Genomic DNA, 55358 nt, shown 5'->3' with positions numbered 1-55358 from the left:
GACCGCGACCATCGCGGTCGCGGTCACCTGTCCGGATACGGACGGCCGGGCGACGGTGGTGATCGGCGGCGTCGACAGCGGGGTGCCGAACCGCGCGGCCGGCGGCGGCTGCTCGATCAACGACCGCATCGCCGACGAGCGCGCGTGGGATGACCACGGCCCGTTCGTCAGACACGTCGGGGCAGTGGCCGACCAGCTGCTGTCCGAGGGTGTGATCGACGACCGCGAGCATGGCGCAATGATCCGTGCGGCCGCCCGCAGTGCCGTCGGCCGGTAGGCACGCTCGCCGCTGGTGACGGGTCCGGGCGAGTGACGTTCCCACCGAACGTCACTCGCCCGGACAAGGGCACCGCTCGAAGAACTTCGCCGCCGACATGGCGAGCCGGACGACGAGGCGCTCCCAGACGTGGTGCCGGGACCGGTTGCCGTCGACATCGGCCTGCCAGTCGGTGGCACGGCGCGCCCACCAGGCCCGCCGCGCTCGAGCGACCCACAGTCCCGCCGGGAGTATCCGAGTCGGAGGGTGGTCAGGTATCGGCGCAGGGCGCCGCGCGGCGGGCGCGGGCACTCATGCCGGGCCCACGAACGTGCCGCCGTTCCTGTAGATCAGCTTGACGTCCTGAGCCCGGAGCAGCTCGACCACGCTTTCCGCCGGTCTGCCGGGGAGCAGCACCGCGATGGCGGCAGTGCTCTTGATGTAATGCCGACAATCGAGTACTGACCTATCGCCATGCGGACATCCGAACGTCTGGTCGACGATTTGGCTTCGATGATCAGGTTCGTCTCCGGGTCGAAAGCGTCGCAGACGAGCTTTTCGTCGGTAGGAAGCAGGGCGGTCAGGCTCCGCAGCTCGTGACCGACATGGCGCTCGCACTGCTTCACCAGCCCGGCTTCCGGATAGGTGATGGCGCGGGTCCCTGGGGGTGTGCTCGTCTCGGTTGCGGACGGCACACTGCCGAGTGGACGGGACGTTATGACGATGTCGGAACGCTGCGGCGATTCTGCGGGCGCGACGACGCCGATGTGGCTCTCCAGGAGTGCCCACTCTCCGGGAGTGAGCGGGATCGGGTTGCCGTACCCGGCATCCTGACAATGAGGGAGTCGGTGAACTCGGGGAACTCAACCAGAGAGGTCTTCGTCAGGGGCCTGTCGAACAGGTAGTGGTCGAACCGCAGATCGACGACATGACTTTCCCTGGGCGGTGATTGCCAGTGGTCGCCGAACTCCGTGGTGACGTAGGCATCCGACATGAGGGTCCCGGTGGCGTAGACGCCGGCACCTGCCCCAGAGATCCAGAATGCGAAACGATCGCCCGGCCGGAGGTCTTTGAGGTGCTTCGTGACGGTCCAACGATCCAGCGGTTCCGTGCTGCTTTCCCGCCAGCTCCACACGTCCCAGATTTTGGGGTTGCACTGCAGCAGCCAGTGTCGCTGCGAGGCATTGTGAGGTGGGCCGGGCAGATGTGATGTGGCCAGATCGGCGGCGAGCCGTTGGGCGTCCTCGGGACCGTAGCCCGGCATCGCGAGACGCAACATGATGCGCTTCCGGTTGTTGCCCTCCTTCTTGGCCCCGGTGGGCAGGCCGATCCGGCCCTGTGCCGCAGTGATTTCCAGCCGTAGCCGCTCGATGTCGTTGATGCCGGACAACGCCACCGGAGCCGTGATGAGCCTGCGTTCGCCCTCGGGCAGCTCTATCAGCCGCGACGAAGCTACTAGAGCCTCCTCGAGGATTGCTCGCCGACTCCGGAGCCGGCTCAGCAGAAGACGCAGTGCGTCGACGTACTCGTGATTGCGCGGTTGGGCTGTCCGCGCGCTCTTCCCGCCGGCGCTCTCTAGGACAAGGCACAGCTGCTGGCGATCCGCGGTGACGGTGAACGCAGCGTTCAACTCGACCCCATCGTCATTCTCGACGAACACCTCGTCATGCTGACACGTACCTCTGACACATCCATCCGAGCCCGACGGCACGGTTCTGTGCGCGGCGAACACGAAGGACTTCCCGGAGGAGGTGGCGGGCCGCTCGGGTTAGAGGTGATGACGCCAGATGCGTTGTTGAGCGTTCCGGTCGCCGAGTACCCGGCTCAGATGCTTGCCGTGCACGTGACCTCCGTTGCTCGGCTGCGCGGTGCCACGGACGTATCGACCATCGCCGCGCTGCAGCGTGCTGGTGCTCCGATTGCGGTCGCCAGGATGGTGCCTCTGCTGGAGTCGCCGGCGTTGCTCTCGATTGAGACGGCGCCACCTCGTGCTCCATTGCTTACCCATCGCAAACAAGCCGTATCGACCCTCGGAGACCCGATACAATCGGAGAGTGAGAACCGACCGGTTCCGGCTATGAGCAGGGATCCGCAAGCTTACGAGATGACCGTAAAGCCGCTTTGACCAGCGGTTTTATCCAGGGGTCGCAGGTTCAAATCCTGTCAGCCCGACATTGTGATTTCTCAGAACATCCCGGACGGCCGGACCTACGACTTCGTAGGTCCGGTTTTCTGTTTCTTGGGTTGTGGGCCGGGTGGTCGGCCTGTGCGCTGGTAGATGCGGGTGGGGTCGAGGGTGAGCTCGCGGAGGATCTCGCCGGTGACGGTCGTAGGTGTCACCGTCATCCGAGCCGGCCACGACTCGAGCGGAAGCGAAGCAGGAGCCCCGGACACTTGCGCTGCGCAGGGGGGCGCCGGCCGGATCGTCGACGGTTCGGTTGTCCCGGTGCTCCTCGCTGAGATCCCACGCATGGCAAGCGCGATCCCTGCGTCGCGTGGCCCGAAGAGCGTATGGTTGTTGCAGATAGATCAGTTGGAGCAGATGGGGCGGCGGGATGACGGAAATGCTCGCTCGTGATGTCGAGGCTGTGCACCGCGCCCTGGACGCCGGCGGCGACGAGGTGCAGGTGTCGCTCTCGCGTGAGACGGCTGAGCTGCTCGCGCGTGTGGTGGACGCGCGTGCTCGTGGCCAGCAGGTTCTCCTCACTCGTGGACACGCTGAGGTCACACCGAGCGAGGCCGCCGAGCTGCTGGGGATGTCGCGGCCACAGGTCCGCAAGCTGATGGACCAGGGCGTGCTCGAATTCCGCAAGGTCGGCGCCCATCACCGCATCCGAGTCTCCTCGATCCGGGCGTTCCTCGACACCGAGCGTCCACGGCGTCGGGAAGTTCTGGAGGACCTTGCCGGATTGCAGGACGAACTGGGCCTCACCGAGTGACCGACGATCTCGAGCTGCCCGGCGTGGTCCGGGTCGTGCTGGTCGACGCCAACGTTCTGTACTCGCGAGTGCTGCGTGACTATCTGCTCTATTCGGCTGATGAGGAGATCATCGCCATCGCGTGGAGTCGGGAGATTCTCAGCGAGGTCACCGAACATCTGGTCGCGAACGTCGCTGGGTTCACCGTGGAGTCTGGTGCGCGCCTGGCGACCGCGATGAACCGCGCGTTCCCGTATGCCGAGGTCGACCCGGCGCCCGAGGATCACGAGCGGCTGTCGGGGTTGGTGCTGCCTGACGAGGACGACCGCCATGTGATGGTCGCTGCCATCGCCGCGGAGGCCACGATCCTGTGCACGGCGAACACGAAGGACTTCCCGGAGGACGTGGCGGAGCGGCTCGGGGTCGAGGTGATGACACCCGATGCGTTGTTGAGCGTTCTGATCGCCGAGTACCCGGTCCAGCTGCTTGCCGTGCACGCGACTTCCGTTGCTCGGTTGCGCGGTGCCACGGACGCATCGACGATCGCGGCGCTGGAGCGTGCCGGCGCCCCGATTGCGGCCGCCAGGATGGTGCCTCTGCTGGAGTCTGCCGGCATTGCTCTGGATTGAGACGGCGCCACCGCGTGCTCCATCGCCTACCCATCGCAAACAACCCGTACCGACCCTCAGAAGCCCGATACAGTCGGAGAGCTAGAACCAACCGGCTCCCTGCCATGAGCAGGGGATCCGCGAGCTTACGAGATGACCGTAAAACCGCTCTGACCAGCGGTTTCTCGTACCGCATCAGCTTCCTTCACGATCGTCGGGTTAGGGGTCTCCGTCCCCTTCACCGACTGAAAGGACGCCGCCGCGCCCGACGGCATCCGCAGACATGATGCTGATAGTCTCGATCATGGATCCGCAACCCTCCCGGTCTGTCACGGGAAGGCGCAAGATCTCCGTTGGCCACGATGGAGGAGTCTTGCATGGGTGAGATCAGGCGGGTCGAGAGCGGCGCAGCCGCCGGGGCGTTGCGGCTGCTGACAGTCGTAGGCGCGCGGAAAGATGCGGGCAGCAGCCCGACCGCGATCGTCGGACGAAGCCTGGCGCGGCAGTTGCTCGCCGCCGGCGATCGCGTGCGCGTGCTCGCCGAGCCGGACCACACGGGCGGCTGGCCGGACGCGGTCGAGGTCGTCGAGGGGTCGATCACCCGGCCGCTGGAGTGCGCCGAGGCGTTCGACGGGGTCGACGGGGTCTTCCTCGCCGGAGCTGTGCCCGCGACGGTAGGAGACGCGCTGGCGCTGACGCGTGCGGCCGGGGCCGGCCGCCTCGTCGTGTTGTCGTCGCACGGGCCGGAGTACGAGGAGTCGTACCCGCCGGAGACCTGGTTCTGGCTGGCCATCGAGCGGGCCGCGGAGGGCTCCGGCATCGCGTGGACGCACATCCGCCCGTCCGCGGTGATGGGATCCATGTTCGAAGGCACCTATCCGGCCACGGGATCGGACTGGCCGGACACCATCGGGGCCGAACTGGTGGTCCGGGAGGCACTGCTGAGCTCGGGTCACTATCCGTTCATCCACGAAGACGATCTCGCGGCCGTCGCGGTGGCGGCCCTGCGCGACGACGGCTACGCCGGAAGCATCATCGAGGCGGTCGGTCCGCCGATCAGCACGCGTTCGCGGGTCCGGAACATCGCCAAGGCCATTGGCCGCGACATCGCCGAGGTCGAGCTGACGGCTCCGGCCGGCCGGGAGAACTGGCGCCGTCACGGCTGGCCCGACAGCGGCATCGACGTGACGCTGTACGCCCTCGAGGAGTACGGCACACAACTGGCCGAGCTCACCCGATGGACGCTCGACCAACGACCGTCCGTGCAGGAGATCATCGGCCGGCCGCCGCGCACCTACGATGACTGGGCCGCCGAGAACGCCGGCCGATTCCGCCGGGGCTCGGGCTCGTCGAATCCCCGCTGATCAGCCGCCGATGGCGGACGAAATGTCCGTTCCGGAACGCGCATGACGACCCGGGCCCGATATGCCAACATTGACCCCACCATGGATCATGGATCGGACCATCACCCGTTCAGCATTATCGTCGTGCCCGCCGACGGCGACCAGTTGCGGCTGGCGCCCGGGCAGTCGGTGCCGTTCGGCCGCGAGCGGCCACCGGAGCGGCCCGGCGACCCACACGTCACCGTCGCGCACGACGGCGTGTCGCGCCGGGCCGGGCGCATCGCCGCCGAGGGCGCGTTCTGGAAGCTGAGCAACCTCAGCCGCCGGCAGACGTACGTGGTCGAGAACCCCGAGGGCGCCGGCGAGCACGTCAAGGTGGCGCCGGGCCGGCTGGACGCGCCGATCCCGTTCGAGTTCTCCCGGCTGGTGCTGCCCGCCGCCGACGACCTGCTGCGGGTCGTCGACGTGTGGGCGCCACGCCACGACTACCACGACGAGCTGACGCCGGTGTCCGGTCAGGCCACCACGGCGGCGTTTCCGCTCGACCGGAGCAAGCGCTACTTCCTGGTCCTGACGGCGCTGTGCGAGCCGCGGCTACGCGGCGACGCCCTCGCCACGACGCCGACCGTCGACCAGGTCGCGCAGCGGCTGCGCCCGGTGTGGCCGGCCGCGAACCGCACGACGGTCCAATGGAACATCGACTACCTCGCGGTGAAGCTGCGCCTGAAGGCCGGCCCCGACGAGGAGGCCTGCGGCGGGCGCATGCACGGCAAGAAGGACGCCGTCGCCGCGCTCGCGGTGCGCTTCGACCTCGTCGGCGAGGACGACCTCGCCCTGCTGGAAGGCAACGCGTGACCACAGATCCGTTCGCGGTCACGGTGCCGGAGGGCTACCGCGTCGGCGTGTGGGAGGTGCGCCAGCCACTGGCGTCCGGCGCGTTCGGCAGCGTCTACGCCGCCCGGCGGGTCGGCGACGGGCCCGGCGACCTGCCCGCCGAGGCCGCGCTCAAGTTCCTACCCACCGGAACTCGGACCCCACGGCAGCTGCGTCACCTCCAGGACCTCATCCAGCGCGAGATCGACGTGCTGCGCAGGCTGCGCCGGCCGCGGCTGATCCGCATGTACGAGACGCTGACGGTCGACGACGGCGCGCGGCCGGAGCTGGACGGCGCCACGGTGCTCGTCCTCGAACGGGCCCAGACGTCGCTGGACCGCCTGCTGGCGGCGGGCGAACCGCTGGACGGCGGCCCGGCGGTGCTGGCGCAGATCGCCGAGGGCGTGGCCCAGTTGCACCGGGCCGGCTGGGTGCACGGCGACCTGAAGCCGGCGAACGTGCTGGTCATGGCGGACGGGTCGGCCCGGCTGGCCGACTTCAACCTCTCCGCCGAACTCGAGGGCACGCACGCCTACGGGCCGCTGTTCGCTTCCCCCGACTTCGCACCGCCGGAGCTGCTCTGGGCCGGCGTCACCGAGCGCGGTCAGCAGGTGCGGCCCAGCGCCGACGTCTGGTCGTTCGGCGTCCTCGCGCACCTCGTCCTGTCCGGCGGGTACCCGTTCCCCGGCAGCACCTCGGCCGCCCGTCGCGACGCCGCCGTCCGTTACGCTCGCGGCGACGACGAGCTGCGGCTTTCCCCCGCGCTGACCGAGCCGTGGCGGCGGCTGATCGCGGACTGCCTCGCCCCCGGCCACGACGAACGGTCCCGGCACGACGCGGAGTCGGTGCTGCGCCGTGCCGAGGACGCCGCCGGCGCCGAACGATCACCCCGGTTGCCCCGGCTCCGCCCGCCGCGGTGGCGACGCCGGCTGGGGGTGGCCGCGGTGGCGGCCGCGGTGCTCGGCGGCGGCGCCATCGCATGGTCGGTGTTCACCGCCGACGAGCCCGCGTCCGCCGACCCCGCCGAGTACGGGGCGGACGTGCTCAGCACCGACGCCGGCGTCCCGGTCGAGTTCCGCCGGCTCATCGTCGACTCTGCCGGCGAGTGCGACGAGCCCTCGGTCACGCCCGGGCTGATCGCGGCGATGCTCAAGACGGAGAGCGACTTCGACGCCGATCTGTCCGACCCGGCCAACGACGAGTACGGCATCGCCCGGTGGAGCGGGCGCGTGCTCTACTACTGGGTCACCGATGCCGAACGCCCGAACGGCGGCGATCCACAGCCGCCGTTCCCGCCCGAGACGTCGATCCCCGCGCTCGGCCGCTACCTGTGCTTCGTCGCGCCACGCGTGTCCGCCGACCTGCCCGGCGGGCACCAGGTCAACATGGCGCTGGCCCACCGCAGCTCCGACGAGCGGGTCAACGAATGGGCCGGGTCGCCGCCGGAGCACCTGCGGGTCTACGCCGACAGCATCGCGCGCTACCTCGATGTCTACACGCCCGACGCCGGCTGAGCACCCTCGGACGTCAGAGGTACCCGTCGCGCCGCGGCTCGCCGAGAGTGGGGGACGCCGCCGCAGGGGTGGCATCCGGACAACCGAAAGGCACCTGCCCATGCGTACCTCCCGACGTCTGATCAGCGGACTCGTCGGAATCGCCGCGCTCGCCGCCGGCGTCACCACCTCGGCCGGCGCCGCGGGGGCGACCGGCACGGCCGCCGACGAAGCCGCCTCGACGAAGGCCGCGATCACCGCCAGCTGCGTGAAGTCGAACGAGTACATCACCGACCCGTGGGGCTCGACCTACCGGCTGACCTACTGCGACAACGTCTACGGCGCGTCCGTGTTCCACCCGAGGGTCACGAACCAGCGGGTGGGCATCATGTACAGCACCCGCAGCTGGTTCGGCTGCAAGTCGGCCAGGGCCGGCAGCTGGCGCTACTACACCTGGGCCGATGAGGCCATCGGCACCAGCGATCAGAACGGCTGGGGCATGATGCCGGGCAGCCAGATGCGGTCCAGCAACCCGCACCTCATCATCCCGACCTGCGAAGAGGGCTGATCCAGATCGTCTCGTGTGGCGGGCCCGGGCGTGATCCGGGCCCGCCACGCCGCGTGCACCTCCGCTTGACCTTGACACGGTGACAAGCCGTCCACTGGGTGGAGGAGGTGGTCGTGATGACCAAGACGCTGGCGCATCCGCGGGCGTCGGTGCGGTTGCGGGCGGCGCTCGCGATGGGGAGCCGGCCCGACCCGGACGACGTCGGGAGCATCGTCGAGCGGTGCGCGGTCGAGCCGGACTTCTACGTGCGCGACATGCTCACGTGGGCGCTGACCAGGCACCCGGCGAGCGTCACCGTTCCGCTGCTGGTCGAGGAGCTGGGGTCTGACGTCGCGCAGGGGCGGAGCCAGGCACTGCACACGTTGTCCAAGATCGGCGACGGGAGAGCGTGGCGGGCGATCACCCGGTCGCTGCTCTCCGACGCCGACGTGGAGGTGGCGCGGAGCGCCTGGCGGGCGGCCGTCGTGCTGGTGCCGGACGGGGAGCGGGGCGCGCTGGCCGCGGCGCTGGCCACTCAGCTCGGACGGGGCGAGCCGAACCTCCAGTTGAGCCTGAGCCGGGCCCTGATCGCGCTCGGCGACGCGGCGCCGCCGGTGCTGGCCGCCGCGAGGACGAGTCCGGTGCCCGAAGTGCGCGCGCACGCCATCGCCACCGAGCGGCTGTGGCACGATCCGGACACGGGCTTCGACGCGGCGATCGACGACGCGAAGCGGATCGTCGCGCTCGGGCCGGACGGGGAGGAGGCACTGGGGCGTGCTGATCGGTGAGGTGGCCCGCAGGTCCGGCGTCAGCGCGCGCATGCTCCGGCACTACGACGCGCTGGGGCTGGTGCGGCCGACGGGGCGGAGCGTGGGCGGGTACCGGGAGTACTCCGGCGACGACATCCGGCGGATCCTGCACGTCGAGAGCCTGCGGTCGCTGGGCCTGACGCTGCGCGAGGTCGGCCGCGCCCTGGACGACCCGGGATTCGACCCATCCGGCATCGTCGACGAGCTGATTCAGCAGACGGAGGAGCGCATCGGGCGCGAGCGGGATCTGCTCGCGCGACTGCGTCACCTCGACGCCGCCGAGCCGGCCGACTGGGAGGCGGCGCTGGGGGTCGTCGCGCTGTTGCAGGGGCTGGGCTCCGAGAGCGCGCGCGTGCGCCAGCGCGCCGCCCTGTCGTCGGCCGGCGAGGCCGCCGCGCCCGTCGAACTGCTGGTCGAGGCGGCGCTCGCCGAGACCGACCCCAACGTGGCCGGCGCGCTGCGGTGGGCGCTGCGCCGATCGGGCGGCGACGGCCTCGCGGAGCTGGCCGCCGGGCTCACGGCGGACGATGCCGACGTCCGCGGGCGCGCCGTCGCGCTGATCGCGCAGCTACCGGGCGACGAGGCGACGGCCCTGCTCGGCGGCGCCCTCGCCGACCCCGACACCGCCGTGCGCCGGGCCGCGGCGCTGTCGCTCGGGACACGCGGCGTGGCCGACGCGGTCCCGACGCTGATCGCCATGGTGGTCGACGGGGTGAACGACGTCGACGCCGCGGACGCGCTGAGCGCGCTGGCCGAGGACGGCGACCGGGCCGGCCGCATCGCCGCCGGCCTCGTCGCCCACCTCGACGGCGCCACGACGCCGGTGCGGCAGCGCATCGTGCAGGCATTGGCGGACCTCCCCGGCGCGGCGGCGACCCGCGCGCTCGCCGACCTGGCCCGCAGCGACGAGCGATCGATCGCCCTGACCGCGGCCTACGTCCTCCAGCAACGCGCCGGGCGCACCGAGTAGCGCCGCACCCCCTAGCGGCGGTCGGGCGGAGCAACCGGCGGCGGCCCGACCGGCCCCAGATCGAGCGGGCCGAGGTCGTCGAGGGCGCGGTCGAGCGGGCCGAGCTCGGGCGGCGCCGGGTCGTGGCCGCGGACCGCGCCGCCGAGGCGGGACCAGAAGCCGCGGTGCCGGGGCGGCCGGGGGCGCTGCTCGCGGGCGGTGACGGCGCTGGCCGTGATCTGCGCGACGAGGTCGGACCCGCCGTAGGCGCGCGCGACGACGAGTGCGGCCCGGAACACCGTCGGGCCGCCGGAGCAGGTGATGAGGCGGCCGTCGACGACCAGGCGGTCGTGCGAGGCGTGGGCGCCGTAGTGCTCGAGCAGCGGGCCGGCCAGCCAGTGCGTCGCCGCGGTGGCGTCGTCGAGCAGGCCGGCCGCCGCCAGCAGCGCCGACCCGGTCGAGCTCGCGAGCAGCCAGCGCGGCGACACCCGGCGCAGCCAGGCGGCGAGCTCGGGCTGCCGGTCGGTGCCGACACCTCCGGGGACGGCGACGACGTCGGGCGCGTTGACCTCGTCGAGGGTGGCATCGATGGTCTGGACGCCGCCCGGACCGGCGACCTGGCCGAGGGCGGTGCCGACGGTGACGGTGCGGAAACCGGGCAACTGGGACAGCACGAAGCGGAAGATCTCGGCCTCGTCGGCGGAGACACCCTGGTACGCGATGATCGCGGTGGTCGAGCTGGCTTCCATCAGCAGACTCCTCGCCACTGCTCAGTCTAGACGAGCGGGGCCGGGAATAATCGGAGGGCCCTTCCGGCTTCAATCAGGAGAAAATGCGGCAACGCGCACGCGAACCGGGCCCATCGGGCCGGTGAGGCGTTAAACTCGGCTGCAAGCCGCCCCGGCAGGTGGGGAGCCCGCGGAACGGGATCTCCCACATGCGGCAGGGACGCGAGTGACCGGCGTATGCCGGACGCGCTCGTATCGGCGTGGCCTCCGGGTCCGTCGAGCCAAGGGGGGCCGGGTCACACCATGGGACGGTGACCCGGCGTAATCCGGCACCGACGTCCCCGAACCGGGACGAGAGCGTGCGACGTCCCGGTGGCCACGGCTCCACAGCGTGGCAACTCCAGAGGAGGAGCACTTGGCGAGAGACGCCAGGCGCCGCCCCGGCGCCAGCCGGACGGCGAACCGGTCGCGGCGACGCGGCGGCCGGGCACAGGAGAACGAAGGCATGATGTCGGTGCTCGCGCGCGCGGTGCGCGAGGTCGAGGGCAGCGTCCAGCGCGGCTCGATCAAGCCGTCCGTGAGCACGAAGTTCCAGGTCATCGCCCTGCTGGTGCGTGAGGAACGGGCCCAGGTGAAGACCGACGAGTCCCGCAGCGAGGCGTACCGCGCCGAGCAGCTGAAACGGCTCGACGGCATCGCGACGATCCTCGCGAAGGTGGCCGTGCGCGACGCGTCACTGCTGGGACTGCTGGCCGAGGACGCGCCGGTCAGCGACGCGGCCAGGGAGCTGCGGCACGAGATGCTGGTCGCCGCCGGCCGCACACCGGCCGAGGACGAGGTGCCGGTCGCGGCGCCCACCGCCGCCGTCACCGCGCCGAAGCGGCGGGTCGTGCCGCCGTCGGTCGTCTCACGGCAGCTGGCCAACCCGTTCCTCGCCCCCGACTACGACGCCGCCGCGGCCCGTCCGGCGCAGAAGAGCGTGGCTCGGCCCCGGCGGCTGGTGAACTGGGAACTGATCGGGCCGCTGCTCAGCTCGTTCGAGAACGCCACCGACGGCACGACGGCCTCCATGGCGCTGCCCGGCGCGGCCACCGTCCGGCTGCCCGACGGCCTCGAGCTGATGCCGCACCAGGCCCGCCTGGTCGCCGCCGCCGAGGACGGGCACCGGACCTTCCTGCTCGCGGACGAGCCCGGCCTGGGCAAGACGGCGCAGGCGCTGCTGGCCGCCCAGGCCGCGAACGCCTTCCCGCTGCTCGTCGTCGTCCCGAACGTGGTCAAGACCAACTGGGCGCGCGAGGCCAGCCTCTGGACGCCCGGCCACCCGGCGACGGTCATCCACGGCGACGGCCACACCATCGACGGGTTCGCCGACATCATCATCGTCAACTACGAGGTGCTCGATCGCCACGTCGGCTGGCTCGGCGACCTCGGCTTCCGCGGCATGGTCGTCGACGAGGCGCACTTCATCAAGAACAAGAAGTCGCAGCGCTCGCAGCACGTCCGGCAGCTGTCCGAGCAGTTGCGCTCGCGCGCCGTCCGCCCGCTGCTGATGGCGCTCACCGGCACGCCGCTGATCAACGACATCGACGACTTCCGCGCCATCTGGCAGTTCCTCGGCTGGATCGACGAGCGCAAGCCCGGCCCCGAGCTGATGGAGGCGCTGGAGGAGACCGGCCTGACGCCCGTCGACCACGGGTTCGCCTCCGCGGCGCGCGGCTGCGTGATCGACCTCGGCATCGTCCGCCGCCGCAAGGCCGACGTCGCCGCCGACATCCCCGCCCGCCGGGTCGCCGACCTGCCGGTCGAGCTGGACGACGCCGCCGGCCGGTCCATCCGCGCGGCCGAGCGCGAGCTGGCCGACCGCCTCGTCGCCCGCTACCACGCCGCCCTCGAGGCGCGCGGCGACGCCGCCACCGGCATCGACGCCGACCTCGTCCGCCGCGTCGCCGGGGCCGAGCTGGCCGACAAGTCGGCGAAGACCGGCGAGAACGTGTTCAGCATGATCCGCCGCATCGGCCAGGCCAAGGCCGGGCTGGCCGCCGACTACGCGGCCCAGCTGGCCCACAGCGTCGGCAAGGTCGTCTTCTTCGCCAAGCACATCGACGTCATGGACGCGGCCGAGGCGCTCTTCGCCGAGCGCGGCCTGCGCTACTCGTCGATCCGCGGCGAGCAGACGACCCGCAAGCGGCAGCAGAACATCGACGCGTTCGTCAACGACCCCGACGTCGCGGTCGCGGTCTGCTCGCTGACGGCGGCCGGCGTCGGCATCAACCTGCAGGTCGCGTCGAACCTCGTGCTGGCCGAGCTGTCCTGGTCGGCGGCCGAGCAGACCCAGGCCATCGATCGCGTCCACCGCATCGGCCAGGCCGAGCCGGTGACCGCGTGGCGCATCATCGCCGCCCAGACCGTCGACACCCGCATCGCGGAGCTGATCGACGGCAAGGCGGGGCTGGCCGCCCGCGCGCTCGACGGCTCGGACGAGGAGATCTCGTCGGCGGCGGACATCCAGCTGGAGGCGCTGGTCGCGCTGCTCACCGACGCACTGACGGCGTAGGCGCTCAGGGGTGTCTCCCGGGGCCGCAGCCGCACTTCACGCGCGCCGGGTGCACCTCACTCGCGCAAGGACCGCATGACCGCCGATGACGACGCTCATCCGGTGCTGCGGCGGGTGAGGTGCTCCCCCTGCGAGTGACGTAGACGGCTGCGGGAGTCGAGGACACCAAACGGTGCACCGGCAGGAACGACGAACGGCGAACGGCGCACCCGCGCCAGCCGGCATCGGCGGCGGCGTCCCCGCAGCCCGCGTTCACAACGTCACGGGGAACTACGTCTAGGGGTTGCGGGCGAACACCGGGGTGGCGGTGCGCTCGGAGCGCAGCACGACCAGCCGCTCGGTGCGGTCCTGCAGGCGCTGCCAGCGGCGCCGCAGCGGGTCGTCGGCGCGGAGGCCGGTGTGGCAGGCGGTGGCCGCGCGCTGCCGTTCGCGGTCCACGTCGACGACGAGGACCTGGCGGCCGCGGAACTCCTGGCCGGGCCGCAGCGTCCAGGCGTAGAGCGTGCTGCCCTGCTTCGTCGCCGCGCGGTAGGCGGCCCGCATCGCGCGGACGTGGTCGGGGTGGGCGTCGTCGGCGGTGGCGTCGACGGTAAGCATGGCGTCGACGCCGTGGTGGGCCGCCACGATCTCGTCGGCGAGCGTGTCGAGGCTGGTCAGCACCAGCGTCCCGGGCACGTGGTCGAGCAGCACGACGTCGTCGGCGCCGAGGTGGCGGGTGGCGCGGCCGAGGTCGCGGGCTCGGTCCAGCCGCTGCCGGGGCCGTGGATCGTGAGCGCGGCCGTGTGTGAGGCAGACGATGTGGACGGACGTTCCGGCGCCGGCGAACGCGGCGATGACGCCGCCCAGCGCGAACGTCGCGTCATAGGGGTGCGCGCACACCACGACGAGGGTGCGGACGGCCGGCACCGGCCTCACATACGTGCTCATACCTCAGCATCGGGCCCGCCCGATTCAGACCTATAGGGCCGGAAAGACCCTGATCGCGGGACCATCGTCCCAAAGCACCTGGCGGCCGGGCGGCGTCGTCGGGCAAGGTGAGCGGCATCCCGAGACCCCGGAGGAGGGCCGAATGAAGGCCGAGCAGCTGACGGCGGCGGTGTGCGAGCACGGCGAGGGACCGGTGTACTCGCCGCGCTGGGCGGGACCACGCTGGGTCGACATGCTGGCCGGCGACGTGCTCGAGCTGAGCCCGTCCGGCGAGGTCGCCCGCCGCGGCGTCGGCAGCCCGGTCGCCGCGGTCATCCGGCCGCGACGGGGCGCCGGCTGGCTGGTCGCGACGGAGCGGGCGGTCGCCCTAGCCGACGGCGACGCCCTCGATGCCGAGCTGACCGAGGGCCCGGAGCTGTGGACCGACGCCGGCATCCGGTCCAACGAGGGCGGCTGTGCGCCCGACGGCGCGTTCTTCCTGGGCTCGATGGCCTACGACGAGACGTCCGGCGCGGGCACGGTGCACCGTATCGACCCGTCCGGCGTGGTGACCACGGCGGTCGAGCGGGTGACGATCTCCAACGGGCTCGGCTGGTCGCCCGACGGCGCCAGCGCGTACTACGTCGACACCGACGCCGGCCGCATCGACGCCTTCGACTGGTCCGCGGAGGGCGGGCTTACCGGACGGCGTCCGTGGGCGGAGGTGCCGGGCGGCCCCGACGGCCTCACCGTCGACGCCGAGGGCGGGGTCTGGGTCGCGACGTACTGGACGGGGGAGGTGCGCCGTTACGACGCCGGCGGCCGCCTCGACGCCGTCGTCGACCTGCCGGCCCGGCGGGCCACCGCGGTCGCGTTCACCGGCGCCGGCCTCGACGAGCTGGTCGTGACGACGTCGCGGCTCGGCCTCGACGACGCGGGGCCGGGCGACGGCGCGCTGTTCGCGATCCGCGAGCCGGGCGTGCGCGGCCTGCCGCTGTGGGAGTTCGGCGGCTGACGGTCATCCCGGCGGGCACGTACCGGGCGTCAGGCGGTCGCGGCCGGCAGGACGGGCGCCAGCGCGCGGCGGGTGAGCTGGTCGAGCAGCTCCTGCGCGACGGAGTCGAGCGCGATGGGGTTCGGCGTGGCCGGGCGCCGCTCGTCGTAGTAGGTGCCGTTGTCGTCGTCGGCACGGGCGACGGCGAGCAGGTTGCCGGCCGCGTGCTCCGGGGTGTCGCCGCCGATGGAGAACATCGCGTGCAGCAGCGGCGTCGCGATGACGCCGGGGTGCGCGCAGACGACGTCGACGGTCGGCCGCGGCCGGTGCCCGGCGAGCCGGCAGCTCCACGTCACCAGCGCCAGCTTCGACCGCGCGTACGCCGACGCGGGGGAGTAGCCCGGCCCGGCCAGCTCGAGGTCGTCCAGCCGCAGCTCGGCGGAGAAGTGGGTGGCCGACGCGACGTTGACGATGCGCCCGGCGCGTCCCGCCCCGACGGCGTCGAGCAGGAGCGTCGTCAGCGCGACCGGCGCGAGGTAGTTGGTCTGCCAGGTCGCCTCGTGGCCGTCGGCGGTCAGCGTGCGGGTGCGCGGGCCGGGCCGCGCGGCGTTGTTCACCAGCAGGTCGACGCCCTCCGGGCAGGCCGCGCGCACCGCGGACGCCAGCGCCGCGACGTCGCCCAGCACGCCGTAGTCGGCCGGCAGGTACACGACGTCGCCGGCCCGCCCGGCCGCGGCGGACAGCTCGCCGACCAGCCCGGACACCTCGTCCGGCGGCTGTGGTCCGTGCACGACCAGCCGCCGCGGCCGCAGCGCGGCCAGCTGCAGCGCCGTCGCCCGCCCGATGCCCGACGTCGCGCCGGTGAGCACGATGGTCGATCCCGTCAGCCGCATGCGCCCTCCGCTCTGGTGACGTCACAGTAGGGCACGGGCCGCCCGGCGCTCGTCAGATGACCTCGGCCCCGACGAAGCCGGTGCCCGGCCGGTAGTCGGGGGACTGATGCCGGAAGTAGGTGTTGTAGACGTCGCAGTAGGCGCCGCCGGCCCGCAGCAGGGAGTCGTGGGTGCCCTCCTCGACGATGCCGCCGTCGCGCATGACGATGATGCGGTCGGCGTGCTCGATGGTGGACAGCCGGTGCGCGATGACGATGGACGTGCGCCCGGCCAGCGCGACGTCGAGGCCCTCGGAGATGTGCGCCTCGGTGAGCGGGTCGACGCTGGCGGTGGCTTCGTCGAGGATGACGATGGCGGGGTCCTGCAGCAGCAGCCGGGCCAGCGCCACCAGCTGCCGCTGCCCCATCGACAGCGCCGAGCCGTGCTCGCCCACCTCGGTGCCGAGGCCGTCGGGGAGCGCGTCGAGCCAGTCGCCGCCGGCCACCGTGGCGGCCGCCGCGCGCACGTCGTCGTCGGAGGCGTCCGGACGCGGGTAGCGGATGTTGTCGGCCACGGTGCCGGAGAACAGGAACGGCGACTGCGGCACCACGCCCAGCTGCTGGCGGTACGACGTCAGCTCGACGGCGCGGATGTCGGTGCCGTCGATCAGGATCTGCCCGCCCTGGAACTCGTAGAACCGCACCAGCAGCCGGCCGATGGTCGACTTGCCGGCGCCGGTGTGCCCGACCAGCGCGATGGTCTCGCCGGCCGCGATGGTGAGGTCGAACCCGTCGAGCACCGGGTGCTCCGGCGCGTACCCGAACCGCACCGAGCGGAACTCGATGCGCCCGGCCAGGCGCCCCACCGGCCGGGGGTCGCGCTGCACCACCAGCGGCTCGGCGTCGATCAGCGCGAACACCCGCTCGGACGCCGACAGCCCCTGCTGGAACTGCGACCAGAACGACGCGATGGACGTCAGCGGCATCCAGAACAGCGCGACGCTCTGCAGGAACAGGTACCAGTCGCCGGCCGAGATGCTGCCGTCGAGCACCCGCCCGCCGCCGACCTGCACCAGCATGACGTTGGCCAGCCCGGCCACCGCGAACAGCACCGGGAAGATCGCACCGAACACGAAGCCCTGCTTGAGCGTGACCTTGTAGTTCTGCCCGTTGATCGGCTGGAACTCGCCGTAGATGGTCTGCTCCTGGCGGAAGTTCTTCGCCACGGAGATGCCGCCCATGGTCTCTTGCAGCGTCGCGTTGACCTTGGCGAGCGAGCGCTGCTGATGCCGTGTCGTCTCGCGGGCGATGCGCCGGAACCCGAGCGCCATCGCGACGACGACCGGCACGACGGCCATGACCAGCAGCGCCAGCCCGACGTTGCGGGTGAACAGCAGCGCGGTGAGGAGCCCGACCAGCAGCACCTGGCTGATGAGGTTCAGCGTCAGCGTGACGACGGTGGCGAAGTCTTCGGTGTCGGACGTGACCCGGCTGACCACCTTGCCCGACGAGTGCTCGTCGTAGAAGGACATGTCGCGGTCGAGGACGGCGTCGAAGGCGTCCTCGCGCAGGTCGAGCACGACGTCGCCGACCACCGTGGCGGTGTACCAGCGCTGCACGAAGTTGAACACCCAGCCCAGGACGCCGGTGACCAGCACCGCCGACACCAGCGCGACGACCAGGCCGGTGGTGCGGTCGGTGGTGATGCGGTCGAGGCCCTCGCTGACCGCGATGGGGAACGCGGCCTGCATGAGCGACTGCGCCACGATAGCGGCCGCGATGAGCCCCATGACCCGGGTCTTGGGCCGGAAGTACCGCAGGATGCGGCGCAGCAGCTCGCGGTCACCATACGTGCGGTCGTACGCCTCGGCGTCGAGGCCGTCCATGATGAACGCCATCAGCCGGTCACCTCGTCGTAGTGGGCGAAGATGCGCCGGTAGAGCGCGCAGCGGGCGAGCAGATCGTCGTGCGTGCCCTCGTCGACCAGGCGGCCGCGCTGCAGCAGCAGGACCTTGTCGGCCCACCGGATCTGCGACAGCCGGTGCGTGATGAGCAGCGTGGTGCGGCCCTCGAGGACACGCTGGATGGCCCGCTGGATCTCGTCCTCGGTGGCGCTGTCGATGGCGCTGGTGGAGTCGTCGAGGACCAGGATGGCGGGGTCGGTGAGCAGCGCCCGGGCGATGGCCAGCCGCTGCCGCTGCCCGCCGGAGAGCGTGACGCCGCGTTCGCCGATGACGGTGTCGTAGCCGTCGTCGAGGGCGGTGACGAACTCGTGCGCCTGGGCGTCCTTCGCGGCGCGGACGACGTCGTCGCGGTGGGCCTGCTGGCCGAGGCTGAACGCGATGTTCTCGTGTACCGAGCGGCTGAACAGCACGATGTCCTGCTCGATGGTGGAGATCTGGGAGCGCAGGGAGTCGAGGTTCCACTCGCGGACGTCGAGGCCGTCGACCAGGACCCGGCCGGAGCCGGTGTCGTAGATGCGGTTGACCAGCTTCGTCAGCGTGGTCTTGCCGGAGCCGGTCTCGCCGACGACGGCCACCGTCTGGCCCGGCTCGATGCGGAACGACAACCCGTCGAGCACCGGCTGGTCGCCGTAGCCGAACGTGACGTCCTGGAACTCGACGGCGCCGCGCATGGGCGCGACGTGGCCGGCCTCGTTGTGGTCGAGCTCGGTCTCCTCGCGCATGAGCGCCAGCAGCCGGTTCGCGCTGGCGATGCCGTTCTGCACCAGCGAGAAGGAGAAGATCGAGATGAACGCCGGGAAGCCGAGCAGGCCGAGCAGCCCGATGTAGGTGATCAGCCCGCCGACGCTCAGCTCGCCGGCGTCGAGCAGCCACAGCCCGTGCAGCAGCCCGCCGGCCGTCGCGACCGCCAGCAGCAGGGTGGGCAGGTAGCGCGCCTGGATGAGGCCCTGCTGGACGTAGGCGTCGCGGTAGCGGCGGGCGTTGCGGCCGAACTTGGCCAGCTCCTGCTTCTCCTGGCCGGTCGCCTTGACCACCTCGATGCCGCGGATGGTCTCGTTCAGCCCCGCGTTCAGGGTGCCGTAGTGCTCGCGCAGCGACGCCGACACCGGCGCCAGCCGCCGCATGAACCGCCGGATCGACCACACGAACGCGACCGCGAAGATCAGCGGCGCGACCAGCAGCCGGGGGTCGAGGAACGCGATGAAGATGATCGGCACGATGCCCTGCATGAGGGAGTCGACCAGGAGGTCGACGCCCGGGCTGAACATGGTGCCGAGCTGCCGGACGTCGTTGGCGCCGCGGGCCATGAGGTCGCCGACCCGCTGCCGGTTGTGGAACGTCTGGCTCTTGCCGAGCAGGCTGACGTACAGCTCGTCGCGGGCGTCGCGCTCGATGCGTTTGGCCAGCACCTCGGTGCACAGCCGGGCCACGACGTCGAGCACCGACCGCCCGACGATCACCACCAGCAGCGTGACGGCGATGGCCGTGAGCGCCGCCCTGCGTCCGGCGGCGTCGTCGAGCACCGTGTCGAAGGCGTCGCCGACCAGCCCCGGCACCATGGAGTTGAGCACCACCACGGCGACCGAGCCGACCAGGAAGCCGGCGAGGTGCCACGGGTTGCGCAGCTGGTGCGACACGATCCAGCGCACCGGGCCGCGCCGGTCGAACTCCGGGCGACCGGCGACGGTGAATTCGGTGCGTGTCAGTGTCATCGTCGGAAGTTCTAGCACGCGGCACCGACAAACCTCACCCGGTTAAAGCGGGCGCCGGCTCAGTCGACGGCCCAGGTGTGGACCGGCTCGTTGCTGTGCATGTGCTCGATGTACGAGCGCAGCATGCCACGCAGCGCGTCATGGCGTTCGGCGGAGGTGCCGTCGAAGCGGCGGTGGAACGCGGCGACCTGCCAGTCGGCGCCGTTGCGGTGCTCGGCGCAGCGCCGCTCGACGATGCCGAGCAGCCGCTCCTGCACGGCGGTGTCGACGCCCCAGTCGCGCAGGCCGTCGTAGGCCAGCGGCAGCAGCCGCCGCAGCACCAGCTCGGCGACCGGGACGTGCCCCAGCCCCGGCCAGTACACCTGGGCGTCGAGGCCGCCACGGGCACACGCGTGGAAGTTCTCCTCCGCGGCGCTGAACGACATCTGCGTCCACACCGGACGGTCCTCGGCGGCCAGCCGCCGCACCAGCCCGTAGTAGAACGCGCCGTTGGCCAGCGTGTCGGCGACCGTCGGCCCGGCCGGCAGCACGCGGTTCTCGACCCGCAGGTGCGCGCGGCCGCGGACGACGTCGTACACCGGCCGGTTCCAGCGGTAGATGGTGCCGTTGTGCAGTCGCAGTTCGGCCAGCTCCGGGGTGTCGCCGCGGTCCAGCACGGCGATCGGGTCCTCGTCGGCGACGATCGGCAGCAGGGCGGGGAAGTACCGCACGTTCTCCTCGAACAGGTCGAAGATCGACGTGATCCACCGTTCGCCGAACCACACCCGCGGCCGCACGCCCTGCGCCTTGAGCTCCTCGCTGCGGGTGTCGGTGGCCTGCTCGAACAGCGCGACGCGGGTCTCGGCCCACAGCTGCTTGCCGAGCAGGAACGGCGAGTTCGCGCCGACGGCGATCTGCACGCCCGCGACGGCCTGGGCGGCGTTCCAGACGGCCGGGAACTGCTCCGGGCTGACCTGCAGGTGGAACTGGGTGCTCGTGCAGGCCGCCTCCGGGAGGATGGTGTCGCACGAGACGCGCAGCCGCTCGGCGCCGTCGATGGCGAGGTGCAGGTCCTCGCCCCGGGCGGCCAGGATCTGGTCGTTCAGCAGCTCGTAGCGCGGGCTCCCCGACAGCGCATGCCCGGACAGGTGCTCCAGCCGCAGCGTCGGCAGGATGCCGATCATCGCCAGGTGCGCCCCGACGGCGCCCGCCTTCTGCTCGGCGGCGTTCAGGCTGGCCCGGACGTCCTCCTCGAACGCCCTGACGCCGGTGCCGTCGAGCTCGCGCGGCGCCAGGTTGATCTCCAGGTTCCACTGGCCCAGCTCGGTCTGGAAGGCCGGGTCCGCGATGGCCGCCAGTGCCTCGGCGTTGCGCATGGCCGGGTCGTACCGGTCGTCGACGAGGTTCAGCTCGATCTCCAGCCCGGTCAGCGGCCGGTCGAACTCGAACTGCGCCTCGCGGAGCATGCGCTCGAAGGCGTCGAGGCACCGGCGGACCTTGGCGCGGTACTCCGTGCGGTCCGCCCGGGTGAACTCCTGCCGGCCGACGTCCTCGCCCATGTGACCTCCAGAGGCTCGTCAGCACAGTATTACCCCTGGCGGGACCAGTGTCCGTATTCGGCCGGCCGGCGCAGCATGGCCAGCCACATCAGCGGCAGCATGACGACGTGCTCGGCGACCAGCAGGACGTCCGCGCCGAACAGGCCGAGCCAGTGCAGCGGCGCGAGGACGGCGACCGGCGCGATCATGACGGCGGCCATCTCCAGCGACGCCGGCCAGCCGTGGCCGCGGATCCGCATCCAGACGACCATCGCGACGGACATGTCGGCGGCCATGAGGACGGCGCCGAGACCGGGATCGGCGGGCGACCCCAGCCCGGCGGCCGAGCGCAGCAGCGGGCCGATGATCATGCCGGCGACCATCGCCACCAGCATCTCGAGATAGTGGCGGACGAACGCGCGCCGCCCGTGGCCGTGGTGGGTGTCGTGGGTGCTGGGTGTGAGTGTCATACCAGCAGCGTCGGCCCGATCCGCGCACGGCTGTAGATGCGCGGTGTCACGTCTTGGCCGTGCGGATCGCACGCTCCGGCCGTGCGGTCGGCGAGCCGCACGCCGCCGCTGCGCGCTGCTGCCCGTCGGCGCGCTCGACCAGCTCACCCACGGCGACGACACCCTGGTGACGTTCTCGAACTGGCCCGGCCGCCTGGCCGAGGCCAACCGCGCCGAGCTGGCTACGCCGGCGGAACCGCGGTGATGTTGACCAGCCAGGCGACGCCGAAGCGGTCGGTGCACATGCCGAAGGCGTCGCCCCACGGCGCCGTCTCCAGCGGCACGGTGACGGCGCCGTCGCCAGACAGCTTCTCCCAGTAGTCGCGCAGCGTGGGCTCGTCGTCGCCGCTGAGCGAGATCGAGACGTTGCCGCCGGGGGAGTGCTCCATGCTGTTCGGGGTGTCGGCGGCCATCAGCACCAGGCCGTTCTCGGACTCCAGCTGGCCGTGCATGATCTTGCCGGCCTCGGCCGGGTCGTCGCCGGCGCCGAGGTCGGCGAACGTGCTGAGCCGGAGCTCGCCGCCGAAGACCGACTGGTAGAACTCCATCGCCTGCCGGGCGTTGTCGCGGAACCCGATGTACGGGTTGAGGAGCGTGCTCATGGTCCGACCTCCCCGTCGAGCCGCCGGATCCACGGACGGAACCGGCTCCAGGTCGACCCTAGACCCGCCTTCGGCGCCCCGCCCATGATCATCAACCTTTTGCGTCGTCATAGCAGCACAAAAGGTTGATGATCACGGGCTACTTGCCCCGACGACTAGTGGAGCATGACCGGCGGCGCCTGGTCGACGTCGCCCTCGTCCTCCGCGCGCGGGTCGGTGCGCAGCTCCTGCTTGCTCCGCGGCAGGAAGGACGCCGGGATGAGGCAGAGCACCACGAGCACGACCGCCACCAGGAAGGTGTTGCCGAACGCCTCGGCCAGCGCCGACTGCCCGGCCGACACCGCCTCGGGCGGCAGCTGGTCGACGGTCTGGGTCTGGACGGCCCCGTTGTATGCGGTGGCCGCCGCGTTGTTGAGGATGTGGTTGGTCAGGATGACCGACATGACGGCGGTGCCGATGGAGCCGCCGGTCTGCTGGACGATGTTCATCAGAGTGGACCCGCGGGCCACCTCGTTGTGGGTGAGGCTGGCCAGCGCCGCGCTCATGATCGGCATCATCGTCATGCCCATGCCGAGGCCCATGACGAACAGCGAGCCCAGCAGCAGCCCGTACGGCGTGTCGGCCTCGAGCTGGGTGAACGTCCCCATGCCGATGGCGATGAGCACGATGCCGCCGAGCACCAGCTTGCCGGGACCGATCTTGTCGGTGAGCCGGCCGGCGATCGGCATGGTCACCATGGCGCCGAGGCCCTGGGGCGCCATCAGGAGGCCCGCCATCAGCGTGCTCTCCTGGCGGACGTTCACGAAGTAGCTCGGGAACAGCAGGCCGGCGCCCATGAACGCCACGATGAACAGCGACATCGTCACGACGGCGATGGTGAGGTGCCGGTTGAGGAACAGGTGCAGGTCGATCAGCGGGTTGGACTTGCGCAACGCGTGGAAGACGAACGCCACGACCAGCGCCAGGCCGATGATGGCCGGGACCAGCACCTCGGCGTTGTTGACGGTGCCGTGTTCCGGGATGGACGAGACGCCGTAGAGGAACGCCGCCAGACCGGGGGAGAGCAACGCCATGCCGACGAAGTCGAACGTCTCGGACGGCTGCTCGGTGTCCTTGGGCAGCACCCGGAAGGCGGCGACGAAGGCGACGATGCCGAGCGGCAGGTTGATCAGGAAGATCCAGTGCCACGAGGCGATGTCGATCAGCCAGCCGCCCAGGATCGGGCCGCCGATCGGGCCGAGCAGCATCGGCACGCCCAGGACGGCCATGACGCGGCCGATCCGGTCCGGGCCGGCGGCACGGGTCATGATGGTCATGCCCAGCGGCATCAGCATGCCGCCGCCAAGGCCCTGGATGATGCGGGCGCCGATGAGCGGGCCGATGTCCCAGGCGAAGGCGCACAGCACCGAGCCGAGCGTGAACAGGACGAGCGACGTCAGGTAGAGCCGCTTGGTGCCGAACCGGTCCGCCGCCCAGCCGGTGACGGGGATGACCGCGGCCAGCGCCAGCGTGTACGCCGTCATGGTCCAGGCGACGGTGGCGTAGGTGGCGTCGAACTCGATCTGGAACGTCGGCAGCGCGACGCTGACGACGGTGATGTCGAGAATGGACATGATGGCGCCGAGCACCACCACACCGGCGACCTTCAGGACGCCGCGATCGAGCTTGTCGTCGGACCCGGTGTCGGGGGGTCCGGCCGGTGCACTCATGAGAGTTGTTCCTCCATGCGAGATGGTGCGGATGGTTCGACGATCGGACCGAGCGCGGCCGCGAGCCGGTCGCGGTCCGCCGGGTCCAGGGACCGGGCGAAGGCCCGCACGGCGTTGTGCCGGGTCTCGTCGATCTCGGTCATGATCGCGCGGCCGGCGCCGGACAGCGAGACCAGCCGGACGCGGCGGTCCTGCGGGTCCTCACGCCGTTCGACCAGGCCGTGGGCGACCAAGCGGTCGACGTTGCGGCCCGCCGTGGCCAGGGTGAGGTCGAGCCGGTCGGCCAGCTCGTTGATGGGCAGCGCCTCGGCGTGCCGGCCGAGCATGATGAGGCAGCGGAACTGCGAGATGGAGAGATCCAGCTCGACCATGGACCGCAGGTCGGAGTCGGCCTTGGTGCACGACAGCCGGTGGAGGAACGCCTCCAGGGCGGTGACGAGCTCGAGCTCGGAGGCGGGCACCCGAGAATGCTAACGCACCTGCAACCATTGCGGGTGTGAGAGCGATCACGCTCATGCGTCCCCCGGTCCCCGTCCACACGGGCAAGCATGCTCCCGCCGGACGCCGTCGAGCATCTCATTTTCCGAACCCTCCTTCGGCCCCCACACCCGAGACGTACGACCCCACCGGATTGTGACGCGTACGCTTGGGGCCGCCGGCCATGAGCAACGGGGGAGGACGGGCTGTGAAGGCGCAGGAGACGGCGGTGCAGACCGACCGGGTGTTCACGATTCCGAACATCCTGTCGTTCCTGCGGCTGCTGGGCGTGCCGGTGTTCCTCTGGCTGGTGCTGGCGAAGGAGGCCGACACCCTGGCGATCGTGCTGCTCGCGGTCTCCGGGTTCACCGACTACCTCGACGGCTACCTGGCCCGGCGCTGGAACCAGATCAGCCGGCTCGGCCAGCTGCTCGACCCGCTCGCCGACCGGCTCTACATCCTCACCACCATCATCGCGCTGACGCTGCGCGACATCATCCCGCTGTGGTTCGCGGTGCTGCTGGTCGCCCGCGACGTGTACATGACGGGCATCGTCGCGCTGCTGCGCGCCCGCCGCGGCATCACCGGGCTGCCCGTCCACTTCCTCGGCAAGTCCGCCACGGCCTGCCTGCTGTACGCGTTCCCGCTGCTGCTGTGGGGCGACGGCGACGGCACCATCCCCATGCTGGCCCGGGTGTTCGGCTGGGCGTTCGTCATCTGGGGCGTGGCGCTGTACTGGTGGGCGGCGGTCCTCTACACCGAGCAGACCCGCAAGGTGCTCGCCACCCCGGTCCCCGACCGGAGTTCCTGAGTGGCCGGCACGGATGTCGGCGCGGGAACGTCGTGACGTGCGTGCGAGCATAGGACCGTGGTGACAGGGCAGGCTCCCCGCGTCCGTCCGCTGCGGCGGCCGGACGAGTCGATGTCGCTGCTCAACGACCTGTTCGCCAAGCCGCTCGACCCCGGCTACGAGGACGCCGCGGCGCGCCGCCGGGCCGCGGGCGAGCGGCCGACGTCGAAGCGCACCTGGCGGTCGCCGGCGCTCGCGATCGGGCTCGTCGCGCTCGGCCTGTTGCTGACCATGTCGGTGTTGCAGGTGCGCAACACCGCTAGTGTTGTCTCTTCGGAGCGGCAGGGGCTCATCGAGCAGATCCACAACGAGGACGAGCGCGTCAGCCGGCTGCAGGGCGAGGTCAGCTCCCTGGAGTCCGAGATCGGGCGGCTGGAGAGCGACCTCCTGCAGAACTCCGCGGCCGGGCAGCAGACGCGGGAGGAAGTCGAGAGCTTGCAGGCGACAACGGGGGCCATCGCCGTGACGGGGCCAGGGGTGGTGGTCACGGTCGACAACGCCGCGGAACAGGACGCCGAGAACGGCACCGACAAGGTGCTCGACCTCGACCTGCGCCAGGTGGTGAACGGGCTCTGGTCGGCCGGGGCCGAGGCCGTCGCCATCAACGGCCAGCGCATCACCCCGCTGACGGCCATCCGGTCCGCGCAGAACGTCATTCAGATCAACTACCGGCCCATGGACGCGCCGTACGAGGTCTCAGCCATCGGCGACCCGCGCTCGCTGGCGCGCGACTTCGGCGACGGCAGCGGCGGCAGCTGGCTGCGTGATATCGCCTCCAGCAGCGGCATCTACTACGACGTCGACTCCGAGGAGTCGCTGACGCTGCCGGCCGGCAACACGCCGCTGTCCTTCGCGATCCCCGGGGAGGGCTCATGATCCCACTCGCCGGGCTCCTCGTCGGCATCCTGGCCGGCCTCTACTTCGACGTGTCGGTGCCGCTGGAGTTGCAGCCGTACCTGCCCATCGCCATCGTCGCCGCGCTCGACGCGGTGTTCGGCGGCATCCGGGCGGTCATCGAGGGCATCTTCAACGACAAGGTGTTCGTCGTCTCGTTCATCGCCAACGTGCTGATCGCCGCGTTCATCGTGTTCCTCGGCGACCAGCTCGGCGTCGGCTCGCAGCTGTCGACGGCGGTGATCGTCGTACTGGGCATCCGCATCTTCACCAACGTCGCGACGATCAGACGGCACATCTTCCATGCCTGACCCGACCCCCGGCCCTGACGACACCGGCCTCGACAGCTCGGCCTCCCCGGCCGAGCCGGCTGAGCCGGTCGCCCCGGCCTCTCCGGCCGAGCCGGTCCCTCCGGCCGACCCGGCCTCTCCGGCCGAGCCCGCGGAGACGCCGGAGCCCGTCGAGGAGACGGCCGAGCGGCCCGCCGCGTCGCCGCAGCCGTTCATCCCGGGCGGCGGCAGGTTCACCCCGGCGGCGCCGTCGGGCACCAAGCGGCTCTGGAACGCCGTCCGGCAGCGCCCCGACGGCGGCCAGGTGCTGGTGGCGGTGCTGGTCGCGCTGCTCGGCTTCGGCGCCGTCCTGCAGGTGCGGGCGGACGACGACGACGCGCTCGCCAACGCCCGCCGCGACGACCTCGTGCAGATCCTCGACGGCCTGCGCCGCCAGGCCGACCGCCTCGACGACCACGTCGCCGAGCTGGAGTCCGACCGCCGCGACCTCGTCAGCGGCGCCGACACCGAGGCCGCGGCGCTGGAGCAGGCCGAGGAGCGGGCCCGCAGCACCGGCGTGCTGGCCGGCACCATCGCGGCCGGCGGCCCCGGCATCATCATGACGATCAGCGACCCCGACCACGACGTCGCCGCCTACACCATGCTGCGCGCGATCAACGAGCTGCGGGTGGCCGGCGCCGAGGCCATCCAGATACGCGGCGGCGGCAACGACGCCGCCGTCCGGGTGGTCGCCAGCACCTCGTTCGAGAACCCGAGCGCCGATGTCCTCACCGTCGGTGGCGTGGAGCTGGAGCCGCCGTATGAGATCGTCGCCATCGGCGAGCCGGGCGAACTGAGCGGTTCGATGATGTTCGCCAACGGCGTCGTCGCGAGTATCGAAGGTGACGACAAGGGTGGCGCGGAGGCCACCGTCGACGAGTACGACGACCTCACCGTCGACGTGTTGCACGAGCCGCAGGCGCCTCAGTACGCTCGCCCGGCGCCCGAGGACGGCGACGACGAATGACCCCGAACACGTGCCCCCGAGGAGGCAGATCCCGTTGTATCCCGACGACCTGAGGTACACCGCGGAGCACGAGTGGGTTCGCAGCCCCGGTGAGGCCGAGGGCAGCGTCCGCGTCGGCATCACGCACTTCGCCCAGGAGCAGCTCGGCGACATCGTGTACGTCCAGCTGCCGGCCGTCGGCGACGCCGTCACCGCGGGCGGCGTCTGCGGCGAGCTCGAGTCGACCAAGAGCGTGAGCGAGCTGTTCGCGCCGGTCACCGGGACCGTCGTGGCCCGCAACGAGGAGCTCGACGCCGCGCCCGAGCAGGTGAACGCCGACCCCTACGGCGCCGGGTGGATGATCGAGATCGTCCCGGCCGATCCAGGGGTCGTCGATCAGCTACTGACGGCCGGCGACTACCGTTCCCAGGTAGAGGGCTGATCCGCCGGTTGACCCTGGCGGCGGCCGGTTCTAGGTTGCCAACATCCGTAAACCCTCAGGCGCTGGTCGAGAGTGAGTGAGACACTCGTAGCGCCGACGAGTCGAAGCCGGGGGGAGACCCACGGCGGGAGGCCAGCTGATGCCGTTCTGCACCCAGTGCGGGCACCAAAACCCGACCGACGCGAAGTTCTGCTCCAATTGCGGAACCCCGCTGGTCCGGCCCATGCAGCCGGCCGAGACGGGGGGTGACGCCACGAGCACCATGGCCATGGTGCGCGAGGAGACCGCGCAGGTCGAGCGGGACGACTCCAGCGACCTCGCGGCGGCCGACCAGGCCGCCGTCGACGCCCTGCCCGAGGGCAGCGCGCTGCTGGTGGTGCTGCGCGGCCCCAACGCGGGCAGCCGGTTCCTGCTCGACACCGACGTCGTCAGCGCCGGCCGGCACCCCGACTCCGACATCTTCCTCGACGACGTCACCGTCTCGCGGCGGCACGCGGAGTTCCGGCGCATGCCCGGCGGCTTCGTCGTCTCCGACGTCGGCAGCCTCAACGGCACCTACGTCAACCGCGACCGCATCGACGAGGTCGCGCTGAGCAACGGCGACGAGGTCCAGATCGGCAAGTACCGCCTGGTCTATTACTCCAGCCAGCACGGGTTCGGAGGCGGGCCCAGGTGAGTCCCGCCGAGGCGAACTCGGCGCGTGCCTCCGGGCCGGCGCGGCGCGACGCCGCGCCGGCCGGCCAGACGATGAGCATCGGCGAGGTGCTGGCCCAGCTGCGGCCCGACTTCGCCGACGTCAGCATCTCCAAGATCCGGTTCCTCGAGACCGAGGGCCTGGTCGAGCCGCAGCGCTCGCCGTCGGGCTACCGCCGCTTCAGCCACGACGACGTCGCCCGGCTGCGCTACGTCCTCACCGTGCAGCGCGACCACTACCTGCCGCTGCGGGTGATAAAAGAGCAGCTCGGCCAACTTGATCGGGGCATGGAGCTGGTCACCGAGGGCAGCACCGTGACGCCGTACACCGCGGCCGCGGCAGCCAGCGACGAGGTGCTGCTGCCGCGCGCGTCGCTGCTGGAGGCGGCCGCCATCTCCGACGAGCTGCTGACCGAGCTGGAGTCCTACGGGATGGTGACGGCGCGTCGCGGGGGTGCGTACGACGCCGACGCCCTGCTGGTCGCCCGCACGGCCGCCGAGCTGGCCCAGTATGGGCTGCAGCCGCGGCACCTGCGCTCGGTCCGGACCGCCGCCGAACGGCAGGTCGGGCTGGTCGAGCAGGTGGTGGCGCCGATGTTCCGCCAGCGCAGCGCCGACTCCCGCGGCCGCGCCGAAGAGACCGCCGCCGACGTCGCCCGGCTCACCGTCCGGCTGCACGCGGCGCTCGTCGACGCGGGGACGCGGCGGCTGTCGCGCTGACGCCGTCCGCCGGGCGTGCGCAGTGCCGTCCGCAGGGCGTGCGCGGTGCCGTCCGCGGGCTGGTTCCGCGGCTGGGCCCGGCCCGTCGCAGGGGTAGTGTTGAAGTCGTGCGCGAGCTAGACGTCGTGGGCGTCCGAGTGGAGATGCCCTCCAACCAGCCCATCGTCCTTCTGCGTGAGGTGGGTGGTGACCGTTTCCTGCCCATCTGGATCGGCGCCGTGGAGGCCACGGCCATCGCGTTCGCCCAGCAGGGCGTCGTGCCGCCGCGGCCGATGACCCACGATCTGTTCAAGGACGTGCTCGACGCCGCCGGCATCACGCTCGAGCAGGTCCGCATCACCGAGGTGCGCGACAACACCTACTACGCGGAGCTGGTGCTGTCCGGCGGGCTCGAGATCAGTTCGCGCCCGTCCGACTCCATCGCGCTGGCGCTGCGCACCGGGTCGCCCATCTATGCCTCCGAGCCGCTGCTCGACGAAGCCGGCGTCCTCATGGCCGACCCCGACTCCGAGGAGCAGGAGGACGAGGTCGCCCGGTTCCGCCAGTTCCTCGACGAGGTCACCCCGGAAGACTTCAGCGGCTGAAGGGGCCGCCCGGCTGCCCGAGGCGCGTGTTACTCGTGTGACTGGTGTGATTTCTGTCTAGAGCTGAAGTCGAGCTTGAGACTTGCCGCGTGTTGCATTGACCGCCGTGAGGCCCGGGCCTAACGTCACTGGTGTAACACGATGTCGCAATCGGCTTGGGACCATGAAGGGGTCGGCGTGAGCGCAGACAGCACATCCGGTACCGGCACGGCGGGTGACGCCGGCCGGACCGCCGCGGCCGGCCGCGCCGCCACCCGCCAGGGCCTGCTGTTCGAGGGCATGGTCGGGCCCGTCCCCGAGGACGTCGGCTACCGCGGGCCCACCGCCTGCAGCGCCGCCGGCATCACGTACCGCCAGCTCGACTACTGGGCTCGCACCGGGCTGGTCGAGCCGAGCATCCGCAGCGCCGCCGGGTCCGGCAGCCAGCGGCTGTACTCGTTCCGCGACATCCTGGTGCTCAAGATCGTGAAGCGGCTGCTCGACACCGGTGTCTCGCTGCAGCAGATCCGCACCGCGGTGACGCACCTGCGCGACCGCGGCGTCGAGGACCTCGCCGGCATCACGCTGATGAGCGACGGCGCCAGCGTCTACGAGTGCACGTCCGCCGACGAGGTGGTCGACCTCGTGCAGGGCGGCCAGGGCGTCTTCGGCATCGCCGTCGGCCGGGTGTGGCGCGAGATCGAGGCCACCCTCGTCCAGCTGCCGGCCGAGAAGCCCGGCGAGCCGCCGGCTGAGCACCCCGGCGACCAGCTCGCCGCCCGCCGCCGCGCACGCGCCGCTGGAGAGTAGGGCCGCACAGCTCTCGCGGACGCCCGCGTCGCCGGCTCTCGTGGTCGGGCGATACGGGCGTTCTGCGTCTCCGGGCAGCAACCGCCTCGACGCCGACACTCGGCCGTTCACGTCGCAGACACCGCACCGCCGCCGACACCGGGCTGTTCACCTCGCAATCGGCGGGGCTGCCGGAGCTGCCAGAGATGTGGGTTCTGCGTGCGATGGCGATGTCGACACCGCACCGGCCCCAGTCTCCGCGGCGCCAGCTCTGGTATCGCCGCAGCTCACCGACCCACCAGGACACCGATCGGCGCGCTGGTGCTCTGCAGTCGGATGTGACGGCAGAGCTCGATCGCGCGATGGTGGTATGCGGTCGGATGTGACGGCAGAGCACCAGCGGCCGAGAACGGGCCTCGCCGCTCCGCTGGATCGGGCGTCAGCGCCGCCGGTGGGCGGTTCGTCCACAGGGTGAGTGAATCGGCGCCGTCGTCCACAATCGGGTCCGAGACCGGCCGCGAGCAGGATCGGGCGTGGTCGGATGGTCACATGATCGATCCAGCGTTCGCCGCCAAACCCGACCACCCCCACCACACCCGCCGGGCCGGGCTACCCGCCTGGGGCCACGAGGGCGCCCACCCCGTTGATCGCATCAGCCTCGTGCGAGCAGGCACCGTGCTCCGGACGGCTCGGGCGCACGCCGGGCTGAGCCAGCGAGAACTCGCCGAGCGGGCTGGCGTCGGGGCGTCCTCGATCATCCGGGCCGAGGCGGGGCGAACCGTGCCCGGGTGGGACCTGGTGGTCACCTGCCTGAAGGCATGCGGAATGCGGCCCGCGCTCGTCACCCACGACGGCGAGGTGGTGCTGACCACGCCGCTGATCCAGCGACGTGACGCCGCAGGCCGGCACTATCCGTCGCATCTGCCGGTATGGGTGGTGGAATGCGACAGCCAGTGGTGGGACAGCCACCCGTTGCGGCGGGTGCCGGTGCCGCTCGAAGAGCTGCCGCTCTTCAGCTTCCGCCGCCGGTATCGGAAGGACCAGGCAAAAGCCCGGTGGGAGCGCAACTGACATCGCGACGAGACACCGACCGGGGCGGCCGTTCGCGCGTCCGCGTCGCAGCCCGAGCGGCGGCGAGCTATGCTGACGGCGAGCTGTGGACCCGGGCCGGGAGAGTTCTCGCACCACACGGTGTGAGGCGCCGAAGGGGCAACATCCCCGCCAACCTCTCAGGCAGCAAGGACCGGTCGGGCGAGGCCACTCTGAAGTCGTGTCAACGGCGACAGAGGGGGAGCGAACTCGTCCACACGTGTCCGAGGAGCTCCGCCGATGTCCCTGTCCCAGATCGCCAGCGAGGCGCCCTTCGTCGCCCGGCACGTCGGGCCGCGCGACGAAGAGATCGCGAAGATGCTCGACGCCGTCGGGTACGAGTCGCTCGACGCGCTGGTCGAGGCGGCCGTGCCGGACGCCATCCGCAACCTCGATGCGCTCGACCTCCCGCCGGCCAGCACCGAGACCGAGACGCTGGACGAGCTGCGGGCGCTGTCGCGGCGCAACCGGCCGCACACCCAGATGATCGGCCTCGGCTACCACGACACCGTGACGCCGCCGGTGGTCGTCCGCCGCGTACTGGAGAGCCCGGCCTGGTACACCGCCTACACGCCGTACCAGCCGGAGATCTCGCAGGGCCGGCTCGAGGCGCTGCTGAACTTCCAGACCATGGTCTCCGACCTCGCCGGCCTGCCGACGGCCAACGCCAGCCTGCTCGACGAGGCCACCGCGGCGGCCGAGGCGATGACGCTGATGCGCCGGTCCGTCCGCGGTGCCGCGAACACCGTCGTCGTCGACGCCGACTGCCTGCCGCAGACCATCGCGGTCATCCAGACCCGGGCCGAGCCGCTGGGCATCGACGTCGTGGTGGCCGACCTCGACCAGGGGCTGCCGGACGGCGAGCTGTTCGGGGTCGTCGTCCAGTACCCGGGCGCGTCCGGGCGCGTCCGTGACCTCACGCCGGTCATCGAGGCGGCGCACCAGCGGGGCGCGCTGGTCACCGTCGCCGCCGACCTCCTCGCCCTGACGCTGCTGACGCCGCCCGGCGAGCTGGGCGCCGACGTCGTCGTCGGGACGTCGCAACGGTTCGGGGTGCCGCTCGGGTACGGCGGGCCGCACGCCGGGTATATGGCGGTCCGGACCGGGCTGGAGCGCGGGCTGCCCGGCCGGCTGGTCGGCGTCTCCAAGGACGCCGCCGGCGCGCAGGCGTACCGGCTCGCGCTGCAGACCCGCGAGCAGCACATCCGCCGGGAGAAGGCGACGTCGAACATCTGCACCGCGCAGGTGCTGCTGGCCGTCGTCGCCTCGATGTACGCCGTCTGGCACGGTCCCGAAGGGCTACGCGAGATCGCGTCGCGGGTGCACGGTCACGCGACGGCGCTGGCGGCGGCGCTGCGGGCCGGCGGCGTCGAGGTCGTCCACGACGCGTTCTTCGACACCGTCCTCGCCCGGGTGCCGGGCCGCGCGGCGGCCGTCGTCGCCGATGCGGCCGAGCTGGGCGTCAACCTCGGCCCGGCCGGCGTCGACGACGTGCGCATCGCCTGCGACGAGGTCACCACCGGCGCCGACCTCACCCGGGTGCTCCGCGCGTTCGGCGTCGCCGGGACGGCCGCCGCGGCCTCCGTCGCGATCCCCGAGGGGCTGCGCCGGCACAGCCCGTACCTCACCCACCCGGTCTTCAACACGCACCGGTCCGAGACGTCGATGCTGCGCTACCTGCGCAAGCTCGCCGACAAGGACTACGCGCTCGACCGCGGCATGATCCCGCTCGGCTCGTGCACCATGAAGCTCAACGCGGCCACCGAGATGGAGCCGATCACCTGGCCCGGGTTCGCCGGCATCCACCCGTTCGTGCCGGTCGAGCAGGCCGACGGCTACCTCGCGCTGATCCGCCAGCTGGAGGGGTGGCTGGCGACGGTGACGGGGTACGACGCGGTGTCGATCCAGCCGAACGCCGGGTCGCAGGGCGAGCTGGCCGGGCTGCTGGCGATCCGCGCGTTCCACCGCTCCAACGGCGACGAGCAGCGCGACGTGTGCCTCATCCCGTCCAGCGCGCACGGCACCAACGCGGCGTCGGCGGTCATGGCCGGCATGCGGGTCGTGGTGGTCGCGGCGGCCGGCGACGGCACCGTCGACCTCGCCGACCTGCGGGCGAAGATCGACGAGCACGCCGACCGGCTGGCCGCGATCATGGTCACGTACCCGTCGACGCACGGCGTTTACGAGGAGGGCATCACCGAGATCGCGGCGCTGGTGCACGCGGCCGGGGGTCAGGTGTACGTCGACGGCGCCAACCTCAACGCGCTGGTCGGGCTGGCGAAGCCGGGCGAGTTCGGCGCCGACGTCAGCCACCTGAACCTGCACAAGACGTTCTGCATCCCGCACGGCGGCGGCGGTCCCGGGGTCGGCCCGATCGGCGTGCGCGCGCACCTGACGCCGTTCCTGCCGAACCACCCGCTGCTGCCGGAGGCCGGCCCCGCGACCGGCGTCGGGCCCATCGCGGCGGCGCCGTTCGGGTCCGCGTCGATCCTGCCGATCCCGTGGGCCTACATCCGGATGATGGGCCCGGCCGGGCTGAAGCTGGCCACCCAGACCGCGGTGCTGAACGCCAACTACGTCGCCGTGCGGCTGCGCGACCACTTCCCGGTGCTGTACACCGGCCGCGGCGGACTGGTCGCGCACGAGTGCATCGTCGACCTGCGGCCGCTGACCAAGGCCACCGGCATCTCCGTCGACGACGTCGCCAAGCGGCTGATCGACTACGGGTTCCACGCGCCGACCATGTCGTTCCCCGTCGCCGGGACGCTGATGATCGAGCCGACCGAGTCCGAGGACAAGGGCGAGCTGGACCGCTTCTGCGACGCGATGATCGCGATCCGCGCCGAGGCCGGCCGCGTCGCCGCCGGTGAGTGGCCGGTTGACGACAACCCGTTGGTCAACGCGCCGCACACGGCGTCGTCGCTGGTCGCGGCGTGGTCCCACCCGTACGACCGGGCCAGCGCCGTCTACCCGTCCGCGTCCAGCCGCGAGGACAAGTACTGGCCGCCGGTGGGCCGCATCGACGGCGCGTACGGCGACCGCCACCTCGTCTGCTCGTGCCCGTCGCCGGAGGCGTTCCAGGACTGAGGGGCGACACCCCCACCCGCATCCGAAAGTCCAGGGTCGGCGTCCGACTGAGGTCGTACGTCTCGTGCCGCCGCGCCACGTAGGGTCGGAGGTGACCACTCGGCGAACGGAGAACACGGGGGACCATGAACGACGCGATCATCGAGGCCGCCCGCGACGTCATGGGGTCGCCCTGGGTCTACGTGGTGCTGTTCGCCATCTCCGCCATCGACGGCTTCTTCCCGGCCGTGCCCAGCGAGACGCTGGTCATCACGGCCGGCGTGTTCGCCGCGGCCGACGGCGTGCCGAACTTGCTGTTCGTCATCCTGGCCGCCGCGGCCGGCGCGTTCGTCGGCGACCACATCTCGTACTTCATCGGCCGCACCGCGGGCACCAGGGTCAGGCACCGCATCGAGGGCGGCAAGAGATCCGGCGCGATGTTCGCCTGGGCCGAACGCCAGTTGAACGAGCGCGGCGGCGTCATCCTCATCGTCGCGCGGTACATCCCGGGCGGGCGCACGGCCGTCACGCTGACCTGCGGCACGGTCGAGTACCCGCTGCGCAAGTTCTCCTTCTTCGACGCCATCGCGGCGCTGTCGTGGGGCATCTACTCCGGCATGATCGGCTACGTGGGCGGGCACGCGTTCGAGGACAACCCGCTGCTCGGCCTGGGCGTCGGGCTCGGCATCGCACTGGCCGTCACCGGCCTGGTCGAGCTGATCCGGCACCGCATCGGCGTGCGCAACCGGCGCCGTGCCGAGGCCGGATCGGCCGAGTCCGCGCCCGGTGCGGAGGGGTCACCGGAGTCGCCGGGGGAGAAGCCGCAGGAGCTGGTCTGAGCGCCACGGTCGCGGCGCTGCTGCGGCCGATGCCGCCGGCGGCTACAGCCGCCGGGTGCTGGCGGTGCTGCGCTACCTCGGGTCCTGACGGCGCACCCGGTGCCGGGCCCGCTCACCGTCGCGCCGGTTGGACCGGACCCGCAGGATCACGAACGCCGCCACCGCGACGACCACCGCGGCGATGACCGCGTACTGCAGGATGCCGATGTACTGCTCGACGGAGTCCCAGTTCTGCCCCAGCTGGTAGCCGAGCAGGATGAACACGGTGTTCCAGATGGCGCTGCCGAGCGCGGTGAAGGCCAGGAAGATCGGCAGCGACATGCGTTCGACGCCGGCCGGGATGGAGATGAAGCTGCGGAAGATCGGGATCATGCGGCCGAAGAAGATGGTCTTCACGCCGTGCTTGCCGAACCACGCCTCCGCCTTGTCGACGTCGGTCATCTTCACCAGCGGCAGCGCCGCCAGGATCGACCGGGTGCGATCGCGCCCCACCGCCGCGCCGACGGCGTACCAGATCAGCGCGCCGACCACCGAGCCGACCGTCGTCCAGATGATCGCCGCCGCCAGGTTCATGTCGCCGCGGCTCGCGGTGAAGCCCGCCAGCGGCAGGATGACCTCGCTGGGCAGCGGCGGGAACAGGTTCTCGGCGGCGATGGCGAGGCCGGCGCCGACCGCCCCCATGGAGTCCATGAGGTCGACGGCCCAGCCGGCCAGGCCGGTCAGCTCGGTTTCCGGGGAGAGGCGGATGTTCACGACTCGAAGGTACGGGATCTGGGCGGGCCGGCGCGATGAAGGTCACCGCAGAGATCGTCCTGCGGCCTTCCGCAGGGTGGGCGGTCTGGGAGGGAAAGCGCATTCGGCGCGCCTCACCGGGTCTGTGATGCTGCGCCGGTACCGTCGCACCTGCCGGGTTCCGATGGATTCGTCCTGACTGAAGTGGGGTGGTACCGGTGTCCCGACAGCTCCGTGCTGCCCTGATCCTGTGCCTCATCGTCGGGGTCATCGTCGGCGCCGCCCGCAGCGACCCGCCCGGCAGCACGTCCGCCGCCGCCGAGACCACCCAGCAGGCCGCGCCGAAGACGCCGGCCCGGCTGATATCGCTGATCCCGGCCGCCGAGGACGGCAAGCCTCCGGTCGCCGAGGTCGACAAGGCCGGCACCCGCCGCCTCACCGGCCGTGACGGCCGCACCGTCGCCCTCACCTTCGACGACGGCCCGCATCCCGAGCAGACCCCGCAGGTGCTGCGCATCCTCCGCCAGTACGACATCAAGGCGACGTTCTGCCTGGTCGGCGAGATGGCGCGGCTGTACCCGAAGCTCGTCCAGGAGATCGCCGACGAGGGCCACCGGCTCTGCGACCACACCATCAGCCACGACACCTCGCTCCCGGACCGCGACCCCGGCGTCATCGACGACGAGATCGCCGGCACCCTCGACGCCATCGAGGACGCCGTCCCGGGCGTCGCCGTGCCGTTCTTCCGCGCGCCGGGCGGCAACTTCGCCGCCAACGTCAACGAGATCGCCGCCGGGCACGACCAGGTCCCGCTCGGCTGGAGCGTCGATCCGGGGGACTGGCGCAAGCCCGGCGCGCGCGCCATCCACGACTACGTGGCCGAGCACATCCACCCGGGCGCGATCGTCCTGCTGCACGACGGCGGCGGCGACCGCGCGGGCACCGTGACGGCGTTGCCGGCGATCATCGAGACCCTCCGCGCCGCCGGCTACGAATTCGTCCTTCCCCGCGCCTGATCTGGTGTGGCAACGGCAGCGCCGCGGTGAGCGCATGGCACCCTTACGCCCATGAATCGGCGTGACGACTCGTTCGGTGAGCGGCTGGGACACGGCATCGGCCAGGCGCTGTGGGTGCTGATCCCGCTGCTCAGCCTCACCTCCCTGGCGTGGCTGCCGGCAACGCAGGCGTGGTGGCGCACCCGCAGCGCGGGCTGGGCCTCGGTCGCGTTGCCGCTGCTGCTCGGCAGCGGCGGCATCGTGGCGTTGTTCGCGGCGGGTGAGGACGACGGTGCGGCGTTCGGGCTGTTGATCGTCGGCACGCTGGTCGGCGGGCTGGCGGCGGCGCTGAAGGCCCGCCCGGTGGTCTTCGCGCGGCCGGAGGAGACGGTCGAGCTGCCGCCGTACGAACCGGACCCGGCCGCCGTCCCGGAGGCGGCGGATCACCCGGCGGTGCGCGAGATCCTCGCCGGCCGGGAACGACGCCGGCAGGCGCGCGAGATCGTCGCCCGCGACCCGGCCATGGCGCACGAGCTGGGCATCGGCCGGCCGGACGCCGATCGCGACTACGACGACGGCGGGCTGGTCGACCTCAACAACCTGGGCGCCGGCGACCTGGCGACGGCGCTGGGCTGGGCGCGCGAGACCGCCGAGGCGTTCGTGGTGGCGCGCGACCTGCGCGGCGGGTACGCGACGACGGACGAGGTCGCGGCGCTGTCCGGGCTGGAGCCGGCGCTGCTGGACCGCGACGCCGAGCGGGTCGTCCTCCTTCCCTACCGCGCCACCTGAGAGGCCACGCATGACGGTGAACGAGGGCCGGTTCGACCGGTGGCGGCGGACGGCGGTCGACGCGGCCGCGTCGGCCGGTGAGGCGCGCGCGACGCTGATCCGGGAGCTGGCCCGGGCGCTGGCCGTGCTGGTCCGCCGGGTGCGGATCCCGTTGCTGGTCGCGGGCGTGTTGCCGCTGCCGCCGGCGTTGCTGCTGGTGATCGAGGGGCTCGCGGCCGACCGTGGGCGCCCGTTCTTCCTCGCCGTCGCGGCGGCCGGCGCGGCGCCCGGGCTGGCGCTGCTGTGGCGGCGGCGCCGGCTGGTGCGCGCCGTCGATCCGGTCGACGAGCTGGCGGCGGAGCTGGGCGAGGCCTACGACGTCGCCGGGGCGTGGGCGCGGGCCGGCGACGCCCTGGAGCAGGTGCGGTCGGCCGGACCGGGGCTGCGCGGCGCCGGGCGGGCGGCGCGCGGCGTCTGGGCCGGCGTCCAGCTGACCAAGGACGTGTTCGACCGGTTCTCCGACCTCCCTCGGGTGGCACCCTTCCTGCCGGTGTCGCTGCAGTTCACCGGCTATCTGTGCCTCGCGTCGATCGTCTCCGCCGGGGTGCTGGGCGCGTTCGCGGTGGCGGGGCTCGGCGTCGTCCTGGTGACCGGCTGACGGCCGGAAGGCAATCGGCGCCGCCCTCTTGACGTGACCCCGGTCACGCGGTCAAACGTATAAGCGTGAAGCCGGCGGCTGGCCGAGCGGATGGTCGCGGCGGGCCCTGAACGCACCATCGCGTCAGGACGCCCGACCACCTGCTCAGCGGGCCGGGTGGCCGCGCCGCCCGGCCCGCGCGGCGAAGTCGTCGAGCGCCGCCAGGATCTCCGGAGCCTGCCAGTACCGGCCGCGGCGCCGGCCGGAGAACTCCGTGATGACGCCGGCCTCCTCGAGCTGCCGGATGGCGCCGTGCGTGTTCGCCGACGTGGTCCCGAGCTCGGACTGGGCCATGGCCGCGTCGATGACGGGTTGACGCACGAGCAGGTCGGCCAGCCGCCACACGGCGGAATCGCGCCGTGCCGTGATCCGTGCGCTCCAGCGGTCCCGGGTGGCGTCGAGGTCCGCGACCAGGTGACGCCCGTTGCCGACGGCGATGAGCGCAGCCTCGGCCATCGCGGTGACGATCGGTGCCGGGTCGCCGGCCCGGAAGGCGGTCAGCGCGGCGAAGTAGCCGTCGGTGTCGGTGAGCAGTCCGGCCGACACCGGCACCGTGACGTTCCTGGTGAGGCCCCTGGCCCGCAGCATGGCGTGGATCAGTGCCCGCCCGGTGCGTCCGTTGCCGTCGGTGAAGGGGTGGATGGTCTCGAACTGTGCGTGCGCGAGCGCGGCATGCACGAGTGCGGGAATGTCGTCACGGTGGACGAACGTCATGAGGTCGTCGATCGCCGCGCCGACGCGGGCATGATGCGGCGGCACGAAGGCCGCCTCGTGCGGCCCGACGTTCGTGCCGCCGATCCACACCTGCTGGTCGCGCCACCGGCCGGGCGAATGCTCTGGATCGTGCGCCATCAGCGCCGCGTGCATCGCGAGGACGACGTCGGCGCTCAGCCGGTCGGCGAGATCGATGGCCGCCTCCATGGCCCGGACGTTCGCCACGATGCGCGTGGCGTTGGACCGGGTGCCGTCGTCGAGCTCGGCCAGGGCGATGGCCCGGGCGCCCGAGGTGAGGTTCTCGATCTGTGACGACGACGCCGACTCGGAGCGGAGCAGCAATGCGCCGAACGGCGCCATGTTGGCCCCGACCTCGACGTCGTACCTGGCGACCTCGACGGATGCCTCGTCCGCCAGGGCCAGCACGGCCGACGGCAGGGCGACGTCAGCGGCCGCGACGGGCGGGACGACGGCGGCGCGGTAGAGGCCGCTGTGGCGCTCGCGGAGCCGCCGTGACACCAGCTCGGGCGGCAGGGTGGAGCGCCAGGGATGCGCCTCCCAGCCGATCGCCGGCCACGCGATATCCGATGCCATGGAACCAGCTTAGCATCGCTTAGCCTCGTAGCCGATGCTAAGCGCGCGGCGTCAGGACGCCTGAGACACCGAGGACATGTTGAAGTCGGGCACCCGCAGCGCGGGCATCGCCGTCCGCGGGAAGTAGTCGCCCCATTCGCGGCTGAACGTCGGCACCGTCGCGCCGGCCGCGGTGAAGCGGTCGAGCAGCGCCACCGGGCTCTCGTTGAACCGGTAGTTGTTCACCGCGCCGGTGACCTCGCCGTTCTCGACCAGGTAGACGCCATCGCGGGTGAGGCCGGTGAGCAGCAGCGTCTGCGGGTCGACGGCGCGGATGTACCAGAGGCAGGTGAGCAGCAGGCCGCGCTCGACACCGGCCGCGAGGTCGTCGACGCTGCCGGTGCCGCCGTCGACGGTGAGGCCGAGGTTGTCGACGGCGGGGGTGGTCGGAAGTCCGGTCAGGCCGGCCGACGAACGGGTCTGCAGCAGCGCCCGCAGCGTGCCGTCCTCGATCCACGAGGTGCGCTCGATGGGCAGGCCGTTGTCGAACACGCTCGTCTCGGTCGACGACGCGTGCGCGTACACCGCCGGCGCGCACTCCAGGCCCGGCGCGGCGGGGTCGGACCACAGCGACACCGGGTGCTTCGACAGCCGCTCGCCGACCCGGGTCGCGCCGCCCGGCGCGGAGTACACCGACTGGCCGTCCGCCGCGTCGCGGGCGCTCATCGTCCAGTACGCGTAGATCATCAGGTCCGCGACGGCGGTCGGCGGCAGCACGGTGTCGTAGCGGCCGGCCGGCAGCTCGACCGTCCGCTGCGCCCAGCCCAGCCGCTTGGTCAGCTCCGCGTCGAGCGCGGTGACGTCGACGTCGGTGAGGTCGCGCGAGGACTGGCCGACCCACGCCGAGCGGGTCTTGTCGGTGGACTTGCCGGTGATGCCGATGTGCCCGGTCGGCTGCTCGTGCCGGGCCCGCAGCCCGGTCGACGAGCCGAGGTACGTGGTGCGGACGCCGTGCTCGAGGTAGCCGTAGAGCAGCCGCCGCTCGTCGTCGGCGCGGCTGAACGCGTCGCCGAGAGCGGGCGCGATGTGCGCGAACACCTCGGGCGACGTCTCGCCGGGCGGGTCGGCCCAGCCCGAGCCGGCGTCGCCCGGCACGAGCGGCTGCGCGTCCTCGGCCGGGCCGTTGTCGCGGGCGGCCTGCTCGGCGGCGCGGACCAGCGGCTCCAGGCCCTCGGGCGTGACGGCGCTGCGGGCGACCACGCCGGATGCGGTGCCGCTGCCGCCGTCGACGGTCGCGATGACGGTGACCGACCGGTCGCGGGTGACGCCGTTCGTCGTCAGCGCGTTGGTGGCCCAGCGCAGGTTCGCCGTCGACCCCTCGTCGACCAGGACGAGCATGCCGCTGGCCTTCGACAGCTCGAGGCAGCGCTCGACGATCTCCTGGGGCGTCACTGGCCACCCTCCTCGGCGGTGTTGAGCACGCGGATGTCGCGGAACAGGACGGACGGCGCGCCGTGCGAGACGGGGGCGATCTGACCCGGCTGTGCCTTGCCGCAGTTGAACGCCCCGCCCAGCACGTACGTCTGCGGCCCGCCGACCGCGGCCATCGAGCCCCAGAAGTCCGTGGTGGTGGCCTGGTACGCGACGTCGCGCAGCTGGCCGTCCAGCTCGCCGCCGCGGATGCGGTAGAACCGCTGGCCGGTGAACTGGAAGTTGTAGCGCTGCATGTCGATGGACCACGACTTGTCGCCGACGACGTAGACGCCGTCGTCGACCTGCCCGATCAGCTCCTCCGTCGACGGGCCGCCGTCGGCCGGCTGCAGCGACACGTTGGCCATGCGCTGCACCGGCACGTGGCCGGGGGAGTCGGCGAACGCGCAGCCGTTGGAGCGGCTGGTGCCCAGCGCGCTGGCGTTGGCGGCGGCCATGGCGCGGTCGAGCTGGTAGCCGACCAGCGTGCCGCCGCTGACGATGTCCCACCGCTGCGCCTCGACGCCCTCGTCGTCGTAGCCGATGGTGGACAGGCCGTGCGGGGTGGTGCGGTCGCCGGTGACGTGCATGACGGGCGAGCCGTAGCGCAGCGTCCACAGCTGGTCCAGCGTGGCGAACGAGGTGCCGGCGTAGTTGGCCTCGTAGCCGAGGGCGCGGTCGAGCTCCGTGGCGTGCCCGATCGACTCGTGGATCGTCAGCCACAGGTTCGTCGGGTCGATGACGAGGTCGTAGCGGCCGGCCCGGACGCTCGGCGCGGCGAACTTCTCCGCCAGCAGCGGCCCCAGCTCGTCCAGCGCGGCGCCCCAGTCGACGACGCCGTCGGCGCCGGTGGCGTACTCCCAGCCGCGGCCGGCCGGTGCGGCGAGCGTGCGCATGGTCTCGAACCGGCCGCTCTGCGGGTCGACCTTCACCGCCTCGAAGACGGGGTGCAGCCGGACCCGCTGCTGGGTGGTGACGGTGCCGCGGGTGTCGGCGTAGAACTTGTTCTCCTGCACCTGCTGCAGCTGCGCCGTCACGTGGTCGACGTCGTCCTGGGCGAGGACGCGGACGGAGTGGCCGACCATGCGGTCGATCTTCTCGGTGTCGGCGACCTCGAACGGGTTGACCTCGTAGGCCGACACCCACGTGACGTCGGGGTGGACGGGCTCGTCGGCCAGCTCCGTGCGGGCCGGGCTCAGCCGACGGGAGACCTTGGCGAGGTCGACCGCCCGCTCCGCCGTCTTGGCGGCGTCGTCGGTGGTGAGGTCGACGGTGGCGGCGAACCCCCACGTCCCCTCGTGCAGGACGCGGACCGCGAACCCGACGTCCTCGCCGTCGCGGCTGCCCTCGAGCTTGCCGTCGCGGAAGGAGAGATCCTGGGAACGGATACGCTCGAGCCGGAAGTCGGCGTGCTCGACGCCGAGGTCGCGGGCCCGCTGCAACGCGGCGTCGGCCAGCGAGCGCATCGGCAGGGCGATGAAGGCTGGATCGATCTCGTGCGGCACCCTGCCGAGCCTAGACCAGCGCTGCCGCGGCCTCCCGACGGGACCGCAGGCCCGCCGTGGGAGAATTCGAGCATGCTCAGATGGCTGACAGCGGGGGAGTCGCACGGGCCGGCCCTGGTCGCGATCCTCGAAGGACTTCCGGCCGGGGTCGAGGTCACGACCGCCGACGTCGACGCGGCGCTGGCGCGGCGGCGGCTCGGGTACGGCCGCGGCGCCCGGATGAAGTTCGAGGCCGACGCGGTCACGCTCGTCGGCGGCGTGCGGCACGGCCTGACCATGGGCGGCCCCGTCGCCATCGAGGTGGCCAACACCGAGTGGCCCAAGTGGGAGCAGGTCATGTCGGCCGATCCGGTCGACCCGTCCGTGCTCGAGGGCAGCGCCCGTAACGCGCCGCTGACCCGGCCGCGGCCCGGCCACGCCGACCTCGCCGGCATGCAGAAGTACGGCTTCGACGAGGCACGCCCGGTGCTCGAGCGGGCCAGCGCCCGCGAGACCGCCGCCCGGGTGGCGCTCGGCGCCGTCGCGTCGGCGTTCCTGCAGCAGGCCTACGGCGTCCGGCTGGTCAGCCACACGGTCGAGCTGGGGACGGTCGCGGTGCCGGCCGGCTCGCCGCTGCCGGGGCCCGACGACGTCGAGTACCTGGACGCCGACCCGCTGCGCTGCTTCGACGCCGACACCAGCAAGCAGATGGTGGCCGAGGTCGACGCCGCCCACGACGAGGGCGACACCCTCGGCGGCGTCGTCGAGGTGGTCGTCAGCGGCCTGCCGCCGGGCGTCGGCAGCTTCGTGCACGGCGACCGCAAGCTCGACGCGCGCCTCGCCGGCGCGCTCATGGGCATCCAGGCCATCAAGGGCGTCGAGGTCGGCGACGGCTTCGAGCTGGCGCGCACCCGTGGTTCCAAGGCGCAGGACGAGATCGTGCCGGTCGACGGCGGGGGCGTGCGGCGCACGTCGGGGCGCTCCGGCGGCATCGAGGGCGGCATGTCCACCGGCGAGACGCTGCGGGTCCGGGCCGCCATGAAGCCCATCTCGACCATCCCGCGGGCGCTGCGCACCATCGACATCGCCACCGGCGAGGTCGCCAAGGCGCACCACCAGCGCTCCGACGTGTGCGCCGTGCCCGCCGCCGGCGTCGTCGCCGAGGCGATGGTCGCGCTGGTCGTGGCCGAGCTGGCGCTGGAGAAGTTCGGCGGCGACTCCGTCACCGAGACCGCCCGCAACCTGCGGACGTACCTCGACGCCATCCCGTCGCGGCTGGAAGTGCGCTGATGGCGCCGCGCGTCGTCGTCATCGGCCCGCCCGGCGCCGGCAAGACCACCGTCGGCACGCTGGTCGCGCGGCGGCTGGGCACGGAGTTCCGCGACACCGACGCCGACATCGAGCGCGCGGCCGGCAAACCGATCACCGATATCTTCGTCGACGACGGCGAGGCGGCGTTCCGGGCGCTGGAGCGATCCGCCGTCGCGACAGCGCTCGCCGAGCACGACGGCGTACTGGCGCTCGGCGGGGGCGCGGTCGTCGCGCCGGAGAACCGCGCGCTGCTGGCCGGCCACGTCGTCGTCTTCCTCGACGTCGGCCTGGCCGACGCCGTCTCGCGGGTCGGCATGAACCGCGACCGCCCGCTGCTGCTGGAGAGCCCGCGGTCGCAGCTCAAGCGGCTGCTCGACGAACGCCGGCCGGTCTACGTCGAGGCCGCCACGGTCACCGTCGACACCGCCGGCCGCGACCCCGAGGACATCGCCGACGAGGTCGTCAAGCATGTCCGCTGACACCGCCGCGCCGACCCGGGTCCACGTCGGCGGCGAGCACCCGTACGACGTCGTCGTCGGTACCGGTCTGCTGGGCGAGCTGCCCGGCCTGCTCGGCGACGGCGTCCAGCGGGTCGCCGTCATCCACCCGGGGGCGCTGCGCACCACCGCCGACGCCGTCCGTGACGACCTCGTGGCGCAGGGGCTCGAGGCGCACGCCGTCGAGGTGCCCGACGCCGAGGACGCGAAGACCGCCGAGGTGGCGGCGTACTGCTGGTCGGTGCTCGGCCGCATCGGCATGACCCGCTCCGACGCGATCGTCGGCATCGGCGGCGGCGCGACCACCGACCTCGCCGGCTTCGTCGCGGCCTCCTGGCTGCGCGGGGTGCGCTGGGTGCCGGTGCCGACGACGGTGCTCGGCATGGTCGACGCCGCGGTGGGCGGGAAGACCGGTATCAACACCGCCGAGGGCAAGAACCTGGTCGGCGCGTTCCACCCGCCGGCCGGCGTGCTCTGCGACCTCGCCGCGCTGTCGTCGCTGCCCGTCAACGAGTACGTCGCCGGCCTCGCCGAGGTGATCAAGGCCGGCTTCATCGCCGACCCGGCGATCCTCGACATCGTCGAAGCCGACCCCGCCGGCGCGGCGCGGCCCGACGGTCCGTACGTGCGCGACCTCGTGGTGCGGTCGGTGCGGGTGAAGGCCGACGTGGTCGGTGCGGACCTGCGGGAGTCGGGGCTGCGCGAGATCCTCAACTATGGGCACACACTCGGCCACGCCATCGAGAAGCTCGAACGGTACAAGTGGCGCCACGGCGCCGCCGTCTCCGTCGGCATGGTGTTCGCCGCCGAGCTGGGGCGTTTGGCGGGTCGGCTCGACGACGACACCGCCGACCGGCACCGCCGCATCCTCGAGCTGCTCGGCCTCCCGACGTCGTACGACGGCCAGGCCTGGCCGCGGCTGCTCGACACCATGCGCGTCGACAAGAAGACCCGCGGCGACCGCCTCCGCTTCGTCGTCCTCGACGCGCTCGGCAAGCCGGGCATCCTCGAGGCCCCCGACCCGCAGCTGCTGACGGCCGCCTTCACCGAGGTCGCCCGCTAGCCTGTATCGCCAGGCTCACGGGACCAGCGGCGGCACTCCGTACAGGTCGTGGGCCCGGCGGGAGCGCGCGACCAGCCGGGCAACGATGGCGTCCGGGTCATGGTGGAGCTCGGCGCCGGTCCAGCGGGTGACGACGAAGCCAAGGTCTTCCAAGCGTTCCTGCCGCAGCTTCTCCTGCCACAGCACCGGCTCCGCGGTACTCCACGGATCGTCGTACTTCACCCGGCCGTCCGCCTCGCCGATCAGCCGATGCCGCCGCCACACGAAGTCGGCTCGCACCCCGCCGCGGCGCTGCGCGGTGAGCCAGACGTTCGACTCGGGGAGGACCAGCCCGCGCCGCAGGAACAGCGCATACGAGGACGACTCCAGCGGTGATTCGCGCAGCCCGGATGCGTGCAGGGCCACCAGCCGAGCAGCGGCGACGCCCGGCCAACCGGCGAGGTCCGCGACGGTGGCAGCGAGGTCGGCGGCCGTCGTGAGGTCACGGCGCAGCGCCGCGTCGGCGACGACGAGGCCGGCGGCGAGCCCGTCGGTGCGCGCGATGTCGAGCACGTTGCGCGCCACAGTCAGGACCGGCAGTCCGAACACCGCCGCCCGGTGCGCGGGTGGAACGGCCGCCGTCCGGAACCGGACCCCCGGGTATGACGGCCGCCCGGCGGCCCGGGCCGGCCGCGTCAGCGTGACGATCTCGTCCCAGCCGTGAGGGAGCGGCAGTTGCCGCAGCGCCACGGCGGAGTAGTGGCTCACCCACGTGCCGCCGAGCGACGTCAGCACGGCGCGGATCTCCAGCTCGTGGCGCAGCCGCACATCGCCGCCCATCCGCTCCCACACCTCGCGCGAGCAGTAGACGCCGTGGCGTACCGCCACGAGCCGCCCCTGCCGCACCCGGTGGCGGACGGCGCTCTCGGTGAGACCGGCAGCCAGGGCGCCCGCATAGGTGACCACGGGCGGCAGGTCGGCCACGGCGCATCCTTTCGTTCGCCGGCCGGGCGGCTCGATCATTGCCGCTCCCGGCGTATCGAGCGAATCCGTCGTCCACAGGCCCCTGCCTTGGCAAGGCCAGCCGTCGCTGTGATGTCCGGGATGTCGGATTTGGCGCGACGACCAGCCTTGCCAAGGCGGACGAAGTACGGGGGTCGGCCGGTTAGGCTCGCCGGGTGGAGTACATCGACATCGGCGGGTCGGGGCTGCGCGGCTCGGCCGTCACGCTCGGCTGCATGCGCATCGACCAGCTGGCCGAGGGCGAGGTCGCGGACCTGATCGGCACCGCCGCCGACGCCGGCATCACGATGTTCGACCACGCCGACATCTACGGCGGCGGCCGCTGCGAGGAGATCTTCGGGGCGGCGCTGGCGCAGACGAGCGTGCGGCGCGAGGACATCGTCGTCCAGACGAAGTGCGGCATCCGCGACGGCTTCTTCGACTTCTCCGCCGGCCACATCCGCGCGTCGGTCGAGGGGTCGCTGCGCCGCCTGCGCACCGACTACGTCGACCTGCTGCTCCTGCACCGCCCGGACACCCTGATGGAGCCGGACGAGGTCGCGGCGGCCTTCGACGAGCTGGTGACGGCCGGGAAGGTGCGCCACGTCGGGGTCAGCAACCAGAACCCGGCCCAGCTGGAGCTGCTGCGCGCGCACGTGAACCAGCCGCTGATCGCCAACCAGTTGCAGTTCGGCCTCGCGCACACCGCGCTGGTCGACTCCGGCCTCAACGTCAATACCGGGTTCGACGGCGGCGTGGTCCGCGACGGCGGCGCGCTGGAGTACTGCCGGCTGCACGGCATCACCATCCAGCCGTGGTCGGTGCTGCAGCACGGCCACATCGCCGGGACGTTCCTGACCAACCCCGATTTCCGGGAGCTGAACGACGCGCTGGCGGCCGTCGGCGCCGAGCACGGGGCCACGCCGGGCGCGGTCGCCGTCGCGTGGATCCTGCGCCACCCGGCCCGCATGCAGCCGGTCGTCGGCACGACGAAACCGGCCCGGGTCGCCGAGCTGGCCCGCGCGGCGGAGATCGAGCTGGACCGCGAGACCTGGTACGCGCTCTACCGGGCGGCCGGCAACCGGCTCCCGTGAGGCACCGATAGGGTCGGGCCGTGACGACGCGCGTACTGGTGCTCAACGGTCCCAACCTCGGCCGACTCGGGTCCCGCGAGCCTGACGTCTACGGCAGCACCACGTTCGCCGGCCTGGTGCAGCGATGCCGCGAGACCGCCGCCGACCTCGGGCTCGACGCCGACGTGCGGCAGACCGACGACGAGGCGGAGCTGGTGCACTGGCTGCACGAGGCCGCCGACGCGGGCACGCCGGTCGTGCTCAACCCGGCCGCGTTCACGCACTACTCCTACGCGCTGCGCGACGCGTGCGCGCAGCTGCGGGCGCCGCTGATCGAGGTGCACATCTCGAACCCGGCGGCGCGCGAGGAGTTCCGGCACACCAGCGTCGTCGCCGCCGTCGCCACAGGCACCGTCGCCGGCTTCGGGCTGGGCTCGTACGAGCTCGCGCTGCGCGCCGTCGCCAGCCTCGTCTGAGCTGGTCAGAGCCGCTCGACGATGTCCTTGGCCTCCTTGAGGCCGAGTCCGGGCGAGTGATCGCGCAGCTCCTTGATGGCGTGGATCTTCCTGCCCTGCGCCGCCAGCGCGCGCACCCGCGCCATGACCTCGTCGGACGGGGAAGCGGCCGGCTCCGGGAGGTCGAGCGCGGCGACGACGCCGGACTCGGCCATGCGGTCGACGGTGTCCTTGGCCTGCTTGAGCCCCAGGCCGGTGTGCTCGCGCAGCACCTTGACCGCCTGGATCGTCTTGCCCTGCGCGACCAGCTGCTGGATGTGCGCCATCGCCTCGGGCGTGACCGTGTCGGGGGACGGCGCGGACGGCGGTGCGCTCGCCCCGGCGGGCAGCCGCTCGACGTACTCCTTGGCGTCCTTGAGGCCGAAACCGGTGCGCTCGCGGACCAGCTTGACGGCGGGGATCAGCTTGCCCTCCGCGAGCAGGGCGCGGACGGCGTCGTCGAGCGCCGCGCGGTCCATGCCGGCCGGCGCCGTAGGGCCCGGTGACGTGGGAGCCGGCGATGACGCGGTCAGCGTGGGCGTGGTGGTGCCGCTGACGGCATCGACACGGGCCCGCCGCAGGACGACGCCGAACCCGAGCACCAATGCGGCGCCGAACGCGATGACGACGATCAGCCAGAAGTCCACCCGACGACCGTACCGGTCAGACCGCGACGAACCCGAGATCCGCGGCCGCAGCGCGCTGGGCGGGATCGTGGGAGGCGAATCCGACCCGTTCGCCGGAGCGGACCAGCGGCCGCGCGGCGAGGTCGGCGATGGCGAGGTGCATGGCGTCGAACGCGCGGATGCCGAACCGGCGCACCAGCACCCGGGCGGTGTTCTCGGTGTCGAGGGCGTCGGCCCGGATCAGCGCGATCGGCCCGGTCGGCGAGACCTCCTCGTACAGCTTCGCCAGCAGGGTGTCGACGTCGCCGATGCGGCGGGTGCGCGCGGCCCGGACCAGCGCCGACGACGCCTCCAGCAGCGCCAGCGTGGACGTGACCAGCAGCGTGCGGCCCTCGATCAGCCCGCGCGCGACGGCGTGCCGCGGCTCGTCGGCGAGGTAGGAGCGCACCAGCACCGACGAGTCGACGTAGGTGAGCACGCTCATCGGCCGTCGGCCCAGAGCTCGTCGACGACCGGGCCGGCGCCCTCGGTGTCCTTGAGCGCGCGGACGAACCGCGCCGGAGGGACGGACGGCGCCGGGCTCTCGACCAGGATGCCGAGGTCGCGGGCCTTCTCGCGCAGTTCGAGGCGGCGCACGTCGATGTCGTCGTCGGACGGGGGAGGCGGCGGCGCGGCGGCGGAGAGCACCTTGTTGGCCAGCGCGTTGATGGAGACGCCTTCACGCTGGGCGCGCGCGGCCAGCCGCCGGTGGAGATCGTCGGGGATCCGCAGCAGCAACTGACGCATGCCGGAATGCTATCACCGGCATAGGTCGTGATAGCAAGGGTTCGGCTGGTGCCGGCCGCGAGGTCTCAGGCAGCGGCGGGTCGGGCGAGAGAAGGAGTCACAGCGCGTCGAGGAACCGCCGGGCGTCGCGGCCGTTCATGCCGGTGCGCTCGCGCAGCAGCCTGATGGCGGCCGTGCGGCGCAGGCGGTCCTGGCTGACCAGCCGGCGCAGCGTGGCCAGCAGTTCGGCGTCGACGGCGCCGCGGCGGCGGGCCGGGGCGGAGGAGGGTGCGGTGCTGTCGGGTTCGGGCTCTGGGAACACCTGTCCCACCTGAAGCGCGTACACGATGGCGGTAGCCTGCGGGTGTGGGAGGTGTGCCCGCTTCTGCAGGCTTTTGACGGCTTGGTCGGTATTACCGCGCGAAGCGACGTCGCGAACCTCGTCCTGCAACTCGCGGGGGAGTCGCACGCCGGGGGGCGGCGTCAAGGACGAAGACAAGGTGCGTGCGGTGGTTGTCTCGGGCCCGCGCCGAATGACGAGAAAGCTCATGACGAGGGCCAGGATGACGATGACGACAAGGCCTAGGATGAGCATGATCATGAGCGTAGTCGAGCAGTGATCAACTGCGAAGCACCCGTCTCAATTATTGAAATACGGCAGCATCAACCCAGGTCATAGTGGATGGAGAGGGAGACAAGATGGCGGAGACCCATGCGAGACGACGCGCCGAACTGGCTCGGAAGCTGGTTGATGACAAGATCGACGCGGCGTTAGTCACAAGCCTGGTCAACGTCCGCTATCTCACCGGCCTGGACAGCAGTAACGCGGCATTGCTCCTGACCTCGGACGGTTCGGCCGTGCTCGCGACGGATAGTCGTTATTCTACGGCCGCGAAGGCCGTCGCAGAAGACGTGGAGCTGGTGGTCGAGCGGCGCGTCGCGGCGTCCCTCGCGACCCGTGCGGCGAAGGGCGGGGGGAGTCTACGGCTGGGCGTCGAGGAGCAGGCCGTCACCCTCGAACTGTGGGAGTCGGTGCGCGCGGCGCTCGACGCCGAGGCGGGCGCCGTCGAGACCGTGCACCTGGGCCGGGCGGTCGAGCAGCTGCGCGCCGTCAAGGACGAGGACGAGCTGGGCCTGCTGGCGCAGGCGTGCGCCATCTCCTGCCGGGCGCTGGAGGACCTCTACGCCGCGGGCGGGTTCGCCGGGCGCACGGAGAAGGAGATCGCGCGCGACCTCGAGTGGCGGATGTTCGGCCACGGCGCCGACGCCGTCGCGTTCGAGACCATCGTCGCGACCGGCCCGAACAGTGCAGTGCCGCACCACCGGCCGACCGAGCGCGTCGTCGAGCGCGGCGACCTGCTGAAGATCGACTTCGGCGCCGCCTACCGCGGCTACCACGCCGACTGCACCCGCACGTCCGTCGTCGGGGCCGAGCCGCAGGACTGGCAGCGCGAGATCTACGACCTCGTCGCCACCGCCCAGCAGGCCGGCGTCGAGGCCGTCGCCGTCGGCGCCGAGTGCATGTCGGTCGACCGCGGCAGCCGTGCGATCATCGACGACGCCGGGTACAAGGAGAACTTCGGGCACGGCACCGGGCACGGCGTCGGCCTGGAAGTGCACGAGGCGCCGACGCTCGGTTACTCCGCGGCGGGTACACTGGCCGATCGCATGGCTGTGACCGTCGAGCCCGGGATCTACCTGCCCGGCCGCGGCGGCGTCCGCATCGAGGACACGCTGGCGGTTCGCGCCTCCGGCGCATCCGAACTGTTCACGCCCACCACCAAGGACCTGCTGATCCTGGACGCCTGACGCGGCCGGGACCCGAAACCAAGACGACAGAAGGCATCGAACGACGTGGCGACGACCAACGACCTCAAGAACGGCATCGTGCTCAACCTCGACGGGCAACTGTGGAGCGTGGTGGAGTTCCAGCACGTCAAGCCCGGCAAGGGTGGCGCCTTCGTGCGGACGAAGCTGAAGAACGTCCTGTCCGGCAAGGTGGTCGACAAGACCTTCAACGCGGGCGTCAAGGTCGAGACCGCCAACGTCGACCGCCGCGAGATGACCTACCTGTACCGCGACGCCGACGACTTCGTGTTCATGGACACCCAGAGCTTCGAGCAGACGCACGTGGCCGCGGGCATCGTCGGCGACGCGGCGAACTTCATGCTGGAGAACCAGGACGCGACGGTCGGCCTGCACGACGGCACCCCGCTGTTCGTCGAGCTCCCGGCGTCGGTCGTGCTCACCATCGAGTACACCGAGCCCGGCCTGCAGGGCGACCGGTCCACCGGCGGCAACAAGCCGGCCCGGCTCGAGACCGGCTACGAGGTCCAGGTCCCGCTGTTCATCACCAGCGGCGAGCGGGTCAAGGTCGACACCCGCGACGGTTCGTACCTCGGCCGCGCCGGCTGACGGGGCCGTCACATGCCCGCCAGGAGCCGTGCCCGGAAGCGCGCGCTCGACATCCTGTACGAGTCCGAGCTGCGCGGGCTGACGCTCGGCGCGACCCTGGCGCACCGCATGGCCACCGCCGAGCAGCCGCTGAACGAGTACACCGTCCAGCTGGTCGAGGGCGTCATCGCGCACCGCGACCGCATCGACGAGCTGATCTCGACCTACTCCGAGGGCTGGACGCTGCAGCGGATGCCTGCGGTCGACCGCAACGTGCTGCGCATCGGCGTCTACGAGGTGCTGTACCGCGACGACGTCCCCGACCCGGTGGCGCTGGACGAGGCGGTGTCGCTGGCCCGCGACCTCTCGACCGACCAGTCCCCGACGTTCGTCAACGGCCTGCTCGGCCGGCTGGTCGCGATCAAGCCCAGCCTGAGCGCCTGAGCCCCTCGCCTCAGCCGTCGCCTCAGCCGTCGTCCGGGCGGCGGCGGAGGCGTTTGGTCACGCCGGTGCGGCGCTTCTGCTCGACCCGCCGGGCCCGGGCCCGCCGTGACGGCTTCGTGGGGCGGCGCGGCGGCGGGGGCGGGCGCAGGGCCTCGTCCAGCAGCGCCGCCAGCCGGTCCATCGCGGCTTCGCGGTTGCGCAGCTGCGACCGGTGCTCCGACGCGACCACCGTCAGCACGCCGTCGACGAGGCGGTGCCGCAGCCGATCGGTCAGCCGGTCCCGTTGCGCCGGGCCGAGCACCCGGGACCCGGCGACGGAGAAGGACAGCTCGACCCGCGAGTCGGTGGTGTTGACGCCCTGGCCGCCGGGTCCGCTGGACCGGGAGAACCGCCACGACAGCTCGTCGTCGGGGATGACGAGCGTCTCGCGGACTCGAAGCGGCACCCGTCCATTCTGACCCGTCGTCTCCGGCGCCGGGCGGCAGGACTACCCTCGCAGGGTGCGTCGAGATGCCCTGCCCTTCTACCGTGTCATGGCCTACACCACCGGGGTGGTGCTGCTCCTGCTCTGCGTGGCGATGTTCGTCCGCTACGGCCCGCCCGGCGACGCCACCATGAGCCGCACGGTCTCGCCGATCCACGGCTGGCTGTACGTCGTCTACCTGATCGCGACCGGCCTGCTGGTGCACCAGCGCGGCTGGAAGGCCAGCTGGGCCGTCCTCATCGGGCTGGCCGGCACGGTGCCGTTCGCGTCGTTCTTCGCCGAGCGGTTCGTGGTCAGGAAGGCGCGTGAGACGGAGCGGGTGCGCTGACGTCGTCGCTCTCGTTGTCGTCGTCGGCCGGGGCGTCGCCCCGCCGCCGGGTGCGGACGCCGTTGCGGACGATGCTCACCCAGAACACCACCGCGGCCAGCGCGAACACCCACCACTGGGCCCAGTAGGAGAGGTTCTGCCACGGGCTGACGTCGCGGATGGGTGCGACGGCGTCGACGTCGAGCGGGACGGGCGCGGCGGCCGGTTCCGGCGACTCTTCCCGCTGCAGCAGGTAGCCGTGCAGCGCCGTGGCCTCGCTCACACCGGCCCGCTGGGCCAGCTGGTCCGGGGCGATGTAGGCGATGCGGCCGTCCTCGAGCTGCTGGCCGGTGCGGACGGTCGCGTGGTCGGGCGTCTCGGGCGGCAGCAGGTAGCCGGTGATGGTGACCTCGCCGGAGGGGACGGCGACGCCGGCGTCTCCGGGGTCGTCGACCCAGCCGCGCAGCACCGGCACCACCATGCCGCCGTCCGTCCGCAACGGCGTGACGACGAACGAGCCGAGCGTGCCGTCGTGCACCCGGCCGGGGACGAGCTGCTGCTGGCCGGCGAGGTACGTGCCGGTCGCGACGGCCGGCCGGTCGGCGGCGTCGCCCAGTTCGGCGCCGGGCGCGGCCAGTTCGGCGACGGCGACCGGCTCGCGGTCGCGCTGCTCGTGCCGTCCGCTGCTGTCCTGGTAGACGTCGGCCTGCCACCAGCCCAGCAGCAGGCAACCCGCGACCGCTGCCACCGTGACGACGTGCAGCAGCAGCCAGCGAGGCGTCAGCAGGAACCGGTACACACCCTCACCGTAGCCGCCGGGTGGGCGGCCCGATGCGTGCGGGGGAGCCGCGGTGGGCAAGATCAGACATTTATGTCCGGATGGGCCAATGATCGCCGTCGCCGGTTGGGTAGGCTTCGAACAGTCTCGTTCGGGGGACGGGCAACGTGCACCCTGGTGAACGATCACGATGGAGAGAAGATCGAGATGAGCCGACCGCACCCGCTGAGCGCGATGAAGGAGTGGGAGTGGTCGCAGGCATGGGAGCAGCAGCAGGACATCGTCGATCGGCTGCACGCCAAGCGCGGCTCGTGGCTGCCCAACGTCGTCGAGAAGCGTCCCTGGGGCGCCGTCCGGTGGACCTCGGGACGGCCCACGCATGCGGCCACGTCCGGCCAGGCGGTGCCCGAGACGTTCGCGGTGCTGCGGCCCGGGCTGAACGACCGGCCGCTGCGTGACCGTGTCGCCGAGACGCTGGCCCAGCCGCCCCCGATGTTCCAGGTGGTCGGCATCGGGCTGCGCCGCCACCAGCTGATCCCGGCCATCGCCGGCGCGGCGGCCGGCGCGGTGCTGCTGATCGTGCTGGCGCTGGTGCTCGGCCTCGGCGCCGTCGGCGCCATCCTCGGCCTGCTCATCGGCGTCGCCGGCGGTGGGGTGGGCGGCGCGGCGCTCGGCCAGTACCTGTTCGACCGCGAGCGCGACGCCGTCCTCAAGGAGGGCGAGCAGGTCCGCGTCGTCACCGGCCGCTACGCCCCGACGTCCTGGTCCCGCCTCGTCGACGCCACCACCGGCCTCGAGACCGCGGCCACTGCGGCGGCCGACGACCAGACGGGCAACGCGGTGCAGACGGCGCTCTGGGAGGCCGCGGGCCTGCTGCTGCGCTCGTCCGACCACACCGGCGTCGAGGTGCTGGCCGACGGCATGGAGCGGCTGGCGCAGGCCCACCGCGGCATCAGCGGCGGCCGCTGACCCCTCCGGCCCCGGCGGCCCGCTGACCCTTCCGGTCACCGGCGGCCCGCTGACCCTTCCGGTCACCGGCGGGTGCCGGCCCTTCCGGCCCCCGGCGGCCAGACGGCGGCCAGCGGATCGACGCGGTTTTGCGGCGCGACGTTGTCGGTGCCCGCCCGTAGGGTGGGCACCCTCCCTAGA

At 72.1% G+C, this 55358-nt stretch carries 58 protein-coding genes and 1 riboswitch (1 of these 59 cut by a window edge); of the genes, 36 read left to right on the top strand and 22 right to left on the bottom strand.

The features are described from left to right. On the top strand, positions 1-277 hold the 3' end of the coding sequence (locus ACW62_RS04475) for a sialidase family protein (RefSeq protein WP_157574368.1). Its footprint begins 2636 nt before the window's first position; 277 of the gene's 2913 nt are visible here — the last part of the coding sequence; its start codon lies off the left edge, out of view; its stop codon occupies positions 275-277. 694 nt (positions 278-971) lie between these two features. Here ACW62_RS04475 and ACW62_RS04470 read toward each other — a convergent pair. After that, complete coding sequence (locus ACW62_RS04470) at positions 972-1916, bottom strand: EVE domain-containing protein (RefSeq protein ID WP_053202874.1); 945 nt, start codon at positions 1914-1916, stop codon at positions 972-974. An 895-nt stretch (positions 1917-2811) separates the two neighbouring features. Between ACW62_RS04470 and ACW62_RS04465 the strand changes: the two genes are divergently transcribed. The 8 genes from ACW62_RS04465 (at position 2812) to ACW62_RS04430 (ending at position 9817) form a co-directional block, all read left to right on the top strand. Further along, positions 2812-3195: a helix-turn-helix domain-containing protein gene (locus tag ACW62_RS04465; protein WP_083459196.1), complete on the top strand. Its 384-nt coding sequence runs from the start codon at positions 2812-2814 to the stop codon at positions 3193-3195. Beyond that, on the top strand, positions 3192-3803 hold the full coding sequence (locus ACW62_RS04460) for a PIN domain-containing protein (protein ID WP_053202872.1): 612 nt from the start codon (positions 3192-3194) through the stop codon (positions 3801-3803). Before ACW62_RS04465 ends, ACW62_RS04460 begins: the two co-directional genes overlap by 4 nt. A gap of 356 nt (positions 3804-4159) precedes the next feature. Continuing rightward, a complete protein-coding gene (locus ACW62_RS04455) occupies positions 4160-5146 on the top strand; it encodes an SDR family oxidoreductase (RefSeq protein WP_053202871.1) in 987 nt (328 codons plus the stop codon). Between the two features lie 81 nt (positions 5147-5227). Beyond that, on the top strand, positions 5228-5980 hold the full coding sequence (locus ACW62_RS35065) for a hypothetical protein (protein ID WP_053202870.1): 753 nt from the start codon (positions 5228-5230) through the stop codon (positions 5978-5980). Further along, positions 5977-7512 (top strand): protein kinase domain-containing protein, encoded by a 1536-nt coding sequence (locus ACW62_RS04445; protein ID WP_053202869.1) that lies wholly within the window; start codon positions 5977-5979, stop codon positions 7510-7512. Before ACW62_RS35065 ends, ACW62_RS04445 begins: the two co-directional genes overlap by 4 nt. 100 nt (positions 7513-7612) lie before the next feature. Beyond that, positions 7613-8059, top strand: coding sequence for a hypothetical protein (locus ACW62_RS04440; RefSeq protein WP_053202868.1), 447 nt, complete (start codon positions 7613-7615; stop codon positions 8057-8059). A 116-nt stretch (positions 8060-8175) separates the two neighbouring features. Beyond that, complete coding sequence (locus tag ACW62_RS04435) at positions 8176-8826, top strand: HEAT repeat domain-containing protein (protein WP_053203123.1); 651 nt, start codon at positions 8176-8178, stop codon at positions 8824-8826. Further along, a complete protein-coding gene (locus ACW62_RS04430; RefSeq protein ID WP_053202867.1) occupies positions 8813-9817 on the top strand; it encodes a HEAT repeat domain-containing protein in 1005 nt (334 codons plus the stop codon). Before ACW62_RS04435 ends, ACW62_RS04430 begins: the two co-directional genes overlap by 14 nt. A gap of 11 nt (positions 9818-9828) precedes the next feature. Here ACW62_RS04430 and ACW62_RS04425 read toward each other — a convergent pair whose 3' ends face one another. Next, entirely contained in the window at positions 9829-10545 is a 717-nt protein-coding gene (locus ACW62_RS04425) for a DJ-1/PfpI family protein (RefSeq protein ID WP_053202866.1), read from the bottom strand. A gap of 394 nt (positions 10546-10939) precedes the next feature. On the opposite strand from ACW62_RS04425, the gene ACW62_RS04420 reads away from it, so the two are divergent. Further along, positions 10940-13078, top strand: coding sequence for a DEAD/DEAH box helicase (locus tag ACW62_RS04420; RefSeq protein WP_053202865.1), 2139 nt, complete (start codon positions 10940-10942; stop codon positions 13076-13078). A 276-nt stretch (positions 13079-13354) separates the two neighbouring features. On the opposite strand, the gene ACW62_RS04415 is transcribed toward ACW62_RS04420, so the two are convergent. Continuing rightward, the gene (locus ACW62_RS04415) at positions 13355-14005 is read right to left on the bottom strand and encodes a PIG-L family deacetylase (protein ID WP_083459193.1); all 651 of its coding nucleotides are present in this window, start codon (positions 14003-14005) and stop codon (positions 13355-13357) included. Between the two features lie 142 nt (positions 14006-14147). Between ACW62_RS04415 and ACW62_RS04410 the strand changes: the two genes are divergently transcribed. Next, entirely contained in the window at positions 14148-14999 is an 852-nt protein-coding gene (locus ACW62_RS04410) for an SMP-30/gluconolactonase/LRE family protein (RefSeq protein WP_053202863.1), read from the top strand. Positions 15000-15028: 29 nt separating this feature from the next. Here ACW62_RS04410 and ACW62_RS04405 read toward each other — a convergent pair whose 3' ends face one another. The 8 genes from ACW62_RS04405 to ACW62_RS04365 all read right to left on the bottom strand — a co-directional run bounded on the left by ACW62_RS04405 (position 15029) and on the right by ACW62_RS04365 (position 24323). Beyond that, entirely contained in the window at positions 15029-15871 is an 843-nt protein-coding gene (locus tag ACW62_RS04405) for an SDR family NAD(P)-dependent oxidoreductase (RefSeq protein WP_053202862.1), read from the bottom strand. A gap of 52 nt (positions 15872-15923) precedes the next feature. Further along, positions 15924-17747: an ABC transporter ATP-binding protein gene (locus ACW62_RS04400; protein ID WP_053202861.1), complete on the bottom strand. Its 1824-nt coding sequence runs from the start codon at positions 17745-17747 to the stop codon at positions 15924-15926. Beyond that, a complete protein-coding gene (locus ACW62_RS04395) occupies positions 17747-19525 on the bottom strand; it encodes an ABC transporter ATP-binding protein (RefSeq protein WP_083459191.1) in 1779 nt (592 codons plus the stop codon). The genes ACW62_RS04400 and ACW62_RS04395 overlap by 1 nt, the downstream gene beginning before the upstream one ends. Before the next feature lie 59 nt (positions 19526-19584). After that, positions 19585-21063 carry a glutamate-cysteine ligase family protein gene (locus ACW62_RS04390; protein WP_053202860.1) on the bottom strand — a complete coding sequence of 493 codons (1479 nt, stop codon included), beginning with the start codon at positions 21061-21063 and terminating at the stop codon, positions 19585-19587. A 29-nt stretch (positions 21064-21092) separates the two neighbouring features. After that, the gene (locus ACW62_RS04385; protein WP_053202859.1) at positions 21093-21512 is read right to left on the bottom strand and encodes a hypothetical protein; all 420 of its coding nucleotides are present in this window, start codon (positions 21510-21512) and stop codon (positions 21093-21095) included. A 221-nt stretch (positions 21513-21733) separates the two neighbouring features. Next, positions 21734-22153 carry a VOC family protein gene (locus ACW62_RS04375; RefSeq protein WP_053202857.1) on the bottom strand — a complete coding sequence of 140 codons (420 nt, stop codon included), beginning with the start codon at positions 22151-22153 and terminating at the stop codon, positions 21734-21736. Positions 22154-22308: 155 nt separating this feature from the next. After that, positions 22309-23862, bottom strand: a complete 1554-nt coding sequence (locus ACW62_RS04370) for a DHA2 family efflux MFS transporter permease subunit (RefSeq protein WP_053202856.1) — start codon at positions 23860-23862, stop codon at positions 22309-22311. Further along, a complete protein-coding gene (locus ACW62_RS04365; RefSeq protein ID WP_053202855.1) occupies positions 23859-24323 on the bottom strand; it encodes a MarR family winged helix-turn-helix transcriptional regulator in 465 nt (154 codons plus the stop codon). Before ACW62_RS04365 ends, ACW62_RS04370 begins: the two co-directional genes overlap by 4 nt. 224 nt (positions 24324-24547) lie before the next feature. On the opposite strand from ACW62_RS04365, the gene clsA reads away from it, so the two are divergent. The 12 genes from clsA (at position 24548) to ACW62_RS04305 (ending at position 35559) form a co-directional block, all read left to right on the top strand. Continuing rightward, positions 24548-25150 (top strand): cardiolipin synthase ClsA, encoded by a 603-nt coding sequence (clsA, locus tag ACW62_RS04360; protein ID WP_205629130.1) that lies wholly within the window; start codon positions 24548-24550, stop codon positions 25148-25150. Between the two features lie 57 nt (positions 25151-25207). Next, the gene (locus tag ACW62_RS04355; protein ID WP_157574366.1) at positions 25208-26065 is read left to right on the top strand and encodes a DUF881 domain-containing protein; all 858 of its coding nucleotides are present in this window, start codon (positions 25208-25210) and stop codon (positions 26063-26065) included. Then, on the top strand, positions 26062-26394 hold the full coding sequence (locus ACW62_RS04350; RefSeq protein ID WP_046770129.1) for a small basic family protein: 333 nt from the start codon (positions 26062-26064) through the stop codon (positions 26392-26394). Before ACW62_RS04355 ends, ACW62_RS04350 begins: the two co-directional genes overlap by 4 nt. After that, on the top strand, positions 26387-27379 hold the full coding sequence (locus ACW62_RS04345) for a DUF881 domain-containing protein (protein ID WP_053202852.1): 993 nt from the start codon (positions 26387-26389) through the stop codon (positions 27377-27379). The genes ACW62_RS04350 and ACW62_RS04345 overlap by 8 nt, the downstream gene beginning before the upstream one ends. Positions 27380-27413: 34 nt before the next feature. Continuing rightward, positions 27414-27800, top strand: coding sequence for a glycine cleavage system protein GcvH (gene gcvH / locus ACW62_RS04340; protein ID WP_053202851.1), 387 nt, complete (start codon positions 27414-27416; stop codon positions 27798-27800). Between the two features lie 139 nt (positions 27801-27939). Further along, complete coding sequence (locus ACW62_RS36130; RefSeq protein ID WP_053202850.1) at positions 27940-28476, top strand: FHA domain-containing protein; 537 nt, start codon at positions 27940-27942, stop codon at positions 28474-28476. 71 nt (positions 28477-28547) lie between these two features. Further along, a complete protein-coding gene (gene ftsR / locus ACW62_RS04330; protein ID WP_053203121.1) occupies positions 28548-29213 on the top strand; it encodes a transcriptional regulator FtsR in 666 nt (221 codons plus the stop codon). A 107-nt stretch (positions 29214-29320) separates the two neighbouring features. Next, on the top strand, positions 29321-29797 hold the full coding sequence (locus ACW62_RS04325; RefSeq protein ID WP_053202849.1) for a bifunctional nuclease family protein: 477 nt from the start codon (positions 29321-29323) through the stop codon (positions 29795-29797). Between the two features lie 177 nt (positions 29798-29974). Next, positions 29975-30586: a MerR family transcriptional regulator gene (locus ACW62_RS04320; protein ID WP_053202848.1), complete on the top strand. Its 612-nt coding sequence runs from the start codon at positions 29975-29977 to the stop codon at positions 30584-30586. A 528-nt stretch (positions 30587-31114) separates the two neighbouring features. Beyond that, positions 31115-31636 (top strand): helix-turn-helix domain-containing protein, encoded by a 522-nt coding sequence (locus tag ACW62_RS04315; protein ID WP_053202847.1) that lies wholly within the window; start codon positions 31115-31117, stop codon positions 31634-31636. Positions 31637-31723: 87 nt separating this feature from the next. Further along, positions 31724-31821, top strand: a riboswitch (glycine riboswitch). A 73-nt stretch (positions 31822-31894) separates the two neighbouring features. Then, positions 31895-34741 (top strand): aminomethyl-transferring glycine dehydrogenase, encoded by a 2847-nt coding sequence (gene gcvP, locus ACW62_RS04310; RefSeq protein WP_053202846.1) that lies wholly within the window; start codon positions 31895-31897, stop codon positions 34739-34741. 125 nt (positions 34742-34866) lie between these two features. Further along, positions 34867-35559: a DedA family protein gene (locus tag ACW62_RS04305; RefSeq protein WP_053202845.1), complete on the top strand. Its 693-nt coding sequence runs from the start codon at positions 34867-34869 to the stop codon at positions 35557-35559. A gap of 72 nt (positions 35560-35631) precedes the next feature. Here the strand turns inward: ACW62_RS04305 and ACW62_RS04300 are convergent, their stop codons facing one another. Further along, positions 35632-36249, bottom strand: a complete 618-nt coding sequence (locus tag ACW62_RS04300; protein WP_083459291.1) for a DedA family protein — start codon at positions 36247-36249, stop codon at positions 35632-35634. A gap of 260 nt (positions 36250-36509) precedes the next feature. On the opposite strand from ACW62_RS04300, the gene ACW62_RS04295 reads away from it, so the two are divergent. Genes ACW62_RS04295 through ACW62_RS04285 form a run of 3 tightly spaced genes read left to right on the top strand, consistent with a single transcriptional unit; the run spans position 36510 to position 38712 of the window. Continuing rightward, positions 36510-37307, top strand: a complete 798-nt coding sequence (locus tag ACW62_RS04295; protein WP_053202843.1) for a polysaccharide deacetylase family protein — start codon at positions 36510-36512, stop codon at positions 37305-37307. Between the two features lie 51 nt (positions 37308-37358). Then, complete coding sequence (locus ACW62_RS04290) at positions 37359-38075, top strand: hypothetical protein (protein ID WP_053202842.1); 717 nt, start codon at positions 37359-37361, stop codon at positions 38073-38075. Positions 38076-38085: 10 nt separating this feature from the next. Continuing rightward, complete coding sequence (locus ACW62_RS04285; RefSeq protein WP_053202841.1) at positions 38086-38712, top strand: hypothetical protein; 627 nt, start codon at positions 38086-38088, stop codon at positions 38710-38712. A 144-nt stretch (positions 38713-38856) separates the two neighbouring features. Here ACW62_RS04285 and ACW62_RS04280 read toward each other — a convergent pair whose 3' ends face one another. The 3 genes from ACW62_RS04280 to ACW62_RS04270 are packed head-to-tail and all read right to left on the bottom strand — an operon-like array spanning position 38857 to position 43013. Further along, positions 38857-40059, bottom strand: a complete 1203-nt coding sequence (locus ACW62_RS04280; protein WP_053202840.1) for a Fic family protein — start codon at positions 40057-40059, stop codon at positions 38857-38859. A gap of 51 nt (positions 40060-40110) precedes the next feature. After that, positions 40111-41436, bottom strand: coding sequence for a metallopeptidase TldD-related protein (locus ACW62_RS04275; protein WP_083459289.1), 1326 nt, complete (start codon positions 41434-41436; stop codon positions 40111-40113). A gap of 50 nt (positions 41437-41486) precedes the next feature. Beyond that, positions 41487-43013 (bottom strand): TldD/PmbA family protein, encoded by a 1527-nt coding sequence (locus ACW62_RS04270; protein ID WP_053202838.1) that lies wholly within the window; start codon positions 43011-43013, stop codon positions 41487-41489. A 72-nt stretch (positions 43014-43085) separates the two neighbouring features. Here ACW62_RS04270 and aroC point away from each other — a divergent pair, with 72 nt between their 5' ends. Genes aroC through aroB form a run of 3 tightly spaced genes read left to right on the top strand, consistent with a single transcriptional unit; the run spans position 43086 to position 45863 of the window. Further along, positions 43086-44282, top strand: a complete 1197-nt coding sequence (aroC, locus tag ACW62_RS04265) for a chorismate synthase (RefSeq protein ID WP_053202837.1) — start codon at positions 43086-43088, stop codon at positions 44280-44282. Beyond that, positions 44282-44782 (top strand): shikimate kinase, encoded by a 501-nt coding sequence (locus ACW62_RS04260; RefSeq protein WP_053202836.1) that lies wholly within the window; start codon positions 44282-44284, stop codon positions 44780-44782. The genes aroC and ACW62_RS04260 overlap by 1 nt, the downstream gene beginning before the upstream one ends. Beyond that, positions 44772-45863 carry a 3-dehydroquinate synthase gene (gene aroB / locus ACW62_RS04255; RefSeq protein ID WP_053202835.1) on the top strand — a complete coding sequence of 364 codons (1092 nt, stop codon included), beginning with the start codon at positions 44772-44774 and terminating at the stop codon, positions 45861-45863. Before ACW62_RS04260 ends, aroB begins: the two co-directional genes overlap by 11 nt. Positions 45864-45878: 15 nt before the next feature. Here the strand turns inward: aroB and ACW62_RS04250 are convergent, their stop codons facing one another. Continuing rightward, positions 45879-46826 (bottom strand): type IV toxin-antitoxin system AbiEi family antitoxin domain-containing protein, encoded by a 948-nt coding sequence (locus tag ACW62_RS04250; protein WP_053202834.1) that lies wholly within the window; start codon positions 46824-46826, stop codon positions 45879-45881. A 194-nt stretch (positions 46827-47020) separates the two neighbouring features. Between ACW62_RS04250 and ACW62_RS04245 the strand changes: the two genes are divergently transcribed. Together ACW62_RS04245 and aroQ are read left to right on the top strand one after the other, a co-directional pair. Further along, positions 47021-47938 (top strand): aldo/keto reductase, encoded by a 918-nt coding sequence (locus ACW62_RS04245; protein WP_053202833.1) that lies wholly within the window; start codon positions 47021-47023, stop codon positions 47936-47938. 20 nt (positions 47939-47958) lie between these two features. Next, positions 47959-48393 (top strand): type II 3-dehydroquinate dehydratase, encoded by a 435-nt coding sequence (gene aroQ, locus ACW62_RS04240; RefSeq protein ID WP_053202832.1) that lies wholly within the window; start codon positions 47959-47961, stop codon positions 48391-48393. Positions 48394-48398: 5 nt separating this feature from the next. Here the strand turns inward: aroQ and ACW62_RS04235 are convergent, their stop codons facing one another. From ACW62_RS04235 to ACW62_RS04220, 4 genes are all read right to left on the bottom strand, one after another. Then, the gene (locus ACW62_RS04235; RefSeq protein WP_053202831.1) at positions 48399-49058 is read right to left on the bottom strand and encodes a ribosomal protein L7/L12; all 660 of its coding nucleotides are present in this window, start codon (positions 49056-49058) and stop codon (positions 48399-48401) included. A gap of 16 nt (positions 49059-49074) precedes the next feature. Then, positions 49075-49521 (bottom strand): type II toxin-antitoxin system VapC family toxin, encoded by a 447-nt coding sequence (locus ACW62_RS04230; protein ID WP_053202830.1) that lies wholly within the window; start codon positions 49519-49521, stop codon positions 49075-49077. Then, a complete protein-coding gene (locus tag ACW62_RS35060; RefSeq protein ID WP_053202829.1) occupies positions 49518-49823 on the bottom strand; it encodes a toxin-antitoxin system HicB family antitoxin in 306 nt (101 codons plus the stop codon). Before ACW62_RS35060 ends, ACW62_RS04230 begins: the two co-directional genes overlap by 4 nt. Positions 49824-49920: 97 nt before the next feature. Next, positions 49921-50403, bottom strand: a complete 483-nt coding sequence (locus ACW62_RS04220; RefSeq protein WP_053202828.1) for a hypothetical protein — start codon at positions 50401-50403, stop codon at positions 49921-49923. 98 nt (positions 50404-50501) lie between these two features. Here ACW62_RS04220 and ACW62_RS04215 point away from each other — a divergent pair, with 98 nt between their 5' ends. From ACW62_RS04215 to nusB, 3 genes are read left to right on the top strand one after another with little or no spacing between them, the layout of a single operon-like run. Beyond that, complete coding sequence (locus ACW62_RS04215) at positions 50502-51611, top strand: M24 family metallopeptidase (protein ID WP_053202827.1); 1110 nt, start codon at positions 50502-50504, stop codon at positions 51609-51611. A gap of 45 nt (positions 51612-51656) precedes the next feature. Further along, on the top strand, positions 51657-52217 hold the full coding sequence (gene efp / locus ACW62_RS04210) for an elongation factor P (RefSeq protein ID WP_053202826.1): 561 nt from the start codon (positions 51657-51659) through the stop codon (positions 52215-52217). A gap of 12 nt (positions 52218-52229) precedes the next feature. Beyond that, positions 52230-52640, top strand: coding sequence for a transcription antitermination factor NusB (gene nusB / locus ACW62_RS04205; RefSeq protein WP_053202825.1), 411 nt, complete (start codon positions 52230-52232; stop codon positions 52638-52640). A 22-nt stretch (positions 52641-52662) separates the two neighbouring features. On the opposite strand, the gene arfB is transcribed toward nusB, so the two are convergent. Next, positions 52663-53085, bottom strand: coding sequence for an alternative ribosome rescue aminoacyl-tRNA hydrolase ArfB (gene arfB, locus ACW62_RS04200; RefSeq protein ID WP_053202824.1), 423 nt, complete (start codon positions 53083-53085; stop codon positions 52663-52665). A 55-nt stretch (positions 53086-53140) separates the two neighbouring features. On the opposite strand from arfB, the gene ACW62_RS04195 reads away from it, so the two are divergent. Then, positions 53141-53452, top strand: coding sequence for a DUF3817 domain-containing protein (locus tag ACW62_RS04195; protein WP_205629129.1), 312 nt, complete (start codon positions 53141-53143; stop codon positions 53450-53452). On the opposite strand, the gene ACW62_RS04190 is transcribed toward ACW62_RS04195, so the two are convergent. Then, positions 53418-54230, bottom strand: a complete 813-nt coding sequence (locus tag ACW62_RS04190) for an SURF1 family protein (protein WP_053202822.1) — start codon at positions 54228-54230, stop codon at positions 53418-53420. The genes ACW62_RS04195 and ACW62_RS04190 overlap by 35 nt on opposite strands. 186 nt (positions 54231-54416) lie before the next feature. Between ACW62_RS04190 and ACW62_RS04185 the strand changes: the two genes are divergently transcribed. After that, positions 54417-55178: a hypothetical protein gene (locus ACW62_RS04185; protein WP_169791987.1), complete on the top strand. Its 762-nt coding sequence runs from the start codon at positions 54417-54419 to the stop codon at positions 55176-55178. Positions 55179-55358 lie beyond the last annotated feature (180 nt).

It is taken from the genome of Jiangella muralis, assembly GCF_001270745.1.
Lineage (GTDB): Bacteria > Actinomycetota > Actinomycetes > Jiangellales > Jiangellaceae > Jiangella > Jiangella muralis.
This window is presented reverse-complemented; position numbering and strand designations above follow the sequence as displayed.

What these genes read in the sequence shown, in the direction of transcription:
- ACW62_RS04345 (WP_053202852.1), top strand. Translation starts at nt 26,387, where the DNA reads ATGCCTGACCCGACCCCCGGCCCTGACGACACCGGCCTCGACAGCTCG.
- ACW62_RS04215 (WP_053202827.1), top strand. Translation starts at nt 50,502, where the DNA reads ATGGCGGAGACCCATGCGAGACGACGCGCCGAACTGGCTCGGAAGCTG.
- ftsR (WP_053203121.1), top strand. Translation starts at nt 28,548, where the DNA reads ATGAGCATCGGCGAGGTGCTGGCCCAGCTGCGGCCCGACTTCGCCGAC.
- ACW62_RS04385 (WP_053202859.1), bottom strand. Translation starts at nt 21,512, where the DNA reads ATGACACTCACACCCAGCACCCACGACACCCACCACGGCCACGGGCGG.
- ACW62_RS04280 (WP_053202840.1), bottom strand. Translation starts at nt 40,059, where the DNA reads ATGGCATCGGATATCGCGTGGCCGGCGATCGGCTGGGAGGCGCATCCC.
- ACW62_RS04400 (WP_053202861.1), bottom strand. Translation starts at nt 17,747, where the DNA reads ATGGCGTTCATCATGGACGGCCTCGACGCCGAGGCGTACGACCGCACG.
- ACW62_RS04305 (WP_053202845.1), top strand. Translation starts at nt 34,867, where the DNA reads ATGAACGACGCGATCATCGAGGCCGCCCGCGACGTCATGGGGTCGCCC.
- ACW62_RS04300 (WP_083459291.1), bottom strand. Translation starts at nt 36,249, where the DNA reads ATGGACTCCATGGGGGCGGTCGGCGCCGGCCTCGCCATCGCCGCCGAG.
- ACW62_RS04425 (WP_053202866.1), bottom strand. Translation starts at nt 10,545, where the DNA reads ATGGAAGCCAGCTCGACCACCGCGATCATCGCGTACCAGGGTGTCTCC.
- nusB (WP_053202825.1), top strand. Translation starts at nt 52,230, where the DNA reads ATGCCCGCCAGGAGCCGTGCCCGGAAGCGCGCGCTCGACATCCTGTAC.
- ACW62_RS04290 (WP_053202842.1), top strand. Translation starts at nt 37,359, where the DNA reads ATGAATCGGCGTGACGACTCGTTCGGTGAGCGGCTGGGACACGGCATC.
- ACW62_RS04315 (WP_053202847.1), top strand. Translation starts at nt 31,115, where the DNA reads ATGATCGATCCAGCGTTCGCCGCCAAACCCGACCACCCCCACCACACC.
- ACW62_RS04435 (WP_053203123.1), top strand. Translation starts at nt 8,176, where the DNA reads ATGACCAAGACGCTGGCGCATCCGCGGGCGTCGGTGCGGTTGCGGGCG.
- ACW62_RS04455 (WP_053202871.1), top strand. Translation starts at nt 4,160, where the DNA reads ATGGGTGAGATCAGGCGGGTCGAGAGCGGCGCAGCCGCCGGGGCGTTG.
- ACW62_RS04260 (WP_053202836.1), top strand. Translation starts at nt 44,282, where the DNA reads ATGGCGCCGCGCGTCGTCGTCATCGGCCCGCCCGGCGCCGGCAAGACC.
- ACW62_RS04220 (WP_053202828.1), bottom strand. Translation starts at nt 50,403, where the DNA reads ATGATCATGCTCATCCTAGGCCTTGTCGTCATCGTCATCCTGGCCCTC.
- aroC (WP_053202837.1), top strand. Translation starts at nt 43,086, where the DNA reads ATGCTCAGATGGCTGACAGCGGGGGAGTCGCACGGGCCGGCCCTGGTC.
- ACW62_RS04390 (WP_053202860.1), bottom strand. Translation starts at nt 21,063, where the DNA reads ATGGGCGAGGACGTCGGCCGGCAGGAGTTCACCCGGGCGGACCGCACG.
- ACW62_RS04415 (WP_083459193.1), bottom strand. Translation starts at nt 14,005, where the DNA reads ATGAGCACGTATGTGAGGCCGGTGCCGGCCGTCCGCACCCTCGTCGTG.
- ACW62_RS04410 (WP_053202863.1), top strand. Translation starts at nt 14,148, where the DNA reads ATGAAGGCCGAGCAGCTGACGGCGGCGGTGTGCGAGCACGGCGAGGGA.
- ACW62_RS35060 (WP_053202829.1), bottom strand. Translation starts at nt 49,823, where the DNA reads ATGCGTCAGTTGCTGCTGCGGATCCCCGACGATCTCCACCGGCGGCTG.
- ACW62_RS04370 (WP_053202856.1), bottom strand. Translation starts at nt 23,862, where the DNA reads ATGAGTGCACCGGCCGGACCCCCCGACACCGGGTCCGACGACAAGCTC.
- ACW62_RS35065 (WP_053202870.1), top strand. Translation starts at nt 5,228, where the DNA reads ATGGATCATGGATCGGACCATCACCCGTTCAGCATTATCGTCGTGCCC.
- ACW62_RS04230 (WP_053202830.1), bottom strand. Translation starts at nt 49,521, where the DNA reads ATGAGCGTGCTCACCTACGTCGACTCGTCGGTGCTGGTGCGCTCCTAC.
- ACW62_RS04350 (WP_046770129.1), top strand. Translation starts at nt 26,062, where the DNA reads ATGATCCCACTCGCCGGGCTCCTCGTCGGCATCCTGGCCGGCCTCTAC.
- ACW62_RS04395 (WP_083459191.1), bottom strand. Translation starts at nt 19,525, where the DNA reads ATGACACTGACACGCACCGAATTCACCGTCGCCGGTCGCCCGGAGTTC.
- ACW62_RS04185 (WP_169791987.1), top strand. Translation starts at nt 54,417, where the DNA reads ATGAGCCGACCGCACCCGCTGAGCGCGATGAAGGAGTGGGAGTGGTCG.
- ACW62_RS04440 (WP_053202868.1), top strand. Translation starts at nt 7,613, where the DNA reads ATGCGTACCTCCCGACGTCTGATCAGCGGACTCGTCGGAATCGCCGCG.
- ACW62_RS04465 (WP_083459196.1), top strand. Translation starts at nt 2,812, where the DNA reads ATGACGGAAATGCTCGCTCGTGATGTCGAGGCTGTGCACCGCGCCCTG.
- ACW62_RS04285 (WP_053202841.1), top strand. Translation starts at nt 38,086, where the DNA reads ATGACGGTGAACGAGGGCCGGTTCGACCGGTGGCGGCGGACGGCGGTC.
- ACW62_RS04375 (WP_053202857.1), bottom strand. Translation starts at nt 22,153, where the DNA reads ATGAGCACGCTCCTCAACCCGTACATCGGGTTCCGCGACAACGCCCGG.
- gcvP (WP_053202846.1), top strand. Translation starts at nt 31,895, where the DNA reads ATGTCCCTGTCCCAGATCGCCAGCGAGGCGCCCTTCGTCGCCCGGCAC.
- aroB (WP_053202835.1), top strand. Translation starts at nt 44,772, where the DNA reads ATGTCCGCTGACACCGCCGCGCCGACCCGGGTCCACGTCGGCGGCGAG.
- ACW62_RS04405 (WP_053202862.1), bottom strand. Translation starts at nt 15,871, where the DNA reads ATGCGGCTGACGGGATCGACCATCGTGCTCACCGGCGCGACGTCGGGC.
- ACW62_RS36130 (WP_053202850.1), top strand. Translation starts at nt 27,940, where the DNA reads ATGCCGTTCTGCACCCAGTGCGGGCACCAAAACCCGACCGACGCGAAG.
- ACW62_RS04275 (WP_083459289.1), bottom strand. Translation starts at nt 41,436, where the DNA reads ATGCTCGTCCTGGTCGACGAGGGGTCGACGGCGAACCTGCGCTGGGCC.